Below are 57671 nucleotides of genomic sequence, written 5' to 3'. Positions count from 1 at the left end.
ACTGCTGCCCCAGCCCGCACGGCGACGCCTGTTGGGTCTGCTGCCCGCGCACCGCCGGATCGGCCTCGTACAGGCCTTTTCGCGGCGGCGAGGCGGCGACACCGTGCATCCGGTGGGTGCCCTGGTGACCGTGCCCGACGGTGGTGTCCGGACCCGTGCCGAGGTGGTCGACACTGCCACTCCGTTGCAGTTGTGGCACCGCAACCTCACCGCCGTCACCGCCGCCCTGGAGTCGGCTGGCGTCGACTACCACTGCCTGCGCAACGACGACTACCTGCGGAGCACGGTGGCCGTCCTCGACGACATGCGGCCGGCCGTGCGTCGCCTGGTCAAGTCCGCGCCGACGCTGTCCGGGGCACACGTCCGGACGGTCACCGTCCAGCCCGGGCGGGACCGGCCGGACGATGCTCCCACCGAGGTCGTCCAGATCTGGTTCCCGGTGACCGACGCGCGGGCCGGCGTGGTCCTCGGTGCGCAGTTCGCCTGCGAGATCGAGTTCTGGACCCGGCACGGTGACGTTGTCCGCGCTCCCCGGCACAACGCGGTGATCGACGAGGCGCCCTCCGAGGCGGAGAAGGTCCGGGTCGCCGCAGCGCTCATCAGCCACTTCGTTCCGGAGGCGGACGACCACACCTACCGCACCCGCCGTGATCTCACGGTCCGCGCACCGGACCGGGTGGGCTTCCCGATCGACGCCGTCTACACCTGGGTGGACGGGTCGGACCCCGACTGGCTCAAGCGCAAGATGGACGCGCTCGGCACCCCCGACGGCCCGCTGCACGCGATCGCGGCGAACACGTCGCGCTACCACAACCGCGACGAGCTTCGATACTCGATGCGCTCGCTGCACAGCTTCGCACCGTGGCTGCGCCGGATCTTCCTGATCACCGACAGCCAGCTGCCCAGCTGGCTCGACCCGCAACACCCGATGGTCACCGTGATCTCGCACGCCGAACTCTTCGCCGACCTCGGCGGGCGCTCGTCGTTCAACTCGCACGCCATCGAGTCCCGGCTGCACCGCATCGACGGTCTGGCCGAACACTTCCTCTACCTCAACGACGACGTCTTCCTGGGCCGGCCACTGCTGCCGACGCACTTCTTCCACGCCAACGGGATCGCCAAGTTCTTCCTCTCGCCGGCGCAGTTCGGGCTGGGCGAGGCGAAGCCCAGCGACCCGCCGGTGAACGCCGCCGGCAAGAACAACCGCCGGCACATCCAGCGGCAGTTCGGCGTGACCATCACGCAGAAGATGAAGCACACGCCGTTCGCCCTGCGGCGCAGCATCATGCAGCAGATCGAGGGCAGGCTGTCGGTGGACGTGCTCGCGACGGCCCGGCACCGCTTCCGCCACCACGGCGACCTGTCCATCCCCTCGTCGCTGCACCAGTACTGGGCGTACCTGATCGGCCAGGCGGTGCCGGCCGACATCGAGTACGAGTACGCCGACCTCGGTCACCCGTCGACCCCGGCGCGCCTCGCGGAGTTACTGGACCGCCGACACCGCGACGTGTTCTGCCTCAACGACACCGACTCGGATCCGGCGACGATGGCCGCCCAGGAGCAGATGCTGGCCGACTTCCTGCCGCGCTACCTGCCCTTCCCGGCGCCCTTCGAACTGCCGCCGGAGCAGGTGGCCGAGCGCCGGAAGGTGGGTGCCACCGCGCTGTGGCGGGAGAGCGGAGGCGACCGGCGCCGTGTCCAGCAGCCGTCTCCGGGCACCACAGTGATCCTGCAGGTCCCACCGTCGGCGAGGCCCGCCACGTGGCCGCCCTCGGCCCGAGCGGGCGGCTCTCCGCCGGCCACCGACGCGCCGATCCGACTGGGAGAATGACGTGAAATCTGACCAGCATCGCTGGATCGCGCCGTTGCGGGCGCTCGGTCAGCGCGCCGTGGCGCTGCCCCGACAGGCCGGGCAGCGGTGGCAGTCCGCCGGTCGGCCCCGGTCCATGGCGGTGATGGCCCACCAGGACGACGACCTGTACTTCCTGAACCCGTTGCTCGCCGGCCAGCTGCGACACAGCGAGACGCACCTGACCGTCTGCCTGACCACGGGTGAGGCGGATGGACGGAACGCCCCGGGCGGCACTGCGGCGCACGCCGCGCTGCCGGTGGACTTCGAGGGCTTCGCCGCCGCCCGCTTCAACGGACTCCGTGCCGCGTACGGGGACATGGTCCTGGGCGACCAGAACGCCAAGTGGCACCGTGCGGCGATCACGGTGGGGTCGGGCATCGAGGCGGACCTGTCGACGTTGGTGGACGCGCCGCAGATCCGAATCGTCTCTCTCAACCTCTGGTGCTCGCCGCCGGCAGGCTCTCCGGCCGACGCCGGGCCGCTGCCACGCCTGTGGACCGGCCAGGCCGCCCGTACGCCCACCATGATCCCGACCGACTCCCCGGTCTCCGCGACCTTCGACTACTCACGGGAGAGCCTTGTCGAGGCGCTGGTGCACCTGCTGCGCGACGCCGACCCGACGCTGCTGTGGACGATGGACCCGGACCCCGACCGGCAGCTGCACAACAAGGAGAACCCGCAGCACGCCGACACCGGCGACTACTCCGACCACATCTTCCACACCGTCACGGGGCTGTTCGCCCATGAGGCGGCCCGTCGCTGGTTCGCCGAGGGTGGTGGCAGAGCCACATCGGTCGAGGCGTTCCGCGGCTACTACGTCCGACGGTGGCCGTCCAACCTCAGCCCCAAGGGGCGGGCGCTCAAGCAGCGGTACAAGGACGTCTACGGGTGGGCGGACGGCCGCCCCGCCGACGGTCCGGTGGGCCTCGGCGACCTCAAGGTCGGTGGTGACGCGATCGGCGGCGGGAACGCCTCCGGCACGACCCTGCGCTATCCCGGCTCTCGGGCCTGGGCGGTCCCGGGCGACGACGGTCGGTTGTCCGCCTTCGCCGTACGAGGTGGCCGGGTGGTGCACTGGGGGGCGACCAGGTCCGGTGGGTTCGCCCCGGGTCGGGCCGTTCCCGGTACGCGACTCCTGCCGCACGTCGCCGCGCTGGCGACGCCCGACGGTGGCTGGCGGCTCTTCGCGGTGCGGCAGGGGCTCACCGCGGAGCCGGACCGGCACGTCCGCGACGTCTGGACGATCGTGCTTCCGGCCTCCGGGGACTACTCGGAGGTCCGGTGGGAGTCGCTTGGCAACCCCAACGGGCGCAGCGAGCCCTTGAAGCGGCGGAACATCGGCATGCCCCAGGCCGTCGCCCTGCCGGGCGGCAGGATCCTGCTGTTGGCCAGAAACGCTGGCAAGGGACTGAGCGCCCGACTGCACGACGGGACGTCCTGGACGCCGTGGCAGGACCTCGGCGGCCGGGACACCCAGGACGGCCTGACCGCCGTCGCGCTTGACGACCACACCGTGGAGGTGTTTGCCGCCGGGCGCACCGGAACTGCCCGTTGGCAGGTCACGGTGCCGGAACTCACGGCCGAGTACACGCTCCTGGCCACCGAGCCACCGGCGGGGCCACCGGCCGTGCTACCGCTGCCCGACGGCGACCGGCTGCTCCTGTTCCGGCGGCGGAATTCGGCGTCGGTGTTGTCGTACCGCACCCGGGACGCCGGCCGCGAGTGGGACCTGTCGACGGCCGCCGACCTCGGCGGCCACGGCGGCCCCGGCCCCGTGGCCGCCAGGTATGTGGCGGACTCCGGCGCCGTTCTGCTGGCGGTCCGCAACGACGCGTCCAGCTCCAGCGTCGCCTGGCTGGAGCCGGGCGGGTCGACGCCCTGTCGCTGGCTGCGCGACCCGACGCCGATCGCCGGCGGCCACGTCGTCCAGGTCGACCACGGCGGCCGACCCGTCGTTCTGGCGGTGTCCACGGCAGGCGGTCTTTTCGCCCTGCGGCCGAACCGCTCCGGATCCTCCCTGACCTCCACGAAGGAAGTGCCGTGAACCACACGCCGGCGGTACCGCGACAGCCGGTCGCACCACCCGAGCCCATCGGCGCGGGCCACTCCGTCCCGCCGGCACGAGTCCCGGGCGACGCGTCCGACCTGTGCGAGATCCTTGTCGACGGCGGCCGTCGCACCGCGCACATCCATGCCGACCTCACCCCGATCCTGGGGCGTCAGCGGAACGTCGACGCGGTGAGCGGTGCGCTCGACGCGCACGGCGTGGACTACTTCCTCGTTCGGGGCATGGACGACCGGACGCCCGTGATCGGCGTCAGTGAGGTCGATCGGGTGGCCGCCCTGGGCGCGCTGGAGAAGCTCGGTGGGGCCGCGACCTGCTACGTGAGCCAGGTGCTGCCCCGACCTCCGATCGTCGGTGGCCTCAAGGACGCGTCGGAGGCACAGGCCTGGACGGAGCTGTACTCCGCACGAGCGATCAAGCTGACCTGGTTCCGCGTGGATCCCACCCTGAAGCTGATCCTCGGCCCGGCGTACGGCTGCGAGATCGAGTTCTGGAAGCCCGACCGGGCGGCCGGCGTGCTGCGTTCGCCCCGGCCGAACCGGATGATGCGGGCGGTGGCCCTGAACGGCGCGCCGGTGCGGGTGGGTGAGCACCGGCTGACCAGGCTGGCGTCCCCGGTGAAGCAGCACCCGACCCGGCGAAGCCGGCCGGAGTTCGACAGGCTGCTCCCCGACGACATCGACTTTCCGATCGACGTGGTCTACACCTGGGTGGACGGCGCGGACCCGCAGTGGCAGCAACGCCGCGCGGGCGTGCGCGGCGAGTCGCTGCACGCCGAGGCGGCGAGCGAGTCGCGCTACATCAACCGTGACGAGCTGAAGTACTCACTGCGGTCCGTGCACCTGAACGCCCCGTGGGTCCGCAACATCTACATCGTGACCGACCACCAGCGGCCGGCGTGGCTCGACCTGAGCGCCGGCAACATCTTCCTGGTCAACCACGACGAGATCTTCGCCGCCCCGGACGCCCTGCCGACCTTCAACTCGTGCTCGATCGAGAGTCAACTGCACCGCATCGACGGTCTCGCCGAGCATTTCCTGTACCTCAACGACGACATGTTCTTCGGTCGCCCACTGGCGCCGCAGACGTTCTTCCTCGCCAACGGCAACACCAAGTTCTTCCTGTCGCAGAACCGGATCCCGCTCGGCGAGATCACCCACCTGGACTCCCCGGTGGACGCGATGATCAAGAACAACCGGGCGTTGATCGAGAAGCGGTTCGGCCGAACGCTCACCCAGGGCACCCAGCACGTGCCCTACCCGCTGCGCCGCAGCATCCTGGCCGAGATCGAACGCGAGTTCCCGATCGAGCACGAGGCCACCATGCGGAGCCGGTTCCGCAGCGGCAACGACCTCACCATCACGTACTCCCTGCACCACTACTACGCGTTCCTGACCGGACGCGCGCTGCCCGGCCACGTCAACTACGGCTACGTCCAGCTCGCGGTGCCCGATCTCGAGGCGCGGCTGCGGCGGGCCGAGGCACGACGGGACTGGGACACCTTCTGCATCAACGACGCCTACTCGACGTTCGCGCAGCTGAAACACCAGATGACAATCCTCGAACCGTTCCTGGAGGCGTACTTCCCGGTTCCGAGTCCGTACGAGCTGAGGACCTCCGGGTGAAGTTCGCCTTTCTCATCCACAACATCTACGGCGTCGGCGGCACCAACCGGGCCGTGCTGAACCTGGCCACCGCACTGGTGGGCCAGGGGCACGACGTGGAGATCGCCTCGGTGTTCCGTCGGCTCGACCGACCGATGTTCGCCATCGACGAGCGGATCGCACTCGTACCGCTCGTCGATACCCGGCCACGTCGCCCCGACCGGGTCGATCCCCAGCACCGGGAGCCGTCCCTCTTGGTGCCGGAGAGCGAGGAGTTCCACAGCCAGTACAGCCGGCTCACCGACGAGCGGGTGATCGAATACCTGCGCTCGACCGAGACCGACGTGATCGTGGGAACCCGGCCCGGTCTGAATCTGGCGGTGGCGCGGTACGGGCCCGACCACGCGGTCCGGGTGGCGCAGGAGCACATGACGCAGGACCTGATCGACGACGCGCTGAAGAACCACATCCGGCTCGCGTACGACCGGATCGACCTCGCCTTCACCGTGACCGACGGCGACGCCGCCGCGTTCCGGTCCGGCAATCCGGTGCCGCACACCCGTGTTGAGGCGCTGCCGAACAGCGTTCCCCGGCCCACCGTGCCGCCTGCCAGCGGGAGCAACCGGATCGTGATCAGCGCCGGGCGGCTCGACCCGATCAAGCGGTACGACAGGCTCATCGCCGCGTTCGCGCGGATCGCCGGCGAGCACCCGGACTGGAAACTGCGGATCTACGGCGACGGGCCGCAACGCCCGGCCCTCGTCGCGCAGATCCGCGAGTTGGGGATGTCCGACCAGGTCCAGTTGATGGGCCGGCGCGAGGACATGTCGACGGAATGGGTCAAGGGATCCATCGCCGCGGTGTCGTCCGAGCGTGAGTCGTTCGGCATGACGATCGTGGAGGCGATGCGGCTCGGCCTCCCGGTCGTCAGCACCGACTGCCCGGTCGGCCCCCGGGAGATCATTCAGAATGGGGTCGACGGCCTGCTGGTCCCGATGAACGACGTCGACGCGTACGCCGATGCGCTGCGGACGCTGATGCGCGACGACGACCTTCGGGCCCGGCTGGCCAATGTGGCACTTGTGAACGCGGCCCGCTTCGACCCGGAGACGATCGCCGAGGCCTTCGCCCGGCGGTGTGCCGCCGTGCTGGCCGAGCGAGGCCCGACACCCGGCGCGTCCTCACGGGCTGCCCGATCGAGCAAGGGACCGCGGGGCCGCCGGTCGGCCCTGGCTCGTGGCGGTGAGCTGATCCGGGAACCCAACCTGGTCCGGCTGTTGGGTGACCCGGTCCTGCGCGGCATCGCCGGCAGCGACCTGGCCCGCCGGGCGAGTATGGGTGCCCTGGTCCGACTGGCCCGCATCCGGCACGCCCGAGCCACCTCCGCCCGGTTGCAGAAGGCGATCCGGCGGCGGGCCACCGCACCGGTCGCCGGACCGGTGGTGGACTGCCTGGTGCTGCCGGACCACAGCCTCAGCTGGCGGATCGACGCCCCGGGTATCGCCGCCGGGGCACACCTGCTGCTGCGCGACCGGGACACCGGGCACAGGGTGCAGGTGCCACTGGAGCCGCAGGACGACGCTGCCCAGCAGGTGGCCGTGCTGCCCGCGCACACGTTGCCGGAGGGCCGCTGGAACGTCTACCTCCAGCCACCCACCGGCGCGCGACTCCGGCTTCGTCCGAACCGGATCGACACGCGGGTCCTCGCCGGCGGTCACCAACCTGTGGACGACCCGGCCGGCGGGTACGCGGTCCGGTCACACGTGCCGTACCGCACGGCCGACGGCTTCCTGGCGGTACGCAGCTGGGTGCGCGAGGAGCACGCCGAGGTGCGGCGGATCGCCCTCAGCGGCGAGCGGGTGTCGATCGAGGTCGCCTGGTCCGGCGTCGGCGTCCCGGAGCAGGCCATGCTGCGCCGACGCGGCCACCACGAAGGGGCGGTCTCCGTGCCACTGGTGCCGACCCGCACCGGCCTGCGCATTGACGTCGCCGTCGAGCAACTGGCCGTCCACCGGCTGGGCCGCTACGAGGACTGGGATCTGTGGCTGGCGCAGGCCGGCACTGACCGTGAGGTCCGGTTGGGTCTGCTCGTCGATGACGTGGTCGACAAGAAGGTCATCTACAACTATCCCGAGATCTACCTCGTTGACGATCCAGGGCTGGACCTTGTCGAGGAGGATCCCGCGCCAGTGCTACGGGTCCGTCCGTACTACACCCGTGACAGCGAGCTGTCGATCGTCGTCATCGACCGTCCGTGAGCGCCAACGCAGGGAAGGACAGGCGATGACCGAGCAGAGGCGTACGCCGCCGATCAAGCCGGCCCTCGCCGAGCCGTCCCGGTTCGTCGACGTCTACCGACGGGTGCTGAGCCCGCAGACCCGACGGGCGATCGCGACGAAGGTGAGCCCCCGCGCCCGGTACCAGCTGAAGCAGTGGGTCGCCCGAGCCTCGCGGGACGATCGCGCGGGCGAGCGGCGGGCCGAGCGGCTGGCGCGTCGGCAGCCCGATCTGCTGGCCGAGTCGGACCGGATCATGGTGACCGCCGACCGTGCCCCTCGGGTTGCGCGGGTGCGCCGGGACATCACCCCGCTCGCGGCGCAACAGGCAAACCTGTCGACGGTGACAGCGGCTCTCGACGAGGCGGGCGTCGCCTACTTCACCGTTCGTGGCCTGTCGAACCGGTCCTCGGTGGTCGCGGTGGACGCCGTCGACCGGGACAGGGTGCTGGCCGCGTTGGCGACGGCCTGCGCCCGGGTTCCCGGCTACGTGAGCGCGGTCCTCGGTGCCGGTGACGAGCAGGAAGGGCCCCCCGAACCGGGTTTCGAGGAGTCGGTGTGGCGGCGCCTGTCCACCACGTCGGTGCTCCGGGTGACCTGGTACTGGACGGAACCCCGACGGCTCCTGGTGCTGGGGCACGCGTACGGGTGCGACGTGGAGTTCTGGACCCGGCGGGACGGCCGGCTCGTCGCGCCCCGACGCAACCTGGTGACGGGGGAGGTGCCGCTGACCGCGGCAGTGGTCGCCGCAGCCCCGGCGTTGTTCAGCTCGTTGGCCCCGCCCACGAGCACCGCGACCGTGCGTACCCGGCCGGAGTTCGCCGCCCCCCGCCCCGAAGACGTCACCTTCCCGATCGACGTCGTCTACACCTGGGTCGACGGCACCGACCCGGCCTGGCTGCGCCGCCGGGCCGAGGTGGCCGGTGTGCCGTACCACGCCGAGGCGGCGAGCGCGGCGCGGTTCCTCAGCCGGGACGAACTGCGTTACTCGCTGCGTTCACTGCACCTGTTCGCGCCGTGGGTGCGCCACATTTACCTGGTGACCGACGACCAGGTGCCGACGTGGCTGGACGACACCGCACCGGGTCTACGGGTGGTCAGCCACCGGGAGATCTTCGCCGATCCGACAGCGCTGCCGACCTACAACTCGCACGCCATCGAGAGCCAGTTGCACCATATCGACGGCCTCGCCGAGCACTTCCTGTACTTCAACGACGACGTCTTCCTCGGCACCGAGGTGCTGCCCCAGGACTTCTTCCTGGCCAACGGCATCTCCCGGTTCTTTCCCTCGCCGGCGCTGGTGCCGTCGGGCCCGCCCACCGACGACGACATCCCGTCGTCCGCGGCCGGAAAGAACAACCGCGCGTTGATCGCCGGCCGGTTCGGCACGATGCTGACCCGGAAGATGAAGCACATGCCGCACGCGCTGCGCCGCAGCGTGCTCCACGAGATCGAGCAGACGTTCCCCGAACCGTACCGCCGAACCGCTGCCAGCCAGTTCCGCAGCATGAACGATCTGTCGATCGCCTCGTCGCTGCACCACTACTACGCGTTCCACACCGGCCGCGCGGTGCCGGGGGACCTGTCGTACACCATCGCGGAACTGTCCAACCCGGACACACCAGCCCGGCTCGCACACCTGCTGGCCCGCCGGGACCGGCAGGTGTTCTGCCTCAACGACGCGTACTCCGTCGAGGAGGACCTGGCCGCCCAGTTGGCGCTGCTCATCCCGTTCCTGGACACCTACTTTCCGGTCCCGAGCCCGTGGGAGCGGGTCTGACGAGGATGCCGCACCACCGGCATGCCGACCTCCCGGGCATGACGATGGCCGGTCGCGCCCTCCCCGGCGGCGACCGACCATCGTGTCCTCGTGGTGGACGGGATCAGTACGAGTAACCTCCACCTCCGGCGTCGCTCGCTCCGCTGTCCGCCGGAGGTGCGACCGGCTTCGGCGTGGAGGTGGGCAGGCAGCTCAGGTTCTTCTTGCCGTCCGGCTGGACCACGAACCAGGTGCCGCCGACGGCCTGGCCCTTCCACTGGCCGGGCTTCTTGTCGCCGATGTAGCGGTAGACAGGCCAGCCGGCGATGGTGAGCTGGCGGGTGCCGTCCTGCCGGGTCACGCTGCCGACCTTGTCGTCGGAGACCCCGGTGAGTTCCGGGTTTCCGTCGGTAAGTGCCGGCGGCCAGACCTGCGCGCACTTGTCGACGCAGTTCGACGCGGGCGGGTCGGCGGTGTCCTTGTCGAAGCGGTACAGGATCCAGCCGTCCTGGTCGGTGACGACGCTGCCCATCCGGGCGACCTTCTTACCGATCAACTTCTCGGTCAGGTCGACGTCCGCGGGCGGCGGCGCGTCGGCGGCCGGCGCGTCCGGGGACGCCGACGCCTCGGGTTCAGCCGATGCGGTGGGCTCGGCCGCAGCGACGGCGACCGGCTCGGCCGCGCTCGTGTTCGCCCCGTCGTAACCCGCGGGGGCGCAGGCCGTTAGTGCGACCATCGCGCTCACCAGGATGACGGTCCGCTTCATCTGTGCCACGTGCCCTCCTCATTCTTGGCAGTTCACCCATAGGTACGGCGGGCGGGCTGTCAAGGTTGAAGTAGTAACAGTGGTCAATTTCACTTGGATTCATTGAACCGAATTCGACGGCCATCCGTATGGCCCTGCACGTGGCCTGTCCCACCAAAGACGGATCGGCGCCGGCCATTAGACAATGACCAGCGCCGATTCGGTACGGAACCTTACATGGGCACTGTGACCAGCGGGCTCGCCACCCCGTGGCTGTCGACCGACTGCACCTGGAGTTGCTTGATCTCGCTCGCCGGAGCGGACGTCGACGCACTCAGTTCGAGACCCTGCGGTCGGCTGTTCGTGCCGTATCCACCATCGGGCACCGACCAGGTCGAGATGACCTCGGTGGTGGCGTTCTTTCGTACCACCACCAGCCGGCACGTCCGTGGCCCAGGCAATTTCCGCAGACTGAAGTTGATGCGGGTGCCGTACTCCCGCTCGACAAGGAACATGGTCGTCTGCACGCCGGTCGTCGGATCGGTGGCGTCGACCTGGTCGCCCTCCTCCTCGGTGCCGCCGACACCCGGGCCGCTCGGCGGGGCGGTCGGCGCGCTCGTCGGCGGACCGTTCGCCGGCGCGCCCGCCGACGGCTCCGCGAGAACCCCTGGCGCCTCGTCGCCGGCCACACTCATGAAGCCGTACCCCGTCAGACCGCCGAAAACCACCACCGCCGCGGCGGTGGCGAGCAACTGACGAAATCGGGTACGCCGACGGTCGGCGCGGACGGCGACAAGCGTCCGATCCAACAGGGCCGGATCGGTGGCGGTCTGCTCCATCGCCATCATCGTCTCGCCGTCGATGTCGGAGAGCAGGCCGACCACCGGCACCATCGTCTCCAACTCGGCCGCGCACGCCCAGCACGCGGCGAGATGCTCCTCGAACCGCTCGGTGTCCTGCTCGTCGAGCACGCCGAGCGCGTATGCGGCGACGTCCATGTGATCTGGTCGGCTCATTCTGTCACCCCCCGCTCCTGCAGAGCCGTGCGCAGCGCGCGCAGCGCGTAGTAGACCCGCGACTTGGCGGTGCCCAACGGAAGCCCCAACTCCTCGGCGGCCTCCGGCACCGTCCGCCCCCGGAAGTACGTCGAGATCAGGATCTCCCGGTGCGACTGACTCAGCGTACGCAGCGCGTCCGCCACGGTCATCGTGCGGAGCACCCGGTCGGTGCTGTCCGCCTCGGCGAACGCGGTCAGGTCCCGGTCGTACGTCTCCGGCGGCCGGGCCTCCTGGCTGCGGTGCTCGTCGATGGCGATCCGGCGGGCCACGGTGACCAGCCACGGCCGCAACGACCCCTGCCCCTGCGCGCCCAGACGGTGCGCGTTGCGCCAGGCCCGCAGCAGCGTCTCCTGAACGATGTCCTCCGCGCGCTGCCGGTCCCCCCCGGTGAGCCGCATGACGAACATCAGCAACGGACCGGCGTGCTCCGCGTAGAGCAACCGGATCAACTGGTCGGAATGGCTGGCCTCGGTTGTCGTCGCCTGGTGGCGCCCGGGCGCCGGTCGGGGCGTCACCGGACCATTTTGGCGAGACGACGCGCGGGCGTCGACCCCGCGGGCAGACGAAGTCGGCCTCGACGACGACCGCGCGGACAACCAGTCTGCGCGAACCGCGTCGCCATGCCAACCGGCCGCCACCGCATGCATGCAGACCTCCGGGATGTCCGTTGACCAACGCCGCCCCCACGAGGCGGGCCGCCCGGTGGTACGCAACCGCGCGCCGAGCGGATCAACATTCCCGGGAAAAAGTTCTGGGGCGCCGTCAGCGACGCACGGAGAACAGGCCCGGCGGCGGCGGATCCGAGCCGGTCGCGTCGGCGTCGTGCACCACAGCCGCGCCACCGGCGAAGCGGTCCAACTCGTCGCCGGCCACCACCCGGCCGGGGAACCAGTCGCCGGCCGCCCGCCGGGTCAACTCCGGCACCGGGGGAGTGGACCGGCCGGCGACAAGCACCAGATTGCCGTACCGGCGGCCCCGCAGCACCGCCGCGTCGCCGACCAGGCACGCCTGCGGCAGCACCGCGCGGACCGTGGCGACCTGACCACGTGCGTGCCGCAGCGGCGGGCCGTCGGCCAGGTTCGCCAGATACCAGCCCGCCGGGCGGAGCACCCGGGCCACCTCGGCGGCGTACTCAATGGAGGTGAGATGCGCCGGGGTACGGGCACCGGCGAAGACGTCGGCGACCACCACGTCGTAGCTGGCGTCCCGGGTCGAGGCCAGCACAGCCCGCGCATCCTCGACGCGGACCCGCAGCCGGGTGTCGGCCGGCCAGGGCAGCGCCCGACGCACCAACTCCACCAACGCACCGTCCACCTCGGACACCCGCTGGGTGGAGCCGGGCCGGGTGGCCGACACGTACCGGGGCAGGGTCAACGCGCCACCACCGAGGTGCAGCACCCGCAGCGGCTCGCCGGCCGGCGCGATCAGGTCCAGAGCGGCGCCCAGCCGCCGGACGTACTCGAACTCCAGATGGGTGGGGTCGGTCAGGTCGACGTGCGATTGCGGGGCGCCGTCCAGCAGCAACGTCCACGAACCGGGTCGGTCCGGGGACGGCACCAGCTCGGCCTGCCCGGTGTCCACCTGCTCGACCAGCCTGTCGTCACCCGCCCGCTTACGCCCCATCGCGACAAGCCCTCGCTCAGCGGCCGACGCGAGCCGCGGCGCTCAACGCGCGGTGCAGCAGCCGGGAATCGCCCAGCAGCGCCCGCAGGCGACGCTCCAGACCGGCGATCGGGATCAGGTTCTGCGGGGCGCGCGGATCCTTGTACGGAGTGGACGCGAACCGGGGCAGTGTGACAAGCGACAGGTCGGCCAGCTCGATCGCCGACTCGACGGGCAGGTCGGCCGAACACTCCACCCGGACGATGCCCGCCCACGGCGCCCCGACGGCAACCGGCAGCCGCAGATACCACGACCAGCCGCCCCAGGCCGTGCCTAGCCGGAACACAGGCGAACGCTCACCGGACGCCATGCCGGTCACCACAGCCGTCAACCGGGCATCCAGATATTGGCTGTGCTGGGTCTTGATGTAGCCCAGCGTCCGCGGCAACTGCCGGCGGCTGCGCAACGGGCCGTCCACCACCAACAGGTCACCGTCGACCCGTGCGGCGTCGGACACCGCCACCTCCAACGCGGTCAACGGGCCCTGCACGGCGGCCGGCAACTTCGCCAGCTCACCGGTGCCGCCCACCCGGTGCACCGGGTAACGAATCGCCCCCGCCACCACGTCCTGCGCCGACGGACTCGCCGTGAACAGACCTCGGCCCACCTGGGTCCCGGCCAGCTGCGCCGCACCCCGACCCAGGTCGCAGCGGACCACCCCGGCCGCGTACGAGGCGGCCACCCCCGGGAACGACCCGCCGTCGGCCTCGGCCGTCCAGATGCTCGCGTCGATCCGGCGGACCCCGTCGACCAACAACACCACGTCCGGCGACCGCACGTCCGCGCGTACCCCGATCGCCCGCCAGTCCACGGCCGGCAACTCCACGTCCGCGTCGACCTGCGCGCTGCTCGGCGTCGCCGGCCCCGACGCGGACGCCTCGAACGACGCACCGTACGCCGGATCCCACGAGTCGACGAAGAACGTCGCGTCGCTCACGCGCCCTGCCTTTCGTTCGCGACTGCGGGGCTCCGCTGCGCTGCAATCCTCGCGCTCACCGGCCCGTCCGCTCGACGCGCGCCGAACGGGCGTCCTTGCGGACCTCGAAGCGGACCGGGATGCGCTCGGCCAGAGCCGGGACGTGGGTGACCACCCCGACCATCCGGTCACCCCGGGCAGCCAGGCTCTCCAGGGTCGCGGCCACCGTGTCCAGAGTGGCCGCGTCAAGGGTGCCGAAACCCTCGTCCAGGACTATCGACTCCAGGCTCGCCGCTGTCGTCGACATGCCGGCCAACTGCTCGGAGAGCGCGAGGGCCAACGCCAGCGACGCCTGGAACGTCTCACCGCCGGACAGGGTGCGCACACCCCGACGCAGCCCGGCGTCGTGCTGGTCGACCACGAAGAACTCACCCTTGTCGTGCACCAGCTCGTACTGCCCGGAGGACAACTCCCGCAGGATCCCCGACGCGCCGTCGACAAGCAGGTCCAACGCCTCGGCCAGCAGCCACCGCTCGAAGTTGTTGGCCCGCAGGTGCCCGGCGAGCGCGCGTGCCACCTGCGCCTCCCGCTCGTGCTCGGCCCGCTGCTCGCGTAGCGTCCCGGCCTGCTCGCGCCGCTCGGCCAGCCGACGCCTGTCGGCCTCGGCCCGCTCCACCGCCACCGTCGCGGCATGCACCGGATCGTCGGCGACCGGCACGTCGGCGGCGGCGAAGATGCCCGCGATGCCCTGCTGCACAACGTCGGCAGCCGCCTCGGCCTCGGCGACGACGGCGGCCCGAGCGGCCCGGTCGGCGCGGCGGCGGTCCACCTCGGCGCTCGCCCAGCCGGTCAGCGCCGTCCACGCGGCTGCCACGTCGTCCCGGTCGGTGGCGGGCGGGCCGAACCGCGCCAACCCGTCGCGGGCGCTGTCGAAACCCCGCCAGGCGGCGCGCAACCGCTCCTCTGCGGCGTCCACCCCGGCGCGGGCCTTGCGGGCGCTGTCCCGGCCGGCGCGCACGGCCGTCGCCGCCTCCTCCAGGGCGCGCCGCAGCCGGGCGTGCTCGGCCAACTCCCGGCGCAGCACTGCCGGCTCGGCCGCGCCGGCGAGCTGCCCGTCGAGGTCGGCCAGCCGGGCGTCCAACTGCTCCTGCCGGGCACGGGCCTGCACCAGCAACCGTTCCAGGTCCCGTGCCGCCGCGTCCCGCTGCTGCACCAACGCCTGGGCGGCCTTGGTAGCGGCTCGCGCCGCCTTGCCGGCCGCCGTGGCGGCGGCCACCGCCGAGTCGGCCGGCACCGCCGGCACCTCGGCCACCGTCTGCTCGCAGACCGGGCACGGCGCGCCCGGATGCAGGTGGACCCGCAGGCTGACCGCCAGGTCGGTGGCCTTCGCCTCCTCGTGCGCCTGGAAGGCCGCCTCCAGCTCGGCGTCGGCCCGTTCGGCGTCGGCGCGGGCGGCGGCAAGCGCGGCCACCGCCGCGCGGTGCTCGTCGTGCGCGGCGCTCACCCTCGCGCGGACCGTCTCGGCCTCGCCGGTCACTGCTTCCCTGTCGTCGTACGCCCGCAGCTGCAGCCGTAGCGCGCTCTCGTCCCCGGCGCCGGCCAGCTCGCCGCGCAGCTTCTCCTCCCGCTCCTCGGCAAGCGAAACGCCTGTTGCGGCCGCCTCGGCCTCGGCCCGTGCCTCGACAACTGCTCGGGCAACCTCGGCCACCCCGCGCGGCGCCTTGATCCCGGTCAGCACCGTCAGCTCGTCGTCAAGCGCGGTCAACGCCGCCGCCGCCTCCCGAGCCCGCGAGCGGGCCGCCGCCAGCTCCGGAACGGCAGCGGCCACCGCGCCGGCCAACTCGATCATCCGGTCGACCCGGGCGTCGGCCTCGGCCAACGCCTCGTCGTCCACACCCGTCAGGCCGGCGAGCAACTGGTCGACCGCCTCCAGCCGGGCCTCCGCCTGCGCGGCACGCGCCGTCGCCTTCTTCTGGACGCCCTCGTAGACGCCGAGGCCGAGCAGGTTTACCAGGATCTGCTGCCGGGTCGCCGGCTTGGCGTGCAGGAAATCGGCGAACTGCCCCTGCGGCAGCACCACGCAGCTGGTGAACTGCTCGTACGGCAGCCCCACCGCCTCCAGCACCGCCTGCTCCATCTCGGCAGGCGTGCCGGCGACCACCTCACCGAGATCGTCCGGGCTCAAGCCGGTGTCGAGCTTTGTCACGTCGAAACCGGCAGGCATCAGCTGCAACCCGGCGTTCGCGGTCTTGACGTTGCCCCGGCCGTCCCGGCGGACCACACGGGTCGCCACGTACCGGGCACCGCCGGACTCGAAGACCAGGCGCACCCGGGCCTCGGTCGCCGACGGCGCGAGCGCGTTGGCCAGCCCTCGCGGGCCACCCCAGCGGGGCACCATGCCGTAGAGCGCGAAGCAGATGGCATCCAGCACCGTGGACTTGCCCGAACCGGTCGGGCCGACCAGGGCGAAGAAGTCGGCGTCGGTGAAGTCGACTGTCGTCTCGTCCCGGAAGACCGTGAAACCGGCCATGTCCAACCGCATCGGACGCATCAGTGCTCGACCTCCTCGAAGAGCTCGTCGAAGAGTTCCCGGACGCCCTCGTCGGAGTGCCCCCGGCTGTCCAGGTAGTCGGCGAACAACTCGCGGGGCGAACGCCCCGAGCGTTGCGCGATGCGGGCGCCACTGCCCGGCGCGGCGAGCAACTCCGGGTCGATCCGGATCTCCAGTGCCCGGGGGAGCATCTCCTGGATCTCCTCGCGCAGGCCGGCGCGGGGTTGCTCCCGCACGAACACGCGCAGCCACGCGTCCGGTGCCTCGATCTCGGCGAGCTGGGCCAGGGTGCCCCGCACGGTGCGCAGCGCGCTCGCCGCCGTCACCGGCACCTCCCGGACCCGGGCGGCGGTGGTGGCGGTCACCTCGACAAGCGTCACCGACGGGACGTTTTCCTGCTCGCCGAAGTCGACAGCGAGCGGGCTGCCGCTGTAGCGCACCGGGCACGGCCCTTCGACGCGCTGCGCCCGGTGCAGGTGGCCCAGCGCCACGTAGTGCGCGGTGGAGGGAAAGACGGTGGCCGGCACCGCGTAGCCGAGCACCGTGTGCGCGTCCCGCTCGCCACCACCGGCGGCAGCCCCGGTCACCGTGACGTGTGCCGTGACCAGGTGCACCCGGTCCGGCTCGGTGAAGCCCTCGGTGAGCCGGGCCAGCACCCGACCCAGGTGGTCGGCGTACGTCTGGTTGGCCTCCGCAGCGGTCAGCTCGTACATCTCCAGCGCGCGGATCGCGTACCGCTGGGACAGGAACGGCAGCGCGGCGAGCTGCCACCGTTCGCCGCCGGCTGTGGTGCCGTCGATGATGTGCTCGGCCGGATTTTCCCGTACGCCACCGCGCAGCGTGATGCCGGCGGCCTCGGCCCACGGCCGCAGCGCGTCGAGCGCGGGGCCGTTGTCGTGGTTGCCGCCGATCGCCACCACGTCCGCGCCGGTGCGGCGCAGCGCGGTCAACGCCCGGGTCACCAGTCGGGTCGCCTCGGAGCTGGGCGCGGCCGTGTCGTAGAGGTCACCGGCGACGATCACCAGGTCGGGCTGCTCGGCGCGGGCGATGTCGATCACCCCGGCCAGCACGGCCTTGTGCTCCTCGGCCCGGGACTGACCCTTGAGCACCTTCCCCACGTGCCAGTCGGAGGTGTGCAGGATCTTCACAGTTGCACCGGCCTTACCTAGAACGGGATGTCGTCGTCGGTGCCGCCGCCGGAGCCCACCACGGCGAACGGGTCGGCGGACTGGGTGATCGAGCGCAGAGTCTCCGATGGTGCCCGGCCGGCCTCGGAGACCCGGGTCGCCCACGCTGGGAACGGGAACTCCAGGCAGAGCGGCACCGGGATGTCCGGCTGGTTGACGAACATGGTGCCCGGCTTGGCCAGCAACGCCCGCTGCCGCTGGGCAGGCGGCAGGAAGCCGTACTCCGGGCGGGACGCCTCGGCCGGGTCGAGCCGGCCGACGACCCGGATCGCCGAGTTGGTGACGATGCGCCGCTCCACCTCGCTCGCCGTCTGCTGCGCGCCGATCAGGATCACCCCGAGCGAGCGGCCCCGCTCGGCGATGTCGAGCAGCACCTCCTTGATGGGGGAGGAGCCCTCGCGAGGGGCGTACTTGTTGAGCTCGTCCAGGACGACGAAGAGCAGCGGCTTGGCGGTGCCCGACTTCTCCTTGCGCTCGAACTCGCTCTTGAGCGTCACACCGACCACGAACCGCTGCGCGCGGTCCGGAAGGTTGTGCAGGTCGACCACCGTGACCTGCGCCGACTCACTCGTGTTGATCGAGTGCGGCCGGCGGGTGGCCAGGTCGCCGCGGATCAGCCGGGCCAGGTCCTTCTTACTGCCGATCAACCGGCGAGCGAACGCGTTGACGGTGCCCAGGCCGACCGCGCTGCCCGCCCAGTCGGAGCGGGTCTCGTCGTCGTTGAGCTGGTCGACGATGTGGTCGACCAGGTCGCCGTAGGAGCCGAGTCGCACCCCGTCGATGCTCACCCCGCCGTCGGCCGGCTGGGCGTAGCGGGCCAGGTGCGCGGTGACCGAGTGCACCACCATCGTGTACTGCTGGCGTTCGTCGTCGGCGTCGGCGAACACGTACGGCAGCAGGCGGTCGGCGCAGAACTCGGCGAGCGTCCAGTAGAAGCTGTCGACCCCGGTGAGCCGGCTGCTCACGTCCGGCGTGCCGGCCGCGTCACCGACCCGGGGCGGCGCGTACACCCGCACGTCGGGGAACGCGCCGGCGCTCAGCCCGAGCCTCGCGTACGCCGCGCGGGTCGGCTCGTCGAGCCGGGTGTTGGGGTGATCGAGGAACAGCAGGTCCTCACCCTTGACGTTGAAGATCAGCGCCTTGGCGTTTACCGCGTCGCCGCCGAGCACCCCGGAGCGGAACACCGAGTAGAGCAGGAAGGTGGCGAAACTGGTCTTGGTGGCGACCCCGGAGATGCCGGAGATCGACACGTGCGCGCCACGGCTGCCGTCGAGGAAGTCGGCATTGAGGTAGACCGGCACCCCGTCGCGGCCCATGCCCATCGGGATGCGCCGCTCCATCCGGTCGAAGTGCAGCGCGCGTGCGCGGGCGTCGCCCTCGGCCCGGTGCACCACCGCGCCAGGGGTCGGCGGCACGTACAGCTCCGGGTCGACACGGGTAGTGGTGATCTCGGCAGCCTCCTGCACCTGCGCGGGCAGCGTGCCGTCGGCGATGGCGAACACGTCGGACTCGAACTGGGCGCCCTCGTGCCGGGCGCGGACCTGGGTGACCACCCCGGCGATCGTCACCGGCTCCCGGTCGGGCAGCTCGCGGCGCGTGACCACCACGTCGTCGAGCTGGAGGTAGCTGCCGGGCGCCACGGCCGTCCAGAACTGCAACGGGGTGGCGTCAGCGGTGCCCAGCACCCGCCCGACCGCCTCGCCAGGGCTGTCGGGGCCGGCGTCGGTCATCGGGCGACTCGGGTCGCTCGGGCATCACTGTCGGCGCGCATGACCTGCATCCTGCCCGAGGAGTGCGACAGGTTGCCACGCGACGCGGCGGACGACACGATGCGCGGGCCCGAGGGTGGCACGTCGCAGTTGCGCGGCCACAAATAGTGACGGGGCTCGTCGTGCGGTACCGGATCGTGTGGGCGCCGGGCGCCGTGTGGACCGGCTGACGTCACCGGCGGGCGTGGCGGAGCATGAGGACGCCGTCGTCGGCGGCGAGCACGTGCCGCAGCGGCAGGCGCCGGGGCGCGCTGCTGTCGCCCGCGGTGATCCGGCCGGCCCCGGGGCCGGCGAGCAGTGGCGCGACGGTGAGGCACAGTTCGTCGACCAGGTCGGCGGCGGTGAGCGCACCGAGCAGGTGCGGGCCGCCCTCGCAGAGCAGTTGGGTCAGCCCGCGACCGTGCAGCTCGGCCAGGCCGGCGGCGAGGTCGACCCGCCCGGTGCCGCAGCGCAGCAGATCGGCGACGTCGGTAAGGCCGGGCGGCGGCTCGGCGTCGGCGTGGGTGAGCACGATCGGCCGGACCGGCGCGTCGGCGAAGGCCGCCTGCGCCGGGTCCAGGTCGAGGGAGCGGGAGACGACCACAAGCGTCGGGTACGCGGCAAGCCCGTTGGCCTGCCGCCAGGCGCGGCGGGTCTCGTTGAGCCGCACCGCCCGGTAGCCCTCGTGTCGCAGGGTGCCGGCGGCCACCACAAGCGCGTCGCAGAGCATCCGCAGCAGGCCGAACACCCGCTTGTCCGGTGCACCTGAGAGCCCGGCTGAGTAGCCGTCCACAGTGACCGCGCCGTCCAGGCTGGCGACGAAGTTGACACGGAGTCTGGGCTGGTCAGCGCGGGCGTAAAGGCCGGTCAGCGCTGCATCGTCGAGCGGCTGCGTCGACGGCTCGGGCCAGAGCCGTCGAATCGGGATTCCGACGGTCATCCGCCGGCCGGGCCGGTGGGTTCGGTGATCCGGTGCTGACAGTCGCACCAGTTCCGGGTCAGGCAGTCGTCATGTCGCCTCGACCGGCTCGCTCGGCAGATCATGGCACCAGGGTAGATCGCTGAGATGGCGGAACGCCGGCGCGTGGACATCTGCCCGCACCGGCGCCCCACCAGTTACCTCGTCAGTCGGCGTCGTAGTACTGGGCCGTGCAGACGACGTTTCGGTACGACAAGACCGGATAGTCGAAGCAGGCACGCATGTAGGTGCCGACGTTTCCTGCCGCGTATTTCGCGGTCCAGTAGGTCTCATTCCCGGCGGTGATGTTGGTCTTGGGGCACTGCTCCCAGGTGGAGCCGCTCTTCCGTTCCACCCAGACCCGGTCGCCGCTTTCCAGATTTCCCGACACATGGGCGGTGCTCTCGTCGTTGTTGCGTTCGTTCCTCAACAACACCGTGACGGCGCTCGGGCTCCGCGAGCTGACCGTATGGGGCAAGGTTTTCACTGTCGCCCAGATCCCGGAATCCGGCGAACTGCACGAGATGGCTTGGGCTGGCGTAGCGGTGAGCGCGACGGCCAGGGGGGCGGTAATGATGGCAGCGAATGCGATCCGCAAGCCTTTGGTCGCAATCTTGCGATGGGCCACAGCATCTCCTTCTGGTTCGACTACATCGATCGGTGGGTACGCTCCCACACGGCCAGAACGTCGTCAACCCGCTCGAATGTTCGTTGATCGGGGGGCAGCAGCGCCGGTCAACGTCGTGTATCTTCAGGCTGATCGGCGTTGTCAGATTGGGCGACCAGTGCGGGGGTGTTGGTTACTCGGCTCTTTTGGTTTCGTGCAGGCCGCAGCGTATTCACTGCCTGCCCTGCGGGCGCACGCCGCTTCGTTCGAATCGTTCATCGGTAGGCGGTTCGGCGCTGTCGTCGAATAGTCTCCTGCGCGCCGGAATTGAGCGGCTCCACCGATTGCGCAACTGGGGACCCTGCCTGTTCGCATATGCAGCCCTTGGCGATGGTCTTCTTGTCCTAGGATGAGGATCAATAAAGGGCGGTTATGTGACCAGTGCGCGTGACCGTCTTTTGGCTGATGTTCTCGAGGGGTTTGTGGGTTCCGGCGGGAGTGCCGCGATTGCTTGACCGCTCGGGCCGGCGCGTTGTCCGACCTGACGCACGCGTCGACGTGCCGACGAGGGCGGTGCGCCTTACCTGTTGGCTGTGGCCGGGCGCGCACACCGCTCGGGCCGGAGCCGTCGAATCGGAATTCTGACGGTCATTCGCCGGCCGGACCAGTGACCGGAGGGGTCGGTTGGGCGGTACGGTGCTGGCAGTCGCACCAGTTCCGGCCCGGGCAGTCGTCGTGCCGCCGGGCCCGGCACGCTCGGCAGATCATGCTCGCAGCCTAAGCCGCGGGAGGGCAGGACAGCATGCCGCGTCAGATCTTCCAGCTGAAGATGTCCGTCTCCGGCGGCCGCCCGCCGGTGTGGCGTCGGGTGCTCGTTCCCGCCGGCTACACGCTGGACCGGCTGCACCGGGTGGTGCAGCACGCGATGGGTTGGCGCGACTGCCACCTGCACTCGTTCGAGATCGACGGGGTGCAGTACGGCGAGCCCGACCCGGATGGTGAGTTGGCGCTGCACGACGAGCTGGACGTGCGGCTCGACGCGGTGCTCGGCAAGGGCAGCCGCTTTACCTACACGTACGACTTCGGTGACTGGTGGGAGCACGACCTGGTCGTCGAGGACGCGCTGACCGCGGACCCGGACGAGCGGTACCCGGTCTGTATGGACGGTGAGCGGGCCTGCCCGCCGGAGGGGATCGGCGGGCCGGCGGGCCATCAGGCGCTGCTGATCGCGCTCGACGATCCGGATGTCCTGGCCGACCCGCAGTACGCCCTGCTGCGGGACTGGGCGGGTGTCGGCTACGACCCGTCCCGCTTCGACCCCGACCGTACGACCACATTGCTGCGCCGTTTCTGCTGATCCGGTGCCGCCGGTTCCACCAGGCAACGGCCGCCCTGGGTGCCCGGCCGAAACAGGCCGGTAACGATCTGGGAACGCTCCCATTGGTCTATTGACACCCCAAGGGCACCCCGGCAATCTCATGGGAGCGCTCCCGGGGGAGTGACGGATATCTCCTAGAGCTCCCCCCGCGACGCCACGGCCTTCGTCGGGCGACACCAGGGGCGCAGCAGCATCCCCCGCCACACACGCACCACCAAGCCTCACCACTTGAGAGGGGTCAGGATGAGCGTCACCTCACGTCGCCGCTTTGCGGCGGTCGCGCTGGCGTCCGTCGCCGTGCTCGCCGCGGCAACCGCCTGCGGCGGAAGCGATTCGTCGTCCGGGACGGACGACAAGGTCACTTTGGTCGTCGACGTCTTCGGCGACCAGGGCTTCGGGTACGAGGAGCTCTACAAGCAGTACCAGTCGGAGCACCCGAACGTCACCATCCAGGAGCGCGGCAAGGGCCTGGGCCTGGGCGACTACAACACCCGGCTGACGCAGCAGATCACCGCCGGCGCGGGCGCCGGCGACGTCGTCGCCCTCGAAGAGGGCACGATCGTGCAGTTCTTCGCGCAGGCCGACAAGTTCGTGAACCTGGCCGACCACGGCGCCAACGACCTCAAGGCCAACTTCCTGCCCTGGAAGTGGGAGGGTGGCCTCACGCCGGACGGCAAGGTGCTCGGTCTCGGCACCGACGTCGGCGGCATGGCCGTCTGCTACCGCACCGACCTCTTCAAGGCCGCCGGCCTGCCCACCGACCGCGAGCAGGTCGGCGCCCTCTGGCCGACCTGGGACGAGTTCATCGCCCAGGGGCAGAAGTTCGTCGCCGCCGACAGCAAGCACAAGTTCGTCGACTCGGCGACCAACTTCTACAACATCGTGCTGATGCAGAAGGCCGGCGAGGGCAGCGGTTACACCTACTTCGACAAGAGCAACAAGCTCTCCGTCGGACAGAACCCGGACGTGCGGGCCGCCTTCGACCTGACCACCAAGATGACCGCCGCTGGTCTGTCGAACAACCTCAAGAGCTTCTCCAACGAGTGGAACGCCGGCTTCAAGAACGGCAGCTTCGCCACCATCGGCTGCCCGGCGTGGATGACAGGTGTCATCAAGGGGCAGGCCGGCGACGCGGCTGCCGGCAAGTGGGACGTGGCCAAGGCCCCCGGCAACGGCGGCAACTGGGGCGGTTCCTGGCTGGCCGTGCCGAAGTCCAGCAAGCACCAGAAGGAGGCCGCGGAGCTGGCCAAGTTCCTGACCAGCGCCAAGAGCCAGACCGAGGCGTTCAAGAAGGTCGGTAACCTGCCCTCGTCGCCGCAGGCCCTCGAGGACCCGGCCGTGCTCGCCGCGACCAACGAGTACTTCAGCGGGGCGCCGATCGGCAAGATCTTCGCCGCTGGCGCGAAGGAGCTGAAGCCGGTCTACCTCGGCCCGAAGAACCAGGCGGTCCGCGACGCGGTCGAGAACGCGCTGCGCAGTGTCGAGCAGGGCAAGGCCGCCGAGGCGGCCTGGCAGGACGCGGTGAAGAACGGCGAGGCAGCAGGCAAGTAACCGGCTGTCGACGCGCTCACGGGTGGTGCCGGACTCCGGCACCACCCGTGAACCCGCGTCGGAACGCCCTGCCGCGGCACCGGCGACGGCGCCGCCAAGTGTGAAGGACCGTTCATGAGCTCTCTGAAGACCACCGCGCCGCCTGCCGCACCGGGCCGTGGGCCGCGGCCCGCCCCGCGGCACTCCCCGCAGCGTGGCCGGCTACTGAACCGGCTGGACCTGCGCCTGACCCCGTACGTCTTCGTCCTGCCGTTCTTCGTGCTCTTCGCGATCTTCGGCGTCTACCCGATCGTCTACACGTTCTGGATCGCGATGACCGACAGGTCACCGCTGAACGCCACGATCAGCTTCGTCGGCGTGGACAACTTCGTCGAGCTGTTCACGAACGACCCGCAGTTCTGGAACGCCGTGGTGAACACCTTCGGGATGTTCCTCATGTCCACGATTCCGCAGCTGCTCATCGCCCTGCTGCTGGCCAACGCCCTGAACCGGCGTATCCGTGGCCAGATGTTCTTCCGGCTGGCCATCGCCATGCCGATCATCACCTCGACCGCCGTGGTGGCGCTCATCTTCTCGATGATCTACGCCCGCGAGTTCGGTCTGGTGAACTGGCTGCTCGACCAGGTCGGCGTCGGCCCCATCGACTGGCGGGCCAACCGTTTCGCCTCCTGGTTCGCCATCTCCACGATGGTCGACTGGCGGTGGGTGGGCTACAACGCCCTGATCTACCTCGCGGCGATGCAGTCGATCAGCAAGGACATGTACGAGGCCGCAGCCCTCGACGGGGCCTCCCGGCGTCGGCAGTTCTGGTCGATCACCATTCCCCAGCTGCGCCCCACCATCATCTTCACGCTGATCATCTCGACGATCGGCGGTCTGCAGCTCTTCACCGAGCCGCTCATGTTCACAAGTGGCTCGGGCGCACTCTCCGGTGGCTCGGAGGGGCAGTTCCAGACGATCACCATGTACCTGCTGGACGTGATGAACCAGCGGTTCCGGTGGGGGTACGCGGGCGCCGTCGCCCTGGTGCTCTTCGTGCTTATCGCATCCGTCTCACTGCTCAACTACCTGCTGGCCCGCCGAATCAGCTCCGACAAGTGAGGGTGGCGCACCCATGACCATGACCACTCTGCGACCACCGGCGGCGCAGCCGCCGACCGCGCGTACCGGCATCCGCCACCGGGCGGAGAAGCTCTGGACGGCGAGCCCCCTGACCTGGGTCGGGCTCGTCTTCGGCGTGATCCTGTCGCTCTTCCCGTTCTACTGGATGATCGTCATCGCCTCGCGGACCAGCGACGCGGCCAACTCCTGGCCGCCGCCGTTCCTGCCCGGCGGAAAGCTGGGCGAGAACATCCAGCGGGTGCTCGACAACGGCGACGCGAACATCGTCAAGGGCCTGATGAACTCGTTCCTCGTGTCCGGCACGATCACGGTGGCGACCGTCTTCTTCGGCTCGCTCGCCGGGTTCGCGTTCGCGAAACTGAAGTTCCGGGGCAAGAACGCCTTTCTGCTCATCATCCTCGCCTCGATGATGATTCCCATCCAGCTCGGCGTGCTGCCGTTGTACATCCTGATGGCCAAGCTGGAATGGCTGAACACCATGCCGTCGGTGACCGTGCCGTTCCTGATCGGCGGTTTCGGCATCTTCATGATGCGTCAGTACGCCGAGCAGGCCGTGCCCAACGAGCTGATCGAGGCGGCCCGGGTCGACGGCTGCTCCACCTGGCGTGTCTACTGGCACGTGGTGGTGCCGGCGCTGCGACCCGCGGCGGCGGTGCTCGGCCTGCTCACCTTCATGGAGCAGTGGAACCAGTTCTTCTGGCCGTTCGTGGTGCTGGCCGACCCGGCCAACCCGACAGTGCAGATCTCGCTGCGCAGTCTGAACACGGCGTACTTCGCGGACAATTCCCAGATCTTCGCGGGTACGTTGATCGCCACCCTTCCGCTGTTTGTCGTGTTCGTTCTGTTCGGCCGCCAGATCATCGGCGGGATCATGGAAGGTGCCGTCAAGTCGTGAGCAACCCCGCCAGCCCGCCCGCCGTCGGTGTCCTCGACGACCGGCCCGGGTTGACCTTTCCACCCGGCTTCCTGTGGGGGGCCGCGACCGCCGCGTACCAGATCGAGGGGGCGGCGACCGAGGGCGGCCGTACCCCGTCGATCTGGGACACCTTCAGCCACACCGAGGGTCGGGTCGTCGCCGGGCACACCGGTGACGTGGCCTGCGACCACTACCACCGGGTCGGTGACGACGTCGCGCTGATGGCCGAGCTGGGCCTGAAGTCGTACCGTTTCTCGGTCTCCTGGCCGCGGGTGCAGCCCGGCGGCACCGGCGCGGCCAACCAGCGCGGCCTGGACTTCTACCGGCGGCTTGTCGACGAGCTGCTGGCCAAGGGCATCGAGCCGTGGCTGACCCTCTACCACTGGGACCTGCCGCAGCCGCTCGAGGACGCCGGTGGCTGGCCGGCCCGGGACACCGCGGCGCGGTTCGCCGACTACACGACGCTTGTCGCCGACGCGCTCGGCGACCGGGTGCGCTACTGGACCACGCTCAACGAGCCGTGGTGCTCGGCGTTCCTCGGCTACGGCTCGGGCGTGCACGCGCCCGGCCGTACCGACGGGGCGGACGCGGTCCGGGCCGGGCACCACCTGATGCTCGGCCACGGCCTGGCGGTGCAGGCGTTGCGGGCCACCCGGCCGGACGCCGAGGTGGGCGTGACGGTGAACCTCTACCCGGTCGACCCGGCAAGTGACGCGCCCGCCGACGTGGACGCGGCCCGGCGCATCGACGGGCTGGCCAACCGCTTCTTCCTCGACCCGCTGCTGCGCGGGTCGTACCCCCGGGATCTGGTGGCCGACCTGCGCGCGGTGACCGACTTCGACCACGTGCGCGACGGTGATCTGGCGACCATCGCCACGCCGCTGGACATGGTCGGGGTCAACTACTACAGCCGGCACGTGGTCGCCGCCGCTGTCGAGGGCGTCGAGGCCGATCCGGCCCCCTCGTGCTGGCCGGGCAGCGAGGACGTCCGCTTCGTCACCCGGGGCGTTCCGGTCACCGACATGGGCTGGGAGATCGACGCCCCCGGTCTGACCGAGACGCTGCGCCGGGTGCACGACGACTACACCGACCTGCCGCTGTACGTCACCGAGAACGGCTCCGCTTTCGTGGACGAGGTCGTCGACGGGCAGGTCGACGACCTCGACCGGCTCGCCTACTTCGAGGCCCACCTGCGGGCCGCGCACGAGGCGATCAATGCGGGGGTGCCCCTGCGGGGATACTTCGCCTGGTCGTTGATGGATAATTTCGAGTGGGCCTGGGGTTACACCAAGCGATTCGGCATGATCCATGTCGATTACGACAGTCAGGTCCGCATTCCCAAGTCCAGCGCCAGGTGGTACGCCTCGGTGATCCGACGCAACGGTCTGGCCGCACAATAGGCTCGGGCCAGCCATCAGGGCGGTCCTGGTGTCCACCTTCCGCTGGTGGCACCGGGCCCGCCCGCCGTCGGAGGAGCAGACGATGACAACGCAGCGCACCCGGTCGCTCGGGCGCCCGACCCTCGACGCGGTCGCGGCGCGAGCCGGCGTGGGTCGGGGCACGGTCTCCCGCGTGGTCAACGGTTCGCCCCAGGTCAGCCCGGAGGCCCGGGCCGCGGTCCAACAGGCCATCGCCGAGCTGGGGTACGTCCCGAACAGGGCGGCCCGCGCGCTTGTCACCCAGCGCACCGACTCCGTCGCGCTTGTGGTGTCCGAGTCGGGCGAGCGGGTCTTCACCGAGCCGTTCTTCGCCGCGATCGTGCGGGGGATCAGCTCCGGGCTGCTGGAGACACCCATGCAGCTCTGGCTGGCGATGGCCCAGTCGCCGGTGGAGCGCGAGCGCGTCGAGCACCACCTGACCAACCAGCACGTCGACGGCGTACTCCTGCTGTCGTTGCACGACTCGGACCCGCTGCCGACCCTGCTGGAGGATCGGGGCCTGCCCGCCGTGCTCGGCGGCCGGCCGGCCCGGATGCTGCAACCCGGCGCGCAGCCGGCCTGGTTCGTCGACGTGGACAACGTTGGCGGGGCCCGGCAGGCAGTGGAATACCTGACGGGGCGGGGGCGGCGTCGGATCGCCACCATCGCCGGCCCGCAGGACATGGGCGTCGGCCTGGCCCGGTTGGCCGGCTACACCGAGGCCGTCAAGGCCACCGGGGGCGGCGTCAACCCCGACCTGATCGCGTACGGCGACTTCAGCGAGGAGAGCGGCGCGAGCGCCATGCGCCGGCTCCTGGAAGCCTGCCCGGACCTGGATGCGGTATTCGTCGCGTCCGACCTGATGGCGTTCGGCGCCCTGCGGACCCTGCGTGAGGCCGGTCGGCGGGTGCCCGAGGACGTCGCGGTGATCGGCTTCGACGACGCGCCGATCGCGCGGCAGGCCGACCCGCCGCTGTCCACGGTCTTCCAGCCGGTGGAGGAGATGGGCCGGCAGATGGCCCGTCTGCTGGTCGCCCGCATCCGCGGCGACGACATCCCCGCCCCGCACATCCTCCTGGACACGCAACTGATCCACCGAGCCTCCGCCTGACCCCCACCCACCCGCGGGGACGCGGCCGGGTGGGGGAGGGGCGGGTTACTGGGTCCAGCGGCGGAGTTCGCGTTTGGCCAGGGAGTTGCGGTGGACCTCGTCGGGGCCGTCGGCCAGGCGCAGCGTGCGAGACTGCGCCCAGAGGGCGGCCAGTGGGGTGTCCTGGCTGACGCCGGCGCCGCCGTACCCCTGGATGGCCTTGTCGATCACCCACTCCGCCATCGCCGGCGTGCCGATCTTGATGGCCTGGATCTCGGTGTGTGCGCCCTTGTTGCCGACGGTGTCCATCAGCCAGGCCGTCTTGAGCACGAGCAGGCGGGCCTGCTCGATGCGGACCCGTGACTCGGCGATCCACTCCCGGACGACGCCCTGCTCGGCGAGGGGCCTGCCGAACGCGATCCGCTCGTTGGCCCGGCGGCAGAGCAGTTCCAGAGCCCGTTCGGCCATGCCGATCAGCCGCATGCAGTGGTGGATGCGGCCCGGGCCGAGCCGGGCCTGGGCGATGGCGAAGCCGGTGCCCTCGGCGCCGATGAGGTTCTCTGCCGGCACCCGTACGTCGGTGAAGTCGATCTCCGCGTGCCCGCCGTGGGTGCCGTCGGTGTAGCCGAAGACGGTCATGCCCCTGCGCACCGTCACACCGGGGGTGTCCCGGGGGACGAGCACCATGCTCTGCTGGCGGTGCCGGTCGGCGGTGGGGTCGGTCTTGCCCATCACGATGAAGATCTCGCAGCGCGGGTCCATCGCACCGGACGACCACCACTTGCGGCCGTTGATGACGTACTCGTCGCCGTCGCGGGTGATCCGGGTGGCGATGTTCGTGGCGTCGGAGGAGGCGACGTCCGGCTCGGTCATGCAGAACGCGGAGCGGATCTCACCCTCCAGCAGCGGCATGAGCCACCGCTCCCGCTGCGCGTCCGAGCCGAACTCGGTGAGCAACTCCATGTTGCCGGTGTCCGGTGCCGCGCAGTTGACCGCCTCCGGTGCCAGGTGCGGGCTGCGCCCGGTCAGTTCGGCGAGCGGCGCGTACTGGAGGTTGGTCAGGCCGGCGCCGTAGCGCGGGTCGGGCAGGAACAGGTTCCACAGGCCGCGCTTGCGGGCCTCCGCCTTCAGTTCGGCAAGCACCGGGGTACGCGACCACGGGTCGCCGGTGGCCGCCTGCTCGGCGTGCACGGCCTCGGCAGGGTAGACGTGCTCGGTCAGGAACCGGGTCAGCTCGTCGCGCAGCTCTTCGGTCCGGCTGTCGTAGGCGAAGTCCATCACCGCTCCCTGGCAGCTGTCAGCCCGTGCGCGATCAGCGGTGCCACCATGTCGCCGATCCGGTCGAAGCCCTCGCCGAGCGTCTGCCCGAGCGTGTGGCGGTAGTGGATGCCCTCGCAGATGACCGCGAGCTTGAAACAGCCAAGCGCCACGTGCCAGTGCAGCGGCCCGACATCGACGTCGCTGCGGCCGGCGTACCTGGCGATCAGTTCGGTGCCGGTGGGAAAGCCGGCGCGCGGGCCGAGCCCGTCGGCGACCGGGTTGCCGGCGGCCGTCTCGCTGCCACCCAGAACGTCCCAGTACGTCAGCAGCAGCCCCAGGTCGGCGAGGGGGTCGCCGAGGGTGGCCATCTCCCAGTCGAGCACCGCGTGCACCGCCACCGGGTCGGCCGAGGCGAGGAGGTTGTCCAGCCGGTAGTCGCCGTGCACGATCCGACCGGCGTTCGCGCCCTCCGGTGCGGTCGCCGCGAGCAGGTCACGCAGCTCGTCGATGCCGGGCAGGTCGCGGCTGCGTGAACGGTCGAGCTGCCCGGCCCAGCGGCGGACCTGCCGGGCCAGGTAACCCTCCGGACGGCCGAAGTCGCTGAGCCCGACGGCGGCCGGCTCGACGCTGTGCAGGGCGGCGAGGGTGTCCATCATCGCCATGGCGAGGGCCCGGCGTCGGTCGTCGCCGAGCGGGTCGGTCTGCGCGCGGGTGCGGAACACCTCGCCGTGCACCCGTTCCATCAGATAGAAGGGAGCGCCGATCACGTCGGGGTCGGTGCAGAGCAGCAGCGCGTCGGGCACCGGCACCTCGGTCGGCGCCAGCGCCGAGATGACCCGGAACTCGCGACTCATGTCGTGCGCGGTCGCCAGCACGTGCCCCAGCGGGGGCCGGCGGAGCACCACCTCACGCTCGCCGAGGCGCAGCAGGTAGGTGAGGTTGGACTTGCCGCCCGCGATCAGCCGGGCCCGCAACGGCCCCGCCGCCAACTCGGGTCGGTGCTCCGCCAGATAGCCGGCGAGTCGATCGAGATCGAGGCCGGCAGGGGACGCCGGGACCATGCCCGGCCGCAACGCATCGACGGCCGGATCACTCATCCGACTAGTTCATGGCAGCCCGCTCACGTTGTCAAGGTCAGATTTTCCCCTCGGGACATGCCTCTGCAACAGGGGCGAAATGGCCAACGACCAGGATGTGACCATCCTGCCGGCCCCCCGCCGGCCCGCCGAGCGGAGGGACAGACATGTTGCTGCGAGTTCGGGTCACCCTGCCGGACCGTCCAGGCACCCTCGGCCAGGTCGCCCGCACGCTTGGCGTCTCCGGGGCGGACATCGTCCAGGTGGTGGTCCTCGAACGGCTCGGCGGGCGCGCGGTGGACGACTTCACAGTCGTCTGGCCGGGCGCGGCACGCGTCGAGCGGCTGCTGGCCGGCCTCGCGGCGATCCCCGGCGTACGGGTGGACGGTGTGTGGCGGGCGATCGGCGCGCCCACCACCACCGGCCAGGACGCGGAGCTGCTGGCCCAGGTCGCGGCCAACCCGGCGGACGGTCTGGCGACACTTGTCGACGCGGTGCCGGGGCTGCTGGCGGCCGACTGGGCGGTGGCGGCCATGGTGCCCGTGGACTGGGCCTCGCGGACCGATGGCGGCGGCGCCACTGTGGGACACGCGAGCTGGCGTGCACCCGTACCCCCGCGGTTGCCGGAGGTGACCCCGCTGCGCGGCCGGTCGGTGACCACGCCCGACGGCACCCACCACGCGATCACCCCGTTCGGTCGGGCCGGCCTGGTGCTGGTGGTGGCCCGGGAATACAACGACACCCTCTGCGCCGCCAACTTCCACAGCACGGAGGTCGACCGGCTCACCCAGCTGGTCCGGGCCAGCGCGGTGATCCTCGGCGACCGGCTGGACCTGGTCGGCGCTCCGCCGGTGATCGCCGGCCCCTGACCGGCCGGGGATTTCCGGGCCTGACACCGCCGGGCAATCGGGCGGCAACAGCCGGGGGCGAGGCTCTGACGTGGGGAAGGGAGCCAACCATGACGTTGTGGCGGATCCGAGCCACCGTGGACGACCGACCGGGTTACCTGTCGGTCCTCACGGCGAGCCTGGCGCTGCGTGGGGTCAACATCCTCACTGTGCAGGTCCAACCCACCGAACACGGTGCGGTGGACGATTTCCTCGTCGACGCCCCGGACACGCTCGACGAGGCAGGGCTGATCGCCGCCGTCGAGCGGGGTAGGGGCCGGGACTGCTGGGTGACGCGCAGCGAGGCGCGCGGTCTGGCCGATCAGCCCACCCGGGTGCTCGGGCTGGCCACCCGGCTGGTCCGTGACCCGGACGCGACGGGCGAGGCGCTGCGGACGTTGCTCGGCGCCGACGCCGTCAGTTGGCGGCCGGCGTCGGCCGGGCTCGACCGGGGAATCACCGGCGCGGGCATGCTGCTGGCCGACCCGGCGGGTGGCTCGTTCGCGCTGCAGCGGGCCGAGCCCGCCTTCACCCCGGCGGAGTACGCCCGCGCGCAGGCACTCGTCGAGCTGGCCGCCACTGTGGCGCGCCGGGCCGCCGACCAGGTCACCCTGGTCCTGCCGGACGGGGCCGAGACGGCCGTGCGCCCAGCGACCGCGGACGACCTGTCGGGTGTGTTGGAGCTGCACGAGAGCTGTTCCCCGCTGAGCCGGCAGCGGCGCTACCTGGGCGGGGCGTCGCTGCCCCAGCCGGCCCGGCTGCGCCGACTGTTGGAGCCGAGTCGAGGGGTGACCCTGATCGCCACGAGCACGGCCCCCGACGGTGCGGCGGACTCGGTGGTCGCGATGGCCAACCTGCTCGGCGAGGGCGACGAGGCCGAGGTGGCGCTGCTGGTGCGCGACGACTGGCAGCGGCGAGGGCTCGGCTCTGCGCTGCTGCGTCGGCTGGTGCAGCACGCCGACCGGGCCGGGTACGCGGCGTTGCTGCTGCACGTCCAGGCCGAGAACACCCCGATGCTGCGGACGCTGCACCGACTGGGCAGGCCCAGCACCGTCGAGCGCGACGGCGCGCTTGTCACCCTCACCGTGCCCCTCGCCGCAGAAAGGAAGGGCACCTTCCTAACGCCTAACGCATAGGAAGGGCCCCTTTTCACCGTCGGGAGCGGCGGCTCACGGACGCGTCAACGCGCGGAGGGCTCACGGCGGCCGGACAGGCAGAAACGGTTGCCCTCCGGGTCGGCGAGGACCACGTACGGCGGTTCGGTCGGGTGTGGATCCGTGGGATAGTGCCGCCAGTCCACCCGCTGGGCGCCGAGCGCGAGCAACCGGTCGAACTCCTCGTCGAGGCTGCGTTCGCCAGCGTCCAGGTCGATGTGAAGCCGGGGAAACTCCTGCACCGCGCTCTCGCTGAGGTCCATCGCGATGGCCATGCCCGACGCTCCTGGCGGCGGCTCCAGGACGATCCATTCGTCACCGTCATATCGAGGTGCTCGGCGGCGGTAGCCGAGGGCTGCGGCCCAGAACCGTCCCGCGCGCTCGGGGTCGGACACGCCCAGGGAGAGCTCTTCGATCATCGCCATCGCTCGACGGTACGCGACGGTGCGCTGTTGAAAAGGGCCCCCTGCTCTACAACATCAGGCGTTAACAGGGGGCCCTTCCTTGCAAGCTGGTCAGGTGGCGGGGTAGCTGTTGTAGTCGGGGAAGTTGCCGTAGAGCCGGTTGTTGCCGCCCACGGTCACCGCCTGCACCAGCAGGTCGCCGCCGACGAACGCGCCCTTCCAGGAGGCGCCCCGGCCGCCGAACGGCTCGTCCCGGTCACCGCGCGAGCGTGGCTTGTTGATGCCCACCTTGAACGCCTGGAGGTCCACGGCGAGCTTGCCGGCCTCGTCGGTGTCGTCGCAGGCCAGCGAGGCGACCAGTGCGCCGTTTGAGGCGTTCATCGCGGCCAGCAGTTCGTCGGTGGTGTCCACGACGACGATCGTGTCGACAGGCCCGAACGGCTCGGCGTGCATCAGTCGGGACCGACCGGGCGGGGCGAGCAGCACCGACGGCGCGACGTAGGCGGAGGTGTCCTGACCGGGCAGGAACGGCGCGCCGGTCAACTTGCCCCGGTGCAGGGGCACCGCCCCGCCGCGTACCGCCTCGTCGACCTTGCGGTGCAGCTCGTCGGCCTTGGCGGCGCTGATCAGCGGCCCGAAGTCCAGCTCGGGCAGCGGGTCACCGGCGGCCCAGGTCTCCTCGACGGCGAGCGGGTGCCCGAAGCGGACCGAGCGCACCACCGGCAGGTACATGTCGAGGAACTCGTCGACCAGGTCGCGCTGCACCACGAACCGGGGGTACGCGGTGCAGCGCTGCTTGCCGTACTCGAAGCCCTTCTTGAGGTGCGTGGCGAGCAGGTCCCACTGGGAGAAGTTCCAGATGCCCCAGGCGTTGAGGCCCTCCTGCTCGATGAAGTGCCGCTTGTCGCTGTCGAGCAGCGCGGCGGCGACCTTGCCGCCGTTGGAGCGCCCGCCGACGAATGCCACAGCGCCGATCTCGGGCGCGCGGACCAGCACTTCGGACAGTTCCTCGCCGCCGCCGGAGACGAGGGTGGCGGGCAGCCCGGCCCGGCGCATCAGCGCGTGCGCGACGGTCAGGCAGACCGCGCCGCCCTGCGACGGGGTCTTGGCGATGACAGCGTTGCCGGCTAGCAACTGCACCAACTCCGCATGCACCAAGACGCTCATGGGGTAGTTCCACGAGGCAATGTTGCTGACCGGGCCGGGCAGCGGCTCGCGGCCGTCGGCGAGCATCCGGTCGATCTCCTCGGCGTACCAGCGGACGCCGTCGAGTGCCCGGTCGACGTCGGCGCAGGCCAGCCGCCACGGCTTGCCGATCTCCCAGACCAGCAGCAGGGCGAGCAGGTCGCGGTGCGCGGTGAGGGCCTCCAGCGCGTCGGCGACCCGTGCCTTGCGGTCGGCAAGTGGGGTCGCCGCCCAGTCCCGGTGGGCGTTGGCGGCGTGCGCGACGGCGGCGCGGGCGCTGTCGGCGTCGAGCCGGGGCAGGTTGATGATGACTGTGTTGTCCACAGGGGTGCGGACCGGTGCGGGTTGGCCGACCGTCCGCCAGTCGCCTTCGATCAGGTTGCGCAGTGTGGTGACGCCGTCCACGTCGGCGCCGAACGCCTCCGGAGTGGCGGCCACCGCGCGGGCGAGGACGTCGGACCAGGCGGTGCCCTCGGCGAGTCGTAGTGCCATCGCGTTCTCCTCAGGGTTTGGCCGGGGAGCGGCGGCGTCGATGGCACCGCTGGTGATCGGTACTGTCTCGCGCCGAGTAGCGGGTCAGCAACAGTACGTTCGTATGGCAGGGCCCGATGGGTCCACATGCCAGAGCCATCGAGGTGGACGGATGGCCTCCGAGCTGCGGCTCTTCTCGACAACTTATCGACATTGATCGATGATGTGAGATAGCTCAGGGTGACTGTCACGGGTTACCCGGGAGTACGAGAAACGGGGCCGCTTCCCAACCGGCCACACGCCCGATACATTGTCGCTTATCCATGGGAGCGCTTCCACGGCTCCTGTGGTCACACCGCCACCCCGCTGTCGCCGGTGGCCGTGCCGCCCCCACGCCGTCCCGCGTTGGTGCGACCGCCGGCGGCGCCTCCGACAGGAGCTGCCATGCGTCACCTGACCCGGCCGTCCACCGGCCACCCCGGCGGGTCGGCGGTCGCCGACCAGCCCTGGCCCCGGCGGTTGCTGGCCGCCGGTGTCGCTCTGCTCACCGGGCTCTCCCTCGCGGTCGCCGCGCCACCGTCCGGGCCGGCGTCCGCCGCGCCGGCGTTCAACTACGCCGAGGCGTTGCAGAAGTCGCTGCTCTTCTACGAGGCACAGCAGTCGGGCCGGCTGCCGGACTGGAACCGGGTCTCCTGGCGCGGCGACAGTGCGCTCACCGACGGCGCCGACGCGGGGCTCGACCTCACCGGCGGCTGGTACGACGCCGGCGACCACGTGAAGTTCGGCTTCCCGATGGCGTTCAGCGCCACGATGCTGGCGTGGGGTGCTGTGGAGTACCGCAGCGGCTACACCGCCTCCGGGCAACTGCCGCACCTGCTCAACAACCTGCGGTTCGTCAACGACTACTTCGTCAAGGCGCACCCGTCGGCAAACGTCCTCTACGGGCAGGTCGGCAAGGGCGACGACGACCACAAGTGGTGGGGTCCGGCCGAGGTGATGCCGATGGCGCGGCCCGCGTACAAAATTGATGCGAGCTGCGGCGGCGCGGACCTGGCGGGGGAGACGGCGGCCGCGATGGCTGCCTCCTCGATGGTGTTCCGGCCCACCGACGCGGCCTACGCCGACAAGCTACTCGGCCACGCCCGGCAGCTCTACACATTCGCCGACACGGTGCGGAAGTCCTACCACGAGTGCATCACCGACGCGACGAGCTTCTACCGCTCGTGGAGCGGCTGGCAGGACGAGCTGGTGTGGGCCGCTATCTGGCTGCACCGGGCCACCGGCGAGGCCAGCTACCTGGCCAAGGCCGAGAGTGAGTACGACAAGCTCGGCACCGAGAACCAGTCCACCACCCGCTCCTACAAGTGGACGATCGCCTGGGACAACAAGCAGTTCGGCGCGTACGTGCTGCTGGCGAACCTGACCGGCAAGCAGAAGTACGTCGACGACGCCAACCGCTGGCTGGACTACTGGACCGTCGGCGTCAACGGCCAGCGCGTGCCGTATTCGCCCGGCGGGATGGCGGTGCTCGACTCCTGGGGCGCGCTGCGCTACGCCGCCGACACGTCCTTCGCCGCGCTCGTCTACAGCGACAAGACCACCGACACCACGCGCAAGGCGCGCTACCACGACTTCGCCGTACGGCAGATCAACTATGCGCTCGGCGACAACCCGCGCAGCTCCAGCTACGTCATCGGGTTCGGCGCCAACTCGCCGCGCAACCCGCACCACCGCACCGCGCACGGCTCCTGGTGGGACAGCCAGACCGTGCCCGTCGAGACCCGGCACACCCTCTACGGCGCGCTTGTCGGCGGCCCGTCCTCGCCCAACGACGCGTACAGCGACAGCCGGTCGGACTACGTGATGAACGAGGTCGCCACCGACTACAACGCCGGCTTCACGTCCGCGCTGGTCCGGCTGACCTCCGAGTACGGCGGCACGCCGCTCGCCAACTTCCCGGTCGCCGAGACGCCGGACATCGACGAGCTGAGCGTCGAGACCACTGTGATGCAGGCCGAGCCGCGGGCCACGGGGCTCAAGGCGATCGTCTACAACAAGTCGGCGTTCCCGGCCCGCGCGCTCACCGACGGGAAGTTCCGGTACTACTTCCGGCCCGACGGCACCGGCCCGGTGCAGGTCACCGCCGGCTACACGCAGGGCTGCCCGTCCCCGACCACCGCCAAGCAGTTCAGCGGCGACATCTGGTACGTCGAGGTGGACTGCACCGGGCACACCATCGCGCCGGCCGGGCAGTCGCAGCACCGGATGGAGGTCCAGTTCAAGATCGGTGTGCCCGAGGGTGGCACCTGGGACCCGACGAACGACCCGTCCTACCAGGCGACCGCCGGGCCGAACCGGAAGGTGCCGCTCTACTCCGGCACCACCCGCGTCTGGGGTGACGAACCGGGGCCGGTCGTGCCGGACACCACAGCACCCACCACGCCCGGCACGCCCGCCGCGTCCGCCGTCACATCGGCCGGGCTCACGCTGACCTGGGCAGCGTCCACCGACACCGGCGGCAGCGGCCTGGCCGGCTACGAGATCACCCAGTCCCAGACGGGCAGCGACGCGCTTGTGCTGCGTACCGCCACCACGAACACCCTCGCGGTGACCGGGCTGCTGCCGGAGCGGACGTACCAGTTCACCGTGCGGGCCCTCGACGGCGCCGGCAACAGGTCCGCGTCGTCGGCCGCCGTCAACGTCACCACGCCGGCCGGGCCGGCGCCGGACACCACAGCGCCCACCGTGCCCGGCACCCCTGCCGCGTCGGCGGTCACCGCCACCGGGCTCACCCTGACCTGGGCGGCGTCGACCGACAACGTCGGCGTCACCGGCTACCGGGTCTACCGCGAGGCCGGCGCCACCGACGCGCTCGTCGGCTCACCGACAGGCACCACCGCGACGGTGACCGGCCTGACCGCCTCGACGGCGTACCAGTTCTACGTGGTGGCCGTCGACGCGGCAGGCAACACCTCCGCAGCGTCCGCGCCGGTCGCGGTGACCACCGCGCCCCCGCCGGTCGGCGGCACCTGCGCAGTGGGGTACGCCACAAACGACTGGAACACCGGCTTCACCGCCACGGTGTCGATCACGAACACCGGCACCACGGCGATCAACGGCTGGACGCTGCGGTGGAGCTTCACCGGCGGACAGACCGTCAGCCAGGGCTGGTCGGCGACTGTCAGCCAGAGCGGAGCGGCGGTCACCGCCACGAACCTGTCCTACAACGGCACGCTCGCGCCCGGAGCGTCGGTGAGCTTCGGCTTCAACGGCAACCACAACGGCAGCAACCCGAAGCCGACAGCCTTCACCGTCAACAACACCGCCTGCACGATCGGCTGACCCGTTCCGCGATGAGATCTTGGACAGTTTCCGTCTTCGATGGGCGGTAACTGTCCAAGATCTCGCCGCGCGGACCAGGGATAAGCAGCCGGGATTCGGGGCATCCCACAGTCGTGGGGGAGTTGCTGACCGTCGGGCACGGCACAGCCGACCGGGTGCGGCTGGGAGAGTTGCTGACCGAGGCCGGGGTGGCCCTCCTCGTCGACGTGCGGCGATACTCGGCCAGTCGCACCAACCCCGACGTCCGGCGCGAGGAGCTGGAGCGGTGGCTGCCCGAGATCGGCATCGACTACCGCTGGGAGCCGCGCCTCGGCGGCCGCCGGCACACCCCGGCCGGGGAGCCGGAGCCGGACACCTGGTGGAAGGTCACGGCGTTCCGGGCGTACTCCGCGTACACCCGCACGCCGGAATTCGACGAGGCGCTCACCGAGGTGCTTGCCGACGCGTCCCGGCGGACCACAGCGGTGATGTGCAGTGAGAGCCTCTGGTGGCGCTGCCACCGCCGGCTGATCGCCGACGTCGCGATGCTCGGCCACGGGACGCCTGTGGCGCACCTGCTGCCGGACGGGCGGCTCAGCGCGCACCAACCCGCCGAAGGCGCCCGCCGACTCCCGGACGGGCACCTGTGCTGGGACGGTTGAAGCGCCCGCTCACTCCACCAGGTCGTCGGCGAGCAGGTCCATCAGCAGGCCGTCGTGCCAGCGCCCGTCCTCGCCCCGCTCGTGCCGGCGCAGCACGCCCACCGGGCGGAAACCAGCCTTGGCGTAGGCGCGGATCGCGGCGCTGTTCGCCGCCGCCGGGTCGATCGTGAACCGGTGGTGGCCGTACTCGTCGATCAGGTGTCGGGCCAGTGTGCGGATGGCGTCCACACCGAGCCCCGCGCCGCGTACCGCCGGGTCGAGGAAGATGTCCATGCTTGCGTGCCGGTAGTCCGGGTCGGACTCGGCGTACCACTGGATCGCCCCGATCACCCGACCGTCGTGCTCGATGGCGTACAGCGTCAGCTCGTCGTCGGCCAGGTCGGCGCGGACGGAGTCGGCCAGGTCGTCACCGCCGCGCCACCACCGGCGTACCTCCGGATCGGCCCGGATCGCCGCGAGGGCCGACACGTCGTCGTCGGTCACCGGACGCAACGTCACCGCCCGCCCCCGCAGCACGCGTCAGCCCCGGATCTCGCCGTGCGCGACGCAGACCGCCGACCAACCGACCGGCAGTACCTGCACCTTCATCCGGCGGCGGCAGTGCGCGCAGTAGCGCGGCGGCTCCAACGCCCGGGCCGCCGCGCACGGCTCGTGCCCACCGGCCGCCGCGTCCTCGCCACACCTGTCGCACCAGCGCTGCGCCGGTACGGTCTCGACAAGCTGGGTCACGTCATCCTCACGGATCGTCACTACAGGGTCGCCGACAGCGCCTTCACCGGCATCTTCAGCTCGTCGAGCAGCTCCAGGTCGGCGTTCGCCGGCCGACCCAGCGTGGTCAGGTAGTTGCCGACGATCACCGCGTTGATGCCGCCCAGCAGACCTTCGCGGGTGCCCAGGTCACCGAGGGTGATCTCCCGGCCGCCCGCGTACCGGAGGATGGTGCGCGGCATGGCCAGCCGGAACGCGGCGATGGCCCGCAGCGCGTCCTTGCCCTCGACCACCTGGCGGTCACCGAGCGGGGTGCCGGGGCGGGGGTTGAGGAAGTTCAGGGGAACCTCGTGCGGGTCGAGCTCGGCGAGCTGCGCGGCGAACTCCGCCCGCTGCTCGACCGTCTCGCCGAGGCCGAGGATGCCGCCGCAGCACACCTCCATGCCGGATTCCCGAACCATCCGCAGCGTCTCCCAGCGCTCCTCCCACGAGTGCGTGGTGACCACGTTCGGGAAGTAGGACCGGCAGGTCTCCAGGTTGTGGTTGTAGCGGTGCACACCCATGTCGACAAGGTCGTCGACCTGCTCCTGCGAGAGCATGCCCAGCGACGCGGCGACCTGGATGTCGACCTCGGCCTTGATGGCGGCGACGCCCTCGCGCATCTGCTTCATCAGCCGGGCGTCCGGACCACGCACCGCGGCCACGATGCAGAACTCCGTCGCCCCCGTCTTCGCGGTCTGCTTGGCGGCCTCGACAAGCGACGGGATGTCCAGCAGGACCGAGCGCACAGGGGAGGTGAACAGGCCGGACTGGGAGCAGAAGTGGCAGTCTTCGGGGCAGCCGCCGGTCTTGAGCGAGACGATGCCCTCGACCTCGACCTCCGGGCCGCACCAGCGCATCCGCACCTCGTGGGCGAGCTGGAGGGCGGCGGGCAGGTGCTCGTCGGGCAGGTTCAGCACGGCGAGGACGCCGGCCTCGTCAAGACCGACACCGTCACCCAGGACCTGGGTACGGGCCTGGTCGAGGATCTCTGGCATGGCTCGTACCCTACAAGGGCGCCCCGGTCAGCCGGAATGGCCCGCCGGCCGGTTGATCTCGGGCGGCAGCGCCCGCTCGGCGGGTGGCCGCGCCGGATCGGCGGTGGCGGAGCCGTCGGTTTGGCGGTGGCGGGTGGTAATTTCGCCCGGCGGGTCTCGGCGGATAGCAGTGAAGGGGTGACGGTGGCGGACTGGCTGGCGGCGCTCGACCGCCGCGCGGAGTTGCGGGCCAAGGCCGGCCTGACCCGTCGACTGCATCCGCGACCCGCCGGCGACGGCATGACCGACCTCGCCGGCAACGACTACCTCGGCCTGGCCACCCACCCGCGGGTCACGGCCGCCGCGGCGGCGGCCCTGTCGGCGTACGGGCTGGGGGCGACCGGGTCGCGCCTGGTTCGCGGGTCCACCGACGCGCACCAGGCGTTGGAGGACGAGCTGGCGCTGTGGCTGGGCACCGACAGGGCTCTCGTCTTCTCCTCCGGATACCTGGCGAACCTCGGTGCCCTGCGGGCCCTCGTCCAACCACGCACGCTGCTCGTGTCCGACGCGCACAACCACGCGTCGTTGATCGACGGCTGCCGGATCTCGGGCGCGGAGACGGTGGTCACGGCGCACGCCGACGTGTCGGCTGTCGCCGCAGCCCTCGCCGTGGCGCCGGGCCGTCCGGCTGTGGTGGTCACCGAGTCGGTCTTCTCGGTCGACGGTGACCTCGCCCCGCTGGCCGACCTGCACGCGGTGGCCCGCCGCTACGGTGCGTTGCTGCTTGTCGACGACGCGCACGGGCTCGGCGTGACAGGGCCGTCGGGTGCCGGCGCGGTGGCCGCCGCCGGGCTGGCCGGGCAGCCGGACGTCGTGGTCACCGCCACCCTGTCCAAGGCGCTGGGCGGCGCGGGTGGCGTGGTCGCCGGGCCGGCCGAGTTCGTCAGGCACCTGGTCGAGACCGGCCGTACCTTCATCTTCGACACCGCGCTGCCGCCGGCGGTCGCCGCCGGGGTCCACGCCGCGCTGCGGCTGGCCCGCGACGGCGACGACATGCGGGCCGAGTTGGCCGACCGGGTGGCGCTTGCGGTCGGCCGGCTGCGCGCTGCCGGGCTCACCGTCTCCGCACCGGACGCGGCGGTGATCTCGGTGACCGCTCCCGGCCCGGAGGCGGCGACCGCCTGGGCCGCCGACTGCCGCGATCGTGGTGTCGCGGTGGGCTGTTTCCGGCCGCCGTCGACCCCGGACAGCCGCTCCCGTCTGCGGCTGACCGTCAGCGCCGGGGTGCCGCGCGCGGATTTCGAGCGGGCGTTGGACGTCATAGTGGACCTGGCACCGTGAGCGCGAGGAGTGAGCCGGGTTTGCGAGCCCCGCAGTCGCGAACAAAGGCTGAAGAGTGAGCGCGAGGAGTGAGCCGGGTTTGCGAGCCCCGCAGTCGCGAACGAAGGCTGGCACCGTGAGCGCGAGGAGTGAGCCGGGTTTGCGAGCCCCGCAGTCGCGAACAAGGGTGGAAGAGTGACCGCGTGGGACGGTCCGGTGCTGGTTACCGGCACCGACACCGAGGTGGGCAAGACAGTGGTGACCGCGGCGATCGCGGCGGCCGCGCAGGCCGCCGGGCTGCGGGTGGCGGTGGTCAAGCCGGGCCAGACGGGCACGGCCGGCGGGGAGCCGGGTGACGTGGACGTGGTCAACCGGTTGGCGGCGCCGCTGACCGGCCGCACTCTGGCCAGCTTTCCGGATCCGCTCGCCCCGCTGGCGGCCGCCCGGGTGGCGGATCTGCCGCCGTTGGAGTTGTACGCGGCCGTGGACGCCGTCCGGGACGAGGCGGACAAGCACGACCTGGTGCTTGTCGAGGGGGCCGGTGGCCTGCTGGTGCCGATGGGTCTGCGCCCGTCGGGGGAGCCGTGGACGATGGCCGATCTGGCGGTGTCGCTTGGTGCGCCGGCGGTGGTGGTCGCCCGTGCCGGTCTGGGCACCCTCAACCACACCGCGTTGACGATGGAGGCGTTGGACAGGCGTGCGGTGCCGGCGGGTGTGGTGATCGGCGCCTGGCCGTCGTCGCCGGAGTTGGTGCACTGGACGAACCTCACCGACCTGGTCCCGAATCTGTTGGGCGCGGTGCCCGACGGCGCCGGCGCGATGGATCCGGGCGTGTTCCGACGGTCGGCTCCGGGCTGGCTCACTCCGGCCCTGCACGGGGTGCTCGACGACTGGCGGGTGTGGGCCGAGGAGAGCAGCTGAACACCTGACTTTCGGTGGTATCCGCGCTGGTCGGGCGTGGGTAGCCTGGCCGCCGTGGGGATCCTGGGCCGGTTGGTGGCCGGTGCGCCGTCGTGGGCGTACCGGTGGCGGCGTCCGCTCGTGGACGTGCTGCTCTGGATGGTGGTGGCCGCGCCGATCGTGGTTGCGAGGCTGACGCCGCCGGATCCGCGTTTCGGTGCGGTGCTGCTGGTCGGCTCGTTGGCGGTGCTGGCGGCGGCTGTGGCGTCGGCGCGACGCTTGCCGCTTGTGGGGCTGCTGCTTGTGGTGCTCGGTTCGCTTGTCGACGGCAATTTCGTGTTCGCGATCCCGGTGTTCAGTTATCTGACCGGGCGGCGCAGCGGGGGCGCGGCACCGGCGGCGGTGCTGTTCAGCGTGATCGCGGTCGGTGGCACCGTGCTGAACCTGGGGCTGCTCGACACCGGTGCGGCCACCTGGTTCCTGTTGGCCTCGGTGTTGCTGTTCGCCGGGGTGTTCCCGTGGCTTGTGGGCCGGTACCGCCGGCAGCAGCAGGAGCTGGCCGATGCCGGTCGCCGGCACGTCGAGGCACTGGCGCGCGAGCGGCGGGGCGCCGCCGAGCGGATCCGGCTGCGCGAGCGGGCACGCATCGCCGAGGAGATGCACGACTCGCTCGGCCACGATCTGAGCCTCATCGCCCTGCGGTCGGCCGCGTTGGAGCTGGCAAGCGATCTGGCCCCGGGGCACCGGGCGGCGGTGGGTGAGTTGAGGGCCAGCGTCGCGGCGGCTACCGAACGCCTGCACGACATCATCGGGGTGCTGAGGGACGAGGACGGCTCGGCCGGTGTCCGGCCGGTGGGGGAGACCGTCTCGGACCTGGTGGCCGGTGCCCGGGAGGCGGGGATGGTTGTCGAGTTGGACGCCCCGCCGGGCGTCGTCGAGCTGCCCGGGATGACCGGGCCCGCCGCGCACCGGGTGGTCCGGGAGGCGCTGACGAACGCGGCGCGGTACGCCCCGGGCGCCCCGGTCGCCGTCACCCTCGCCCTCGACGGGGACGGGATCGAGGTGCGGGTGCGCAACGGGCCGCCGCCGGCCGGTCCACTGCCTCGGCTGGCGTCCTCGGGTAGTGGCCTGCTCGCCCTCGCCGAGCGGGTACGGCTGGCCGGCGGTGTCCTGGCGGCGGCGCCGTGTCCGGACGGCGGCTTCGCGGTGCGGGCGCGGCTGCCCGCCGACCCGGTTGCCGGAGTTTCCGTCAGCCGGTGGCCGGCCGGTCCCGTCGAGCCGGGCGCGGCGACCGACGGTCCGCTGCCCAGCGATGGTGCGCTCAGCGATGGTGCGCTCAGCGATGGCGGCTCGGCCGGCGGTGGGTTCGAGCGGCCGGCCGATGCCGAGCGGCGGCTGCGTGAGGCCCGGCGTCGGGTCCGGCGAAGCCTGTTGACCGCGCTCGCCGCGCCGGCCGGTCTCGCGCTGGCCCTGTCGCTTGTCTACTACCCGTTCGCCACGGCCGGGACGGTGCTCGACGAGCCGACGTACGACCGGATGCGGCCCGGTACGGCGCGTAGCGACCTGCCGGGGCTGCCCCGCCGGCAGCTCACCCCGCCGCTCGGTGCCTCCGAGCCGGGCTGCGAGTACTACACGGACGGCAACTTCCCGCTCGCCGAGCCGACCTGGCGGCTCTGTTTCGCCGACGGCCGGTTGGCCAGCAAGGAGCGCATCGCACAGTGAACACCGACAGGGTCGGGGCGACGCCGGTGCGGGTGGTCCTCGCCGACGACGAGGCGATGATCCGGGCCGGTGTGCGGGCCATTCTCGCCGCCGACCCAACCATCGAAGTGGTCGCCGAGGCCGGCGACGGGCGGGCGGCGGTGGAGCTGGTCCGGGCGCACCGACCCCGGGTGGCGTTGCTGGACATCCGGATGCCCCGGCTTGACGGGTTGGCAGCCGCCGCCGAGATCCACCGGCTGGCACCGGCCACGGCGACGATCATGCTGACCACCTTCGGTGAGGACGACCATGTGGCCCGTGCGCTGGGGCACGGCGCGAGCGGGTTCCTGCTCAAGGCCGGCGACCCGCGTGAGCTGATCGCCGGGGTGCACGCGGTCGCCGACGGCGGTGCGTACCTGTCGCCTCGGGTGGCCCGCCGGGTGATCGAGCTGGGTGCCGGGCGGTTGGCCCGCCGGCCCGCGGCGCGGGACCGGACCGCAGGGCTTACCGAGCGGGAGCGTGAGGTGCTGGCCCTTGTCGGGGCGGGGCTGTCCAATGCGGAGATCGCCCGCCGGCTGCACCTGGTGGAGGGGACCGTGAAGAGCTACCTGACGAGCATTTTCACTCGTCTGGACGTGCGCAACCGGGTGCAGGCGGCGATCATCGCCTACGAGGCGGGGCTTGTCGACGGGTGAGCGGGGGCCGGGTCGGCCCCCGCCCACCTGTCAGGCGTCGCGGCGGCGCAGCGCGGCCCGGCCCAGCAGCAGCGCGGCACCGGCCCAACCGGCGAGCAGCAGCAGCCCGACCGCGCCCGGGTAGGGCTCGGTGTCGCCGGCCAGGAAGTGCCCGCCGGCCACGCCGGGGAAGACGTCGGCGATCCGGTGCAGCACGGCGATGTCCGGCTCCTGAAGGGACAGCGGCACGATCATCAGGGTGGCGAACAGCACGGTGATCGTGAGTACCGCGCTGCGCAGTGCCGCGCCGAGGCCCAGCGCGAGCACGCCGACAAGCGCCAGGTAGGTCGCCACCGCCACGATGTCGCCGATCGTGTCGGCGACCGGGGCGCTGCCCCACTCGCCAAGCGTCGGCCGTGCGACGAGGGCACCGACGCCGCCGAGCAGCAGCCCGAGGGCGAAGGTGACGGTCCCGGCGACCACGGCCTTGGCCAGGAGTACGCGACCCCGCGCCGGGGTGCACTGCAACGTGGTCCGGATGGTGCCGCTTGTGAACTCCGTGGTGATCGCCAGCAGGCCCAGCGCCAGCACCGCGTACTGGGTCAGCTCGACGGAATTGATCACCACGCTGCCGGCGGTAACGATTCCCCTGTCGTCGAGCGGGTCGTCGTTTGTGTTGTCGTTTGCCGCGTAGATGGCCAGTTGGAGGGCGCTGGCGGCCATCAGCAGCAGCCCGGCCAGCATCGTCGACCAGGTGCTGCGGACCGAGAACAGCTTTGTCCACTCGGCGGCGACCGCACCGCGGAACGCGGCCGGAGCATTCGGTGACGCGGCGGGGCGGGCACCCGCGACGGTGTTCGTGCTCATCGTGCTCCACCTCCGGTCGGGCCGCCGGCGTACTCGACGCTGTCGGCTGTCAACTCCATGAACGCCTGCTCCAGCGACGCGCCGTGCGAGCTCAGCTCGTGCAACCGCACTCCCAGCTCGTACGCCAGGTCACCGACGCGGTCCACTGTGGTCCCGGTGACGGTCAGCTCGTCGGCACCGGCCGGCTCGACTGTGGCGCCGGTCGCGGTGAGACGCGCGGAGAGGGTGGCCAGCCCGTCGGGGTGCGGGCTGCGGACCCGGACGGCTGTCGCGCTGCCGGCGATCACGGCACCGATCGGGGCGTCGGCGAGCAGCCGTCCCCTGCCGATCACCACGAGTTGGTCGGCGGTGAGCTGCATCTCGCTCATCAGGTGGCTGGAGACGAAGACCGTACGTCCCTCGTCGGCAAGCGACCGCATGAGCTGCCGGACCCAGCGCACCCCGTCCGGGTCGAGGCCGTTTACCGGCTCGTCGAACATCAGCACCGGCGGGTCGCCGAGCAGAGCGCCGGCGATGCCGAGCCGCTGGCCCATGCCGAGGGAGAGGGTCCGGCCGGGTTTGCCGGCGGCGCGCCCGTCCAGCCCGACGGTGCCCAGCACCTCGTCGACCCGGCGGGCCGGGATGCCGTTGCTGCGAGCCATGGCGAGCAGGTGCGCCCGACCGGACCGGGCGGGGTGGATGGCTCGCGCGTCGAGCAGCGCGCCCACCTCGTGCAGCGGTCGGCGCAGCTCCCGGTAGGACCGGCCGGCGACCAGGGCCTGCCCGGCGGTGGGCCGGTCCAGGCCGAGGACCATCCGCATGGTTGTGGACTTGCCGGCGCCGTTGGGGCCGAGGAAGCCGGTGACCCGGCCGGGCGCGATGTCGATTGTCAGCGCGTCGACAGCGAGGGTCTCCCCGAACCGCTTCGTCAACCCACGTAATGTGATCATGCGCTGACGCTAGGCGTGTGGCCCCCTGCTCGGCCGCGCCCGAACGGCACCACCGCCCCCTGACTTTGGTCAGGTGGACGACGGCATGATCATCGTATGTAGTCGGTAAGCAGCGCGGGTGTGAGGCCGGCGCGGTGGATCGCCTTCAGCGCCGCGAGGAGGTCGTCCATGAGCGCCGGCCGGAAGTGCATGAGCAGCACGTCTCCGGGGTGGACCACCTTCTCCGGCGTCTGGTAGCGCACCTTTCCCTCGTGAACCGTTTCGGACCAGTGCAGGACGGCTTTCCCGCCGCAGTCGTGGGCGGCCTGCAAGGTGGTGGTGTCGTAGTTGCCGAACGGAGGGCGGAAGAGGGTGGGTCGCTTGCCGAACAGCGCCTCCAGCCTGTCCGCCCCACCGCAGATTTCGTGCTTCTGGTAGGCGTACGACCGGCCGGCGAGCGAGGTGTGCGTGATGGTGTGGTTCTCGATGATCCCGCCCACGGCCTCGATCTGCCGGAAGTAGTCGGTGTGCTCCTGCGCCGCTGGTGAGTTCAGGAACATCGTGACTGGGATCCGCGCCTCCCAGATGAAGTCGATCACCTCGGGTGGGCGGGCCAGCCCACCGTCGTCGATGGTGATGAAGGCGACCTTCTGCTCGGTCGGCACGCGGTGCCAGAACGGTGCGGCGCCGGTCGCGGGAAGCTGCACCGGTTGCGGCACCGGCGACTCGGGAAAGGTCGGCACCTGGGACAGGTACCAGGCCAGGCTCCCGGGGGCGGGCTTCGCGGACGGCGAGGTCGACGGCGTGGGAAGCGGGGCCGACGGGGTCGGCCGGTCCGCGGTGATCCGTCGGGCGTGCGACGCCGGGCTTCCTGCGCAGGCACTCAGCACCAGCAGGGCCAGAAGTGGTACGACGGCGAGGATCCGACGAGCAGGGGTCGCTGACACGCCCGGAAACCTACCGAGTTGATCAGGAGCCGGTCAGCCCGGTGTTCCCCGAAGAGCGCTTGACGACGAAGGCGTCCGGCATCCGGAAGGTGAGGTTGTCGGGGCACCAGGGTGGGCGGACCACCGTCACCCCGTCCAGCAGCGGTGCGGCCTCGTCCACCACGACGGCCGCCTCCATCCGGGCCAGCACGTCGCCCACGCAGCGGTGCGCGCCCGCACCGAACGCCAGGTGCCGGCGCGACCCGCGTTGGCCCGGGCGGAACTCGTCGGGCGCCTCGACGACCGCCGGGTCCCGGCCGGCGCGGGCCAGCCACAGCACGAGACTTGTGCCCGCCGGCACGTGCTGCCCGCCAAGCGTGCTGTCCGTCGACGCGACCCGGCGCCAGGTCACGATCGGCGGTTCCAGCCGCAGGCCCTCCTCCACCACGTCGGCCACGGCGACCTCGCCGGTGCGCAGGCCGGCCCGCACGGTGGGCTCGCCGGCCAGCCGGTGCAGCAGCAGGGTGAGGAACTGCGAGGTGGTCTCCTGGCCGGCGACCAGCAGGAAGAAGAGCGCGCCGACCACCACGTCCGGCGGGTGCCCGGCCGCGCGCAGCTCGGCGGCCAGGCCGCCGCCGGTGGTGGCGAAGTCGCGCAGCACGCCGTGGAACCTGCCCACCTCGGCGGTGAGCGCCAACTGTCGCTCGCCGTCCAGCGGGGCCCAGAACAGCTCCAGCGCCGCGCGGGCGAATTCCTTCACCGCGCCGACCGGCGCGTCCGGCAGCTCGACCAGCCGGGCCAGGACCAGCAGTGGCAGGTCGGCGGCGAGGTCCGCGTACAGGTCGACCGGCTGCCCGGCGTCCAGCGTGACGCCGAGCCGGGCGACCCGGTCGCGGACCAGCGCGGTGAGCCACGGACGTTGCGCGGCGACCCGGGCCGGGTGCAGCGCGTCGGCGACGATCGCCCGGATCTGCGGATGGCTGGCGCCGGAGTTGTTCGCCAGAGTCGGCGGCAGGCGGAACCGGTGCCCGGCGAGCACCCGCAGCGCGGTCACAGGCATCGGGGTCACCGCGTCCAGCGCGTTGTCCGGGCGGTAGGTCGCCGGGTCGGCGAGGACCTGACGGACCAGCGCGTGCCGGGTGACCACCAGATGGGGTACGCCGACGTGGTCGGTCACCGTGGCCACGTCCGGCCAGGGTGCCTCGACCTCGGACGCCCAGCTCCGGAACAGCACGCCGACACGCTAGCCGGAGGCCCCCGGCAGGCCGGCCCGCAACTGCCACACGGTGGTGCGCTTCACCCGGACGCTCTCCAGGGCCTCCGGCACCGGCACGTCGTAGCTCGCCAACTCGTCGAAACGGTCCCGAGGCAGGAACGCCCGCCCGGGGTCGCCGACAAGCGCCGGGGCACCGGCACGGGCGGCACGCAGCAGGAACCGCAGCACCCGACGGGCCATCGCCTCGCTGTAGAAGACGTCCCCGGCGAGCACCACCTCGGCGTCTCCGGCGTCGCCGTCGAGGACGTCGCCGAACTCGGCGTCGACGCGTACCCCGTTGGCTTCGGCGTTGAGCGCGACTGCCGCGACTGCCAACTCGTCCACCTCGACGGCCCGCACGGATGCCGCGCCGGCCCGGGCGGCGGCGATGGCCACCAGGCCGGAGCCGGAGGCGAGATCGAGCACCCGGCGGCCGGCGACCAACTCCGGGTGGTCTGTCACATAGCGGGCGAGGGCCTGGCCGCCGGCCCAGGCAAAGGCCCAGAACGGCGGCGGCCGGTCGGTGGAGAACTCGCCCTCGGTCAGCTCCCAGAGGCCGATCGGCTCGTCCGCCTGGTGCAGCCGCACCTCGGGCACGAACGCCACAGGGGCGAGCCGGGCGTGCAGCCGGACGAATGTGGTGGAGAGTTCGGACACGCTGGCGATTGTCCCAGCGACCAACCGCCGGGCGTGTCGTGGGGGTCGGTGACCGGTTCACCACACTCGGTGATAACACGCCCTGTCCTTGCCACCCGGTGCGAACACACCCGTCTGGTCCGGTCGACGGCGCGCTCCTAGCGTTGCGTGGTGGAGACGACCGAACGGAGGACGGCGGTGGTGACGGTGTGGCGGAAGGCGCTACGGATCGGGGTGGTGCTGATCTGCCTGGGCGGGGTGGAGCTGGCGATGGCCGCTCCGGCGCAGGCGGCGTTCGCCACCGAGTTGAGTGGGCTGCCGGACAAGTTCACCGCCGGCGACCGGGTGCGGACCCTCTCCGCGGTGGTCTCGCGGACCGACAGGCGCGGCGGCTGCGTCAAGGTGCGCTGGTCGATGGTGCTGAGCGTGCAGGGCATCCGGCTCGACCAGGTGAAGATGGACCGGGTCGAGGAGACCGGCGACTTCCCGCTGGAGATCCGGACCGACGGCGACGTGGCCCGGCTGACCGACCGGCAGCTCGACCCGGGCACGCTCTGCCCGGGCCGGACGGTCACCGCCCGCTACCGGGTTGCCTTCGCCGAGGACGTCACCCAGGGCCGCGTCACCCTCGCCGCCGAGGCGTACGACGCGAACCTGCGCCTGCTGGCCCGGCAGACTGCAACCCGTTCGGTGGTGGGGGTGCTCGGCGCGCCCAGCGCGAAGCCGACCCCGACGCCCACCGAGCCCAGCGCCCCCGCGAGCGAACCGGCCGAGGCCAGCAGCCCGGAAGACGAACAGGTCGTGGACCAGCCGGTCGACGCCGCGCCACCGGCGGCCGGCGCGAGCCGACCGGTCGCGCAGTCCGGTGGATTCGGTGTGGTGCAGGCAGCCTTCCTGCTCGGTGCCCTGCTGCTCTCACTCGGGCTGGGCCTGCTGCTGCGGCTGCGCCACCTCACCCGCGCCGCGCCCGACGGGGCTGACGACCCGCCGCAGGACCGGCGCTGGGAGCGACCGCCGCCGACCGACCGCTGGCGACCGGCCCGCCACTGACCCGGGGCGTCGGGGCCGGCGGGAGTCCCGCCGGCCCCGACTGTGTCACTTCGAGAACGCCTGGAACTCGGCGATCCTCACCTGGCTGCGGGCCGGGCTGGCGGTCGCGCAGTCCGTCGTCGTGGCCGGGTCGTTGTCCTGCTCACCCGCGTAGTGCGGGCCGCCCGTGCACTGGCTGGCCAGCACCTCCAGGCGCAGGTGCGTGGCGTGGGTGGTGGGCACCGCGAACGTCCGGAGGTTGATGTCCCGGGTGTACGCCCGGTACGCCCCGCCGGGGAACGCGTCGTTGGCGCTCGTGTAGATGCGCTTCCAGCGCGTCGGGTCCGTGCAGTCGGTGGTCTTCGCGTTGCACGCCGACACCGCGAACGAGCGCAGCGCGCTGAGCGCGTTCTGACTGCCGGTGTCGGCGTCCCCGGTGATCGCCGGGCGCAGCATGGCGCTGACGTTCACCCGCTTGATCAACTGGGGTGCGGTGCCGGGCAGCGCCACGGTGACCTGCTTGCCGGCCACCCCGTCGAGGGACGCCCAGTTCGTGGCCTCGGTGTCGTCGCCGATCCGGTCCAGGTTGACCCCGTCGCCGGTGATCGTGGCCCCGGAGGCGGTGGACGCGAGATTGCGGCTCATCCGAAGGTCGATGTGCCCCTTCTTGCCGGCCTTGGCGACCACGCTGAGCCGCTGGTGCCCGAAGCCGGGCGCGACGGCGAGCAGGTCGTACGTGCCGGCCACCAACTCCACGGTGTCCGGGATCGGCGTGGCCGGGTCGGTGTCGGCGATGGGCGTGGCCCGCGCCTCGTACGCCCCGACGTACACCCGGATGGGCGCGTCGGCGCTGTCCCCGCGCGGGCGCAGGGTGAGCGTCGCGTTGCCGCCGCGCGGAGAGGCGAAGCTCGGCGTCGGGTCGGTGTCGGCCGCGCCGTTGGTGACGGCGTCCCGGCCCATCCCGGAGCGGGCGAACTCGGCCCAGATCAGGTCCTGGTTCGCTCCGCCGAAGCGGAGCAGGTCGGCGGTGAGCATGTTGTCCCGCATGTCGAGCATGCTGACCTGGCTGGCGGCCTGCAGCAGGAACGAGTCGAAGACCAGTTGCGACCAGCGCCGGTTGCCCGGGCACTTGTCGGCGGCGACCTTCCCCTGCGCGCATTCCAACTGCTGCTTCGGGGTGCCGAGGCCGTACCGCTTGACGAGTGCGGACCGGACCCGGAAGTTGGTGGCGCCCCAGATCTCGCCGTCGGCGTGCACGGCCGGGCCACCTGTGTTGTAGCCGATGTCGGAGTAGTTGAGCGGGCTGCGGCTCAGGTCGTAGTTGCGGATGCCGCTCACCAGGTTGCCGGTGACGTACCCGCCGGTGACGAAGGGCGACTCGCCGGGGGCGCGCAGCCCGTGCTGGAACAGGTACTCGGCGGCGAGCAGGTCGCCCCACGACTCGCCCATGGCGCCGCCCTGGTGGCCGCTGATCCCGCTGTTCGGGCCGGCGATCATCCGGTTGGTGATGGCGTGCGCGTACTCGTGGCCGATCACCGTCATGTCGTAGTCGCCGTCCACGCACGGCGGGTACGGGCCGCCGGCCTGCGGTTGCCACAGGTACATGTTGGTGGTTGGCGGCAGCCCGTCGCGCGGGGTGCTCTGGTTGGCGTTGTTGCGGTTGCCGGTCAGCGCGCCCTGCTGCGCCCGGCCCTGCTCGGCGTCGCCGCCCAGCCCGTCCGGGGTGAGGTTGACCGCCTGCAGGTTCCACGCCGACTCGGTGAAGCCCAACTGGTAGGACCAGTCGTGCATCCGGTTGTGCATGGCGAAGAGGTTGGCGATGGACGCGTCCGCGTCGTTGCGCTGGGCGGAGGTGAACACCTCCGGGTTGCACTTCGCCTGGTGCCACTGGTCGGTGAACGGGTATTCGTAGCGGCGGTCGGGGCTGGTGGGAGCCGGGACGGCCGGGGTGCCCGCACCCCAGGAGAGCACCGTGTTGGCGGAGTTGCCGCGCGAGGTGAAGGTGGGCGTGCCGGTGGCCGCGTCGACGTCCCACGGCTGGCCGGTGGCCGGGTCGCGCCACGCTGCCTTGCAGCCGGGCGTCGGGTCGCCGCACCAGCGCACCCGGGGGTCCTTCCCCGGGCCGAGGTTGCGGGGCGGGGTGGCCGGGAAGACCGCCCAGCTCGGGTTGTCCGAGTCGTAGTCGACGAGATCTTCACGGACCAGCACCTGCCCGGTGATGCCGTCCACATAGGTGGTGAACGCGGCCGGGTGGTCGGTGTTCGCGCCGATGACTGTCACCTCGTAGGCGGCGCGGGGCCCGTCCAGCGGGGTGGGCACGGCCACCTCACGCACGCTGTGGCTGGCCACCGCGTCGGGGGTCAGTTTGGCGTCGGCGAGCGCGTCGGCGTACGCCTGCTCGGCGGTGCGGGTGGCCGGCGCGGGCGGGCTCGTGTCGCGGGCCAGCGACGAGCTGACCGAGAGCACCGACCCGCCGCTCACCGCGAGGGTGACAAGGCCGTCCGGCCCGGCCGGCAGGTCGCCGAAGCGCTGCCGGAGGGTCACCACGGCACCGGTGCCGATGGGCCGGACCAGCACCCGTTCCAGGTCGGCGACGGTGGCGGCGTCCAAACCGAACAGTTCGCGGTTGGCGGCCAGGTACGCGCGGGCGGTGGCCTCCGGGTCGGCGGGCAGCCCGGTGGCGAGTGGGGCGCTGCCGGGGCCGAGGGCGTGCGGCGTGCCGAGGCGGTTCCATCGCACGTCGGGGTCGGCGGCGCGGGCCAGGCCGCGTTGGCGGGCGTCGGGTGCCGCCGTACCGGGGCGGTTGTCGACGTCGGCGCTCTGGTGGCCCTCGGCGAACGGCCCGGAGGAGCGTTCGGCGGCCGGTGCCCCGCCGGTGGGGGCGGCGGTGCTGGCACCGGTGGGGAGCAACGCGGCGGCGGTCGCCGTCGCCGCCAGGACGGCGACGAGCCGGCGTCGTCGCCGGCTCGTCGGGAGTGACCACTCGGATCGGGGCACAGAACCTCCTCATGGGAGCGGGATGGCCGGCGGGCCGCCGACCGGCGCATGCGGTTAAGCATGCGCATCTGTGAATATCAGTCGGCAGGGGGTGCGGCAAGGTCCTGTGCTCGACTTTTCCGCGAGGTCAGCACGGTTGAAGGGGTGGTGTCCGGTAAGGGCGCAATGGCCGCTGCGGTCGATACCACGGCGGCTGCTGGCGGCTGAGGTGTGGCGGCGGCGGGCTGCGACCGGATCAGGGGCCGGCGTGGGACATGCTCAGGGGCCGGCGTGGGGCGTGCTCAGTCGGCCGGAACCCAGTCGGGGTCGCGGCCGAAGGCGGCCAGCAGGCGGTCCTGTTCGTCGGCGTCGGCGGGGAGCGGCACCGCGTCCTGGACCAGGTTGTTGCCCCGATAGGTGTCGACCTGGCCGGCGAACCACCTGGCGCACACGCGTACCGCGTCCGGCTCCAGCCGTGGCTCGGCCCCGATCGCCACCGCCAGGTCCCAGCCGTGCACCAGGTGCTCGGCGAGGAGCTGCTGGATGTACTCCGCGGCAGGTGTCGCGCCGCTGGAGAGGTGCACGGTGCGGTCGATCGTGCCGGGATGGGTGGCGGCGATCTCGGCCTGCGCGGTCGCCTCGCGCGCCGCCGTGGCCGGGTCGGCGCCGAGCTGGTCGCCGTCGAAGCGGTCGCCGACCTCGTCGATGGTGCGGCCGGCGAGCAGCGGGACGCTCCACCGGTCCTCGCTCACCATGTGGTTGACGAGTGTGCGTACGTCCCAGTCCGTGCAGGGGGTCGGGTCGGACCACTGGCTGGGCCCGACCTGGTCCACCCGGTCGACGAACTCGGCCAGGCTCCGGCGGTACGCCTCCAGCAGATCCATGCTGCCGATTGTTCCGCCCGGCGGGGGTGCTTCGAGCCGTTTTGCCCGGCTCGGGCGTGGGGATCGTGCCGGCTCAGTCCAGGACTGCCGGCTCCAGGCCCAGCTCCCGGGCGGTGACCAGCCGCACCCACTCCCCGAACTGGCGACGGGAGATCACCCGCTCGTGCACGGCGAGCTGGACGGCGAGGCCATCCACGACGGCGCTGATCCGCCAGGCGGCCCCGTCCGGGTCGGCGCACTGGAAGGTGCCGTCGGCGACCCCGGCGGAGATCACCTCGGCGAGATCCTCCCGCCAGCGCAGGTCCAGCCGGCGGGAGGCCCTCTCCACCTCGGGGGTGCGGAGCGACTCGGACCAGCCGTCGATCCACATCGACCAGGCGGTCGGTCGTCCGGCCGGGGTGTAGAGCTTGAGGATCCGGCGGAGCTTGGTAAGCGGCGGGGCCGAGGATCGGGTCACCGCGTCCAGTCGGGCCAGGTCCTGCTCGACCGCGTACGCGAACGCCTGCGCGAGCAGCCGTTCCTTCGTGGCGAAGTGGTAGAAGACAAGTGCCTGGCTGACCCCGGCGGCCTGTGCCACGTCCGCCGTTCGGGTGTTGGCCAGACCGCGCTCCACAATCACGTCACAGGCCGTGCGCAGAAGGGCATCCAGTCGAATTTCGGCCGCACGTCTCGTCACGACCGTTACCGTAGCCCATCCAACCGAACACGAACAGTTACCATCGCCGCTTGATCGGCAGTGTGGCAGTCGGAAGCCGGACACTTTCGAAAGTCGTCCCGCATCGTTCTTTTGAGGGTGTTCGTCGAGGTCTGACGGCACCGGCCGGCCGTGCCGACCGCCCGCCGGCAACCGCGCCACCCGGCGGGACCGATCGGGGGCCGATGGGCTCGGAATGTCACGGTCGGTGGCCGGTGGGGGAACCAGAGCAGCCCCCTAGGAAGCTCGCCGGCCGTGGCCTCGGTCCCTGCGGCACCCGTCCCGGTCCCTGCGGCGCGGGTGAGCCGGCACGAACGGGACGCGCCGACATGACCCCCGATTTGGCAGTCGTTCACCGGCTCGGCTAAAGTTCTGATCCGTCACCCGGGAACACCGGGGGGCGTGCGGACGTAGCGCAGCTGGTAGCGCATCACCTTGCCAAGGTGAGGGTCGCGGGTTCGAATCCCGTCGTCCGCTCGGAGCTGCCGCCACGCATGACGGGGGCAACCTCGGTGGGGTGGCCGAGAGGCGAGGCAACGGCCTGCAAAGCCGTGTACGCGGGTTCAAATCCCGTCCCCACCTCGGCAACAAGCTAGGGCGATTGGCGCAGTGGGAGCGCGCTTCCTTGACACGGAAGAGGTCACTGGTTCAAACCCAGTATCGCCCACACGAGGAGAAGGGCTCGCTACCGATTTCGGTAGCGAGCCCTTCTGCATGTGCGGCTCGACTCAGAACGTCAGCAACCGGAAGGTGCCGGCGGTGCGGAAGCCGAGGCGGCGATAGACCGGCTCCGCGACAGGAGTCGACGTGAGGGCGACGGTGCGCAGGCCCCGGTCGCCGGCCAGGTCGAGGGCGGCCCTGGTCATCGCGGCGCCGATGCCCCGCCGCCGCTGCTCCGGCTGGGTGCCGACGAAGTAGAGCGTGAGCATGTCGTGGCTCATCCAGGCGACAGCCGTCCCGACGATCTGGCCGTCGAGGTGACCGGCCAACCTGAGCACGGTGCCGTTGCCGGTGAACGCCTTCTCCCGGTCGATCACCGCCGCCACGCCGTCGGCCGGAATGCCGGACACGCGGGCGTAGGCCGCGACGAACGCCTCCAGATCGGTGCTCAGGCTGATGTGCAGCCCGGCAGGCGTCGGAGCGTCGACCACGTCACCGATCTCGACCGTCATGATCGGCATCTGGGCGACCTCGACGGCACCGAGGGACACCAGGCCGTCGGCGAGGTCGCCGTCGCTGTCCGGGCCGACCCACCACAACCGGGGTACGCCGTCGAGCCGGCGCCGCGCCTCGGCGAGAGCTTCCCGCGGCGTACGTCCGGTCGAGCGCAGCACGCCGTTGAGCGGGGCGTGCGGTACGTCGCTGCGATAGGTCACCAGGTCGGGGCCGCTGGGCTCGCCGACGTTCCAGCCCAACAGGTAGGCACGGTGTGCGGCCAGCACGGTGTCGAGAGAGGCCATGATCCGGATCCTAACGCGGGCTCTGGCAGCGCCAGACCGCGTCGCTGAGTCGGGTGACTCCGCCCGCGCGGCTCGCGGCGGCGCGGTCCGGTCAACGCGTCGACGCGGAGGACGCGGCGGGCCGTCCACCTCGTTCGAGGCGGCCGGCCCGGCGCGTGCTCCTGCGGGTGCACCGGCCACGGCCGGTGGTGCCTGTCACAGCGGCGGGGCGATGTCCCGCCGCTCCTCGACCCGGCGGTACTCCACCGGCTCCTCGACCCGCCGGTACTCGACCGGCTGTTCGGTGGTGGCGGCGGGGACCGCCGAGCGGCGACGACCCCAGATCAGCGTGGTCATGATCAGGCCGAGCACGCCGGCCGCCATCAGGATCCAGCCGACCACGTCGAGGTCGAGGCCGCCAACGTTCGCGTCCAGCGCGAAGGTGAGGATCGCGCCGAGCGCGATCAAGAAGATGCTGGTGCCGATACCCACGACAGCCTCCTTAGGGGGTGTGGTGCGCTGTCGAGATTCATCAGTACCCCGACGCCCAGCAGCGCAATCGCCCCCCGTCCGAGGGGGCCGCGCTCGGCGATCTTGGCATCGGGTAGAGTTCACCCGTCGCCGGCGCACGCCGGAGACGTGCGGACGTAGCGCAGCTGGTAGCGCATCACCTTGCCAAGGTGAGGGTCGCGGGTTCGAATCCCGTCGTCCGCTCGCGATCCGCCCCCCACGACCTTGTTGTCGGATTGGGCGGGGCACCACGGGCGATTGGCGCAGTGGGAGCGCGCTTCCTTGACACGGAAGAGGTCACTGGTTCAAACCCAGTATCGCCCACCAGCACACGGCAACGCTGCG

At 71.5% G+C, this 57671-nt stretch carries 47 protein-coding genes and 5 tRNA genes (1 of these 52 cut by a window edge); 25 read left to right on the top strand and 27 right to left on the bottom strand.

Annotation, left to right across the window (positions count from 1 at the left end):
- The 5 genes in view from ACFY2Q_RS25020 to ACFY2Q_RS25000 are tightly spaced (at most 25 nt apart) and all read left to right on the top strand, a layout consistent with a single transcriptional unit that may run on beyond the window.
- A protein-coding gene (locus ACFY2Q_RS25020) for a stealth family protein (RefSeq protein ID WP_387134043.1) crosses the window boundary here: on the top strand, positions 1–1831 show its 3' portion. Its footprint begins 23 nt before the window's first position; 1831 of the gene's 1854 nt are visible here — the last part of the coding sequence; its start codon lies off the left edge, out of view; the stop codon is at positions 1829–1831.
- A 1-nt stretch (position 1832) separates the two neighbouring features.
- Positions 1833–3896 (top strand): PIG-L family deacetylase, encoded by a 2064-nt coding sequence (locus tag ACFY2Q_RS25015; RefSeq protein WP_387134041.1) that lies wholly within the window; start codon positions 1833–1835, stop codon positions 3894–3896.
- On the top strand, positions 3893–5542 hold the full coding sequence (locus ACFY2Q_RS25010; RefSeq protein ID WP_387134039.1) for a stealth conserved region 3 domain-containing protein: 1650 nt from the start codon (positions 3893–3895) through the stop codon (positions 5540–5542). The genes ACFY2Q_RS25015 and ACFY2Q_RS25010 overlap by 4 nt, the downstream gene beginning before the upstream one ends.
- Positions 5539–7779 carry a glycosyltransferase gene (locus ACFY2Q_RS25005; RefSeq protein ID WP_387134037.1) on the top strand — a complete coding sequence of 747 codons (2241 nt, stop codon included), beginning with the start codon at positions 5539–5541 and terminating at the stop codon, positions 7777–7779. Before ACFY2Q_RS25010 ends, ACFY2Q_RS25005 begins: the two co-directional genes overlap by 4 nt.
- A 25-nt stretch (positions 7780–7804) precedes the next feature.
- Positions 7805–9577 (top strand): stealth family protein, encoded by a 1773-nt coding sequence (locus tag ACFY2Q_RS25000; protein WP_387134035.1) that lies wholly within the window; start codon positions 7805–7807, stop codon positions 9575–9577.
- 103 nt (positions 9578–9680) lie between these two features.
- On the opposite strand, the gene ACFY2Q_RS24995 is transcribed toward ACFY2Q_RS25000, so the two are convergent.
- The 10 genes from ACFY2Q_RS24995 to ACFY2Q_RS24950 all read right to left on the bottom strand — a co-directional run bounded on the left by ACFY2Q_RS24995 (position 9681) and on the right by ACFY2Q_RS24950 (position 21009).
- The gene (locus tag ACFY2Q_RS24995) at positions 9681–10331 is read right to left on the bottom strand and encodes a hypothetical protein (RefSeq protein ID WP_387134033.1); all 651 of its coding nucleotides are present in this window, start codon (positions 10329–10331) and stop codon (positions 9681–9683) included.
- A 203-nt stretch (positions 10332–10534) separates the two neighbouring features.
- Entirely contained in the window at positions 10535–11317 is a 783-nt protein-coding gene (locus ACFY2Q_RS24990) for an anti-sigma factor family protein (protein ID WP_387134031.1), read from the bottom strand.
- On the bottom strand, positions 11314–12006 hold the full coding sequence (locus ACFY2Q_RS24985; RefSeq protein WP_387134029.1) for a sigma-70 family RNA polymerase sigma factor: 693 nt from the start codon (positions 12004–12006) through the stop codon (positions 11314–11316). Before ACFY2Q_RS24985 ends, ACFY2Q_RS24990 begins: the two co-directional genes overlap by 4 nt.
- Before the next feature lie 115 nt (positions 12007–12121).
- The gene (locus ACFY2Q_RS24980) at positions 12122–12982 is read right to left on the bottom strand and encodes a spermidine synthase (protein WP_387134027.1); all 861 of its coding nucleotides are present in this window, start codon (positions 12980–12982) and stop codon (positions 12122–12124) included.
- A 16-nt stretch (positions 12983–12998) separates the two neighbouring features.
- Positions 12999–13958 (bottom strand): hypothetical protein, encoded by a 960-nt coding sequence (locus ACFY2Q_RS24975; protein WP_387134025.1) that lies wholly within the window; start codon positions 13956–13958, stop codon positions 12999–13001.
- Between the two features lie 55 nt (positions 13959–14013).
- On the bottom strand, positions 14014–16488 hold the full coding sequence (locus tag ACFY2Q_RS24970) for an AAA family ATPase (RefSeq protein WP_387134023.1): 2475 nt from the start codon (positions 16486–16488) through the stop codon (positions 14014–14016).
- Positions 16488–17636 (bottom strand): exonuclease SbcCD subunit D, encoded by a 1149-nt coding sequence (locus ACFY2Q_RS24965; protein WP_387134021.1) that lies wholly within the window; start codon positions 17634–17636, stop codon positions 16488–16490. Before ACFY2Q_RS24965 ends, ACFY2Q_RS24970 begins: the two co-directional genes overlap by 1 nt.
- A gap of 17 nt (positions 17637–17653) precedes the next feature.
- Positions 17654–19405, bottom strand: coding sequence for an ATP-binding protein (locus ACFY2Q_RS24960; protein ID WP_387134019.1), 1752 nt, complete (start codon positions 19403–19405; stop codon positions 17654–17656).
- A 211-nt stretch (positions 19406–19616) separates the two neighbouring features.
- On the bottom strand, positions 19617–20363 hold the full coding sequence (locus tag ACFY2Q_RS24955; protein ID WP_387134017.1) for a pyrimidine reductase family protein: 747 nt from the start codon (positions 20361–20363) through the stop codon (positions 19617–19619).
- Between the two features lie 184 nt (positions 20364–20547).
- Positions 20548–21009, bottom strand: coding sequence for a hypothetical protein (locus ACFY2Q_RS24950; RefSeq protein WP_387134015.1), 462 nt, complete (start codon positions 21007–21009; stop codon positions 20548–20550).
- A 781-nt stretch (positions 21010–21790) separates the two neighbouring features.
- Between ACFY2Q_RS24950 and ACFY2Q_RS24945 the strand changes: the two genes are divergently transcribed.
- From ACFY2Q_RS24945 to ACFY2Q_RS24920, 6 genes are all read left to right on the top strand, one after another.
- Positions 21791–22345 carry a plasmid pRiA4b ORF-3 family protein gene (locus tag ACFY2Q_RS24945; protein WP_387134013.1) on the top strand — a complete coding sequence of 185 codons (555 nt, stop codon included), beginning with the start codon at positions 21791–21793 and terminating at the stop codon, positions 22343–22345.
- 264 nt (positions 22346–22609) lie between these two features.
- The gene (locus ACFY2Q_RS24940; protein WP_387134011.1) at positions 22610–23917 is read left to right on the top strand and encodes an ABC transporter substrate-binding protein; all 1308 of its coding nucleotides are present in this window, start codon (positions 22610–22612) and stop codon (positions 23915–23917) included.
- A gap of 114 nt (positions 23918–24031) precedes the next feature.
- Positions 24032–25018 carry a carbohydrate ABC transporter permease gene (locus ACFY2Q_RS24935; RefSeq protein WP_387134009.1) on the top strand — a complete coding sequence of 329 codons (987 nt, stop codon included), beginning with the start codon at positions 24032–24034 and terminating at the stop codon, positions 25016–25018.
- A 13-nt stretch (positions 25019–25031) separates the two neighbouring features.
- Positions 25032–25934: a carbohydrate ABC transporter permease gene (locus ACFY2Q_RS24930; protein ID WP_387134007.1), complete on the top strand. Its 903-nt coding sequence runs from the start codon at positions 25032–25034 to the stop codon at positions 25932–25934.
- Positions 25931–27355: a GH1 family beta-glucosidase gene (locus ACFY2Q_RS24925; protein ID WP_387134005.1), complete on the top strand. Its 1425-nt coding sequence runs from the start codon at positions 25931–25933 to the stop codon at positions 27353–27355. The genes ACFY2Q_RS24930 and ACFY2Q_RS24925 overlap by 4 nt, the downstream gene beginning before the upstream one ends.
- An 82-nt stretch (positions 27356–27437) precedes the next feature.
- A complete protein-coding gene (locus ACFY2Q_RS24920; protein ID WP_387134003.1) occupies positions 27438–28484 on the top strand; it encodes a LacI family DNA-binding transcriptional regulator in 1047 nt (348 codons plus the stop codon).
- Positions 28485–28529: 45 nt separating this feature from the next.
- On the opposite strand, the gene ACFY2Q_RS24915 is transcribed toward ACFY2Q_RS24920, so the two are convergent.
- Positions 28530–29741 (bottom strand): acyl-CoA dehydrogenase family protein, encoded by a 1212-nt coding sequence (locus ACFY2Q_RS24915; RefSeq protein ID WP_387134001.1) that lies wholly within the window; start codon positions 29739–29741, stop codon positions 28530–28532.
- Positions 29741–30820, bottom strand: coding sequence for a phosphotransferase family protein (locus ACFY2Q_RS24910; RefSeq protein WP_387133999.1), 1080 nt, complete (start codon positions 30818–30820; stop codon positions 29741–29743). The genes ACFY2Q_RS24915 and ACFY2Q_RS24910 overlap by 1 nt, the downstream gene beginning before the upstream one ends.
- 146 nt (positions 30821–30966) lie before the next feature.
- Between ACFY2Q_RS24910 and ACFY2Q_RS24905 the strand changes: the two genes are divergently transcribed.
- Both ACFY2Q_RS24905 and ACFY2Q_RS24900 read left to right on the top strand, forming a co-directional pair.
- Positions 30967–31668 (top strand): amino acid-binding protein, encoded by a 702-nt coding sequence (locus ACFY2Q_RS24905; RefSeq protein WP_387133997.1) that lies wholly within the window; start codon positions 30967–30969, stop codon positions 31666–31668.
- A gap of 89 nt (positions 31669–31757) precedes the next feature.
- The gene (locus tag ACFY2Q_RS24900) at positions 31758–32822 is read left to right on the top strand and encodes a GNAT family N-acetyltransferase (RefSeq protein WP_387133995.1); all 1065 of its coding nucleotides are present in this window, start codon (positions 31758–31760) and stop codon (positions 32820–32822) included.
- Positions 32823–32866: 44 nt separating this feature from the next.
- Here the strand turns inward: ACFY2Q_RS24900 and ACFY2Q_RS24895 are convergent, their stop codons facing one another.
- Both ACFY2Q_RS24895 and ACFY2Q_RS24890 read right to left on the bottom strand, forming a co-directional pair.
- Entirely contained in the window at positions 32867–33265 is a 399-nt protein-coding gene (locus ACFY2Q_RS24895; protein WP_387133993.1) for a VOC family protein, read from the bottom strand.
- A gap of 90 nt (positions 33266–33355) precedes the next feature.
- Complete coding sequence (locus tag ACFY2Q_RS24890; protein WP_387133991.1) at positions 33356–34921, bottom strand: aldehyde dehydrogenase family protein; 1566 nt, start codon at positions 34919–34921, stop codon at positions 33356–33358.
- 423 nt (positions 34922–35344) lie between these two features.
- On the opposite strand from ACFY2Q_RS24890, the gene ACFY2Q_RS24885 reads away from it, so the two are divergent.
- Positions 35345–38242: a glycoside hydrolase family 9 protein gene (locus ACFY2Q_RS24885; RefSeq protein ID WP_387133989.1), complete on the top strand. Its 2898-nt coding sequence runs from the start codon at positions 35345–35347 to the stop codon at positions 38240–38242.
- A 113-nt stretch (positions 38243–38355) separates the two neighbouring features.
- The gene (locus ACFY2Q_RS24880) at positions 38356–38883 is read left to right on the top strand and encodes a DUF488 family protein (RefSeq protein WP_387133987.1); all 528 of its coding nucleotides are present in this window, start codon (positions 38356–38358) and stop codon (positions 38881–38883) included.
- A gap of 9 nt (positions 38884–38892) precedes the next feature.
- Here the strand turns inward: ACFY2Q_RS24880 and ACFY2Q_RS24875 are convergent, their stop codons facing one another.
- Genes ACFY2Q_RS24875 through bioB form a run of 3 tightly spaced genes read right to left on the bottom strand, consistent with a single transcriptional unit; the run spans position 38893 to position 40628 of the window.
- On the bottom strand, positions 38893–39399 hold the full coding sequence (locus tag ACFY2Q_RS24875; protein WP_357005055.1) for a GNAT family protein: 507 nt from the start codon (positions 39397–39399) through the stop codon (positions 38893–38895).
- 3 nt (positions 39400–39402) lie between these two features.
- A complete protein-coding gene (locus tag ACFY2Q_RS24870; RefSeq protein WP_387133985.1) occupies positions 39403–39612 on the bottom strand; it encodes a hypothetical protein in 210 nt (69 codons plus the stop codon).
- A gap of 20 nt (positions 39613–39632) precedes the next feature.
- Positions 39633–40628 carry a biotin synthase BioB gene (bioB, locus tag ACFY2Q_RS24865; protein ID WP_387133983.1) on the bottom strand — a complete coding sequence of 332 codons (996 nt, stop codon included), beginning with the start codon at positions 40626–40628 and terminating at the stop codon, positions 39633–39635.
- Between the two features lie 183 nt (positions 40629–40811).
- On the opposite strand from bioB, the gene ACFY2Q_RS24860 reads away from it, so the two are divergent.
- The 4 genes from ACFY2Q_RS24860 (at position 40812) to ACFY2Q_RS24845 (ending at position 45223) form a co-directional block, all read left to right on the top strand.
- Positions 40812–41948, top strand: coding sequence for an 8-amino-7-oxononanoate synthase (locus tag ACFY2Q_RS24860; RefSeq protein WP_387133981.1), 1137 nt, complete (start codon positions 40812–40814; stop codon positions 41946–41948).
- Between the two features lie 195 nt (positions 41949–42143).
- Positions 42144–42848 carry a dethiobiotin synthase gene (gene bioD / locus ACFY2Q_RS24855; protein ID WP_387134078.1) on the top strand — a complete coding sequence of 235 codons (705 nt, stop codon included), beginning with the start codon at positions 42144–42146 and terminating at the stop codon, positions 42846–42848.
- 54 nt (positions 42849–42902) lie between these two features.
- Entirely contained in the window at positions 42903–44549 is a 1647-nt protein-coding gene (locus ACFY2Q_RS24850) for a sensor histidine kinase (protein WP_387133979.1), read from the top strand.
- On the top strand, positions 44546–45223 hold the full coding sequence (locus tag ACFY2Q_RS24845) for a response regulator (RefSeq protein WP_387133977.1): 678 nt from the start codon (positions 44546–44548) through the stop codon (positions 45221–45223). Before ACFY2Q_RS24850 ends, ACFY2Q_RS24845 begins: the two co-directional genes overlap by 4 nt.
- Before the next feature lie 30 nt (positions 45224–45253).
- Here the strand turns inward: ACFY2Q_RS24845 and ACFY2Q_RS24840 are convergent, their stop codons facing one another.
- From ACFY2Q_RS24840 to ACFY2Q_RS24820, 5 genes are all read right to left on the bottom strand, one after another.
- A complete protein-coding gene (locus ACFY2Q_RS24840; protein WP_387133975.1) occupies positions 45254–46069 on the bottom strand; it encodes an ABC transporter permease in 816 nt (271 codons plus the stop codon).
- Positions 46066–46998, bottom strand: a complete 933-nt coding sequence (locus tag ACFY2Q_RS24835) for an ATP-binding cassette domain-containing protein (protein WP_387133973.1) — start codon at positions 46996–46998, stop codon at positions 46066–46068. The genes ACFY2Q_RS24840 and ACFY2Q_RS24835 overlap by 4 nt, the downstream gene beginning before the upstream one ends.
- Before the next feature lie 89 nt (positions 46999–47087).
- The gene (locus ACFY2Q_RS24830; protein WP_387133971.1) at positions 47088–47924 is read right to left on the bottom strand and encodes a polysaccharide deacetylase family protein; all 837 of its coding nucleotides are present in this window, start codon (positions 47922–47924) and stop codon (positions 47088–47090) included.
- 22 nt (positions 47925–47946) lie between these two features.
- Entirely contained in the window at positions 47947–49137 is a 1191-nt protein-coding gene (locus ACFY2Q_RS24825; RefSeq protein ID WP_387133969.1) for a cytochrome P450, read from the bottom strand.
- Positions 49138–49146: 9 nt separating this feature from the next.
- Positions 49147–49815 carry a class I SAM-dependent methyltransferase gene (locus ACFY2Q_RS24820; protein ID WP_387133967.1) on the bottom strand — a complete coding sequence of 223 codons (669 nt, stop codon included), beginning with the start codon at positions 49813–49815 and terminating at the stop codon, positions 49147–49149.
- 150 nt (positions 49816–49965) lie between these two features.
- Here ACFY2Q_RS24820 and ACFY2Q_RS24815 point away from each other — a divergent pair, with 150 nt between their 5' ends.
- Positions 49966–50844 carry a hypothetical protein gene (locus tag ACFY2Q_RS24815; protein WP_387133965.1) on the top strand — a complete coding sequence of 293 codons (879 nt, stop codon included), beginning with the start codon at positions 49966–49968 and terminating at the stop codon, positions 50842–50844.
- Between the two features lie 45 nt (positions 50845–50889).
- On the opposite strand, the gene ACFY2Q_RS24810 is transcribed toward ACFY2Q_RS24815, so the two are convergent.
- The 3 genes from ACFY2Q_RS24810 to ACFY2Q_RS24800 all read right to left on the bottom strand — a co-directional run bounded on the left by ACFY2Q_RS24810 (position 50890) and on the right by ACFY2Q_RS24800 (position 55359).
- Complete coding sequence (locus tag ACFY2Q_RS24810) at positions 50890–53820, bottom strand: M36 family metallopeptidase (protein ID WP_387133963.1); 2931 nt, start codon at positions 53818–53820, stop codon at positions 50890–50892.
- 281 nt (positions 53821–54101) lie between these two features.
- Positions 54102–54683, bottom strand: a complete 582-nt coding sequence (locus ACFY2Q_RS24805; RefSeq protein ID WP_387133961.1) for a TIGR03086 family metal-binding protein — start codon at positions 54681–54683, stop codon at positions 54102–54104.
- A 73-nt stretch (positions 54684–54756) separates the two neighbouring features.
- Positions 54757–55359 (bottom strand): TetR/AcrR family transcriptional regulator, encoded by a 603-nt coding sequence (locus ACFY2Q_RS24800; protein WP_387133959.1) that lies wholly within the window; start codon positions 55357–55359, stop codon positions 54757–54759.
- 422 nt (positions 55360–55781) lie between these two features.
- Here ACFY2Q_RS24800 and ACFY2Q_RS24795 point away from each other — a divergent pair.
- The 3 genes from ACFY2Q_RS24795 to ACFY2Q_RS24785 all read left to right on the top strand — a co-directional run bounded on the left by ACFY2Q_RS24795 (position 55782) and on the right by ACFY2Q_RS24785 (position 56044).
- Positions 55782–55854: transfer RNA gene (locus tag ACFY2Q_RS24795), tRNA-Gly, on the top strand.
- Positions 55855–55888: 34 nt separating this feature from the next.
- Positions 55889–55959, top strand: a tRNA-Cys gene (locus ACFY2Q_RS24790).
- A 13-nt stretch (positions 55960–55972) separates the two neighbouring features.
- Positions 55973–56044, top strand: a tRNA-Val gene (locus ACFY2Q_RS24785).
- A gap of 61 nt (positions 56045–56105) precedes the next feature.
- Here ACFY2Q_RS24785 and ACFY2Q_RS24780 read toward each other — a convergent pair.
- Positions 56106–56837: a GNAT family N-acetyltransferase gene (locus tag ACFY2Q_RS24780; RefSeq protein ID WP_387133957.1), complete on the bottom strand. Its 732-nt coding sequence runs from the start codon at positions 56835–56837 to the stop codon at positions 56106–56108.
- 195 nt (positions 56838–57032) lie between these two features.
- Positions 57033–57308 (bottom strand): DUF6458 family protein, encoded by a 276-nt coding sequence (locus ACFY2Q_RS24775; protein WP_387133956.1) that lies wholly within the window; start codon positions 57306–57308, stop codon positions 57033–57035.
- Positions 57309–57457: 149 nt separating this feature from the next.
- On the opposite strand from ACFY2Q_RS24775, the gene ACFY2Q_RS24770 reads away from it, so the two are divergent.
- Both ACFY2Q_RS24770 and ACFY2Q_RS24765 read left to right on the top strand, forming a co-directional pair.
- Positions 57458–57530: transfer RNA gene (locus tag ACFY2Q_RS24770), tRNA-Gly, on the top strand.
- A gap of 48 nt (positions 57531–57578) precedes the next feature.
- Positions 57579–57653: transfer RNA gene (locus ACFY2Q_RS24765), tRNA-Val, on the top strand.
- Positions 57654–57671 lie beyond the last annotated feature (18 nt).

Source organism: Micromonospora sp. NPDC000316, assembly GCF_042898885.1.
Lineage (GTDB): Bacteria > Actinomycetota > Actinomycetes > Mycobacteriales > Micromonosporaceae > Micromonospora.
The sequence above is the reverse complement of the archived record's forward strand: the minus strand, read 5'-3'. Positions and strand labels throughout refer to the sequence as shown.

Excerpts from the sequence above, each read along its gene's own strand:
- ACFY2Q_RS24955 (WP_387134017.1), bottom strand. The coding sequence starts at position 20,363 with ATGACCGTCGGAATCCCGATTCGACGGCTCTGGCCCGAGCCGTCGACG.
- ACFY2Q_RS24945 (WP_387134013.1), top strand. The coding sequence starts at position 21,791 with ATGCCGCGTCAGATCTTCCAGCTGAAGATGTCCGTCTCCGGCGGCCGC.
- ACFY2Q_RS24960 (WP_387134019.1), bottom strand. The coding sequence starts at position 19,405 with ATGACCGACGCCGGCCCCGACAGCCCTGGCGAGGCGGTCGGGCGGGTG.
- ACFY2Q_RS25000 (WP_387134035.1), top strand. The coding sequence starts at position 7,805 with ATGACCGAGCAGAGGCGTACGCCGCCGATCAAGCCGGCCCTCGCCGAG.
- ACFY2Q_RS24805 (WP_387133961.1), bottom strand. The coding sequence starts at position 54,683 with ATGGATCTGCTGGAGGCGTACCGCCGGAGCCTGGCCGAGTTCGTCGAC.
- ACFY2Q_RS24780 (WP_387133957.1), bottom strand. The coding sequence starts at position 56,837 with ATGGCCTCTCTCGACACCGTGCTGGCCGCACACCGTGCCTACCTGTTG.
- bioB (WP_387133983.1), bottom strand. The coding sequence starts at position 40,628 with ATGCCAGAGATCCTCGACCAGGCCCGTACCCAGGTCCTGGGTGACGGT.
- ACFY2Q_RS24905 (WP_387133997.1), top strand. The coding sequence starts at position 30,967 with ATGTTGCTGCGAGTTCGGGTCACCCTGCCGGACCGTCCAGGCACCCTC.
- ACFY2Q_RS24980 (WP_387134027.1), bottom strand. The coding sequence starts at position 12,982 with ATGGGGCGTAAGCGGGCGGGTGACGACAGGCTGGTCGAGCAGGTGGAC.
- ACFY2Q_RS24915 (WP_387134001.1), bottom strand. The coding sequence starts at position 29,741 with ATGGACTTCGCCTACGACAGCCGGACCGAAGAGCTGCGCGACGAGCTG.
- ACFY2Q_RS24935 (WP_387134009.1), top strand. The coding sequence starts at position 24,032 with ATGAGCTCTCTGAAGACCACCGCGCCGCCTGCCGCACCGGGCCGTGGG.
- ACFY2Q_RS24900 (WP_387133995.1), top strand. The coding sequence starts at position 31,758 with ATGACGTTGTGGCGGATCCGAGCCACCGTGGACGACCGACCGGGTTAC.
- ACFY2Q_RS24885 (WP_387133989.1), top strand. The coding sequence starts at position 35,345 with ATGCGTCACCTGACCCGGCCGTCCACCGGCCACCCCGGCGGGTCGGCG.
- ACFY2Q_RS24990 (WP_387134031.1), bottom strand. The coding sequence starts at position 11,317 with ATGAGCCGACCAGATCACATGGACGTCGCCGCATACGCGCTCGGCGTG.
- ACFY2Q_RS24835 (WP_387133973.1), bottom strand. The coding sequence starts at position 46,998 with ATGATCACATTACGTGGGTTGACGAAGCGGTTCGGGGAGACCCTCGCT.
- ACFY2Q_RS24940 (WP_387134011.1), top strand. The coding sequence starts at position 22,610 with ATGAGCGTCACCTCACGTCGCCGCTTTGCGGCGGTCGCGCTGGCGTCC.
- ACFY2Q_RS24970 (WP_387134023.1), bottom strand. The coding sequence starts at position 16,488 with ATGCGTCCGATGCGGTTGGACATGGCCGGTTTCACGGTCTTCCGGGAC.
- ACFY2Q_RS24895 (WP_387133993.1), bottom strand. The coding sequence starts at position 33,265 with ATGGCGATGATCGAAGAGCTCTCCCTGGGCGTGTCCGACCCCGAGCGC.
- ACFY2Q_RS24920 (WP_387134003.1), top strand. The coding sequence starts at position 27,438 with ATGACAACGCAGCGCACCCGGTCGCTCGGGCGCCCGACCCTCGACGCG.
- ACFY2Q_RS24930 (WP_387134007.1), top strand. The coding sequence starts at position 25,032 with ATGACCATGACCACTCTGCGACCACCGGCGGCGCAGCCGCCGACCGCG.
- ACFY2Q_RS24840 (WP_387133975.1), bottom strand. The coding sequence starts at position 46,069 with ATGAGCACGAACACCGTCGCGGGTGCCCGCCCCGCCGCGTCACCGAAT.
- ACFY2Q_RS24910 (WP_387133999.1), bottom strand. The coding sequence starts at position 30,820 with ATGAGTGATCCGGCCGTCGATGCGTTGCGGCCGGGCATGGTCCCGGCG.
- ACFY2Q_RS24985 (WP_387134029.1), bottom strand. The coding sequence starts at position 12,006 with ATGCATGCGGTGGCGGCCGGTTGGCATGGCGACGCGGTTCGCGCAGAC.
- ACFY2Q_RS24890 (WP_387133991.1), bottom strand. The coding sequence starts at position 34,921 with ATGGCACTACGACTCGCCGAGGGCACCGCCTGGTCCGACGTCCTCGCC.